This window comes from Maritimimonas sp. 2210JD6-3, assembly GCF_056591795.1.
Window position 1 is genome coordinate 1 of sequence record NZ_JBWQOJ010000029.1, and the last position, 44,323, is coordinate 44,323.

Annotated in this window: 31 protein-coding genes; 15 read left to right on the plus strand and 16 right to left on the minus strand. The window is 33.7% G+C overall.

Features of this window, described 5'->3' with window-relative positions; translation table 11 throughout:
* Positions 1-351 precede the first annotated feature (351 nt).
* The 8 genes from AC1EUY_RS11905 to AC1EUY_RS11940 form a co-directional block, all read right to left on the minus strand.
* On the minus strand, positions 352-549 hold the full coding sequence (locus tag AC1EUY_RS11905; RefSeq protein ID WP_480195764.1) for a hypothetical protein: 198 nt from the start codon (positions 547-549) through the stop codon (positions 352-354).
* A 17-nt stretch (positions 550-566) separates the two neighbouring features.
* Positions 567-1,016 (minus strand): JAB domain-containing protein, encoded by a 450-nt coding sequence (locus AC1EUY_RS11910; RefSeq protein ID WP_480195765.1) that lies wholly within the window; start codon positions 1,014-1,016, stop codon positions 567-569.
* Positions 1,017-1,090: 74 nt separating this feature from the next.
* Entirely contained in the window at positions 1,091-1,438 is a 348-nt protein-coding gene (locus tag AC1EUY_RS11915; RefSeq protein ID WP_480195766.1) for a single-stranded DNA-binding protein, read from the minus strand.
* 1,079 nt (positions 1,439-2,517) lie between these two features.
* Complete coding sequence (locus tag AC1EUY_RS11920; RefSeq protein WP_480195767.1) at positions 2,518-4,176, minus strand: alkaline phosphatase family protein; 1,659 nt, start codon at positions 4,174-4,176, stop codon at positions 2,518-2,520.
* Between the two features lie 302 nt (positions 4,177-4,478).
* On the minus strand, positions 4,479-5,018 hold the full coding sequence (locus tag AC1EUY_RS11925; protein WP_480195768.1) for a gluconate 2-dehydrogenase subunit 3 family protein: 540 nt from the start codon (positions 5,016-5,018) through the stop codon (positions 4,479-4,481).
* Position 5,019: 1 nt separating this feature from the next.
* Positions 5,020-6,723 (minus strand): GMC oxidoreductase, encoded by a 1,704-nt coding sequence (locus AC1EUY_RS11930; protein WP_480195769.1) that lies wholly within the window; start codon positions 6,721-6,723, stop codon positions 5,020-5,022.
* 79 nt (positions 6,724-6,802) lie between these two features.
* Complete coding sequence (locus tag AC1EUY_RS11935) at positions 6,803-8,380, minus strand: discoidin domain-containing protein (RefSeq protein WP_480195770.1); 1,578 nt, start codon at positions 8,378-8,380, stop codon at positions 6,803-6,805.
* 145 nt (positions 8,381-8,525) lie between these two features.
* Complete coding sequence (locus tag AC1EUY_RS11940; RefSeq protein WP_480195771.1) at positions 8,526-12,617, minus strand: hybrid sensor histidine kinase/response regulator transcription factor; 4,092 nt, start codon at positions 12,615-12,617, stop codon at positions 8,526-8,528.
* Between the two features lie 238 nt (positions 12,618-12,855).
* On the opposite strand from AC1EUY_RS11940, the gene AC1EUY_RS11945 reads away from it, so the two are divergent.
* The 8 genes from AC1EUY_RS11945 (at position 12,856) to kbl (ending at position 28,399) form a co-directional block, all read left to right on the plus strand.
* Complete coding sequence (locus AC1EUY_RS11945) at positions 12,856-14,220, plus strand: Gfo/Idh/MocA family protein (RefSeq protein ID WP_480195772.1); 1,365 nt, start codon at positions 12,856-12,858, stop codon at positions 14,218-14,220.
* A gap of 23 nt (positions 14,221-14,243) precedes the next feature.
* Entirely contained in the window at positions 14,244-17,189 is a 2,946-nt protein-coding gene (locus AC1EUY_RS11950) for a SusC/RagA family TonB-linked outer membrane protein (RefSeq protein WP_480195773.1), read from the plus strand.
* A 13-nt stretch (positions 17,190-17,202) separates the two neighbouring features.
* Positions 17,203-18,864 carry a RagB/SusD family nutrient uptake outer membrane protein gene (locus tag AC1EUY_RS11955; RefSeq protein WP_480195774.1) on the plus strand — a complete coding sequence of 554 codons (1,662 nt, stop codon included), beginning with the start codon at positions 17,203-17,205 and terminating at the stop codon, positions 18,862-18,864.
* A gap of 106 nt (positions 18,865-18,970) precedes the next feature.
* Positions 18,971-22,255, plus strand: coding sequence for a VCBS repeat-containing protein (locus AC1EUY_RS11960; RefSeq protein ID WP_480195775.1), 3,285 nt, complete (start codon positions 18,971-18,973; stop codon positions 22,253-22,255).
* 31 nt (positions 22,256-22,286) lie between these two features.
* Positions 22,287-24,320, plus strand: coding sequence for a discoidin domain-containing protein (locus AC1EUY_RS11965; RefSeq protein ID WP_480195776.1), 2,034 nt, complete (start codon positions 22,287-22,289; stop codon positions 24,318-24,320).
* Between the two features lie 24 nt (positions 24,321-24,344).
* Positions 24,345-26,141 carry a DUF3472 domain-containing protein gene (locus tag AC1EUY_RS11970; protein ID WP_480195777.1) on the plus strand — a complete coding sequence of 599 codons (1,797 nt, stop codon included), beginning with the start codon at positions 24,345-24,347 and terminating at the stop codon, positions 26,139-26,141.
* Between the two features lie 102 nt (positions 26,142-26,243).
* A complete protein-coding gene (locus tag AC1EUY_RS11975; RefSeq protein WP_480195778.1) occupies positions 26,244-27,311 on the plus strand; it encodes an NAD-dependent epimerase/dehydratase family protein in 1,068 nt (355 codons plus the stop codon).
* Positions 27,206-28,399 (plus strand): glycine C-acetyltransferase, encoded by a 1,194-nt coding sequence (kbl, locus tag AC1EUY_RS11980; protein WP_480195779.1) that lies wholly within the window; start codon positions 27,206-27,208, stop codon positions 28,397-28,399. The genes AC1EUY_RS11975 and kbl overlap by 106 nt, the downstream gene beginning before the upstream one ends.
* A gap of 301 nt (positions 28,400-28,700) precedes the next feature.
* On the opposite strand, the gene murI is transcribed toward kbl, so the two are convergent.
* The 8 genes from murI to AC1EUY_RS12020 all read right to left on the minus strand — a co-directional run bounded on the left by murI (position 28,701) and on the right by AC1EUY_RS12020 (position 36,857).
* On the minus strand, positions 28,701-29,486 hold the full coding sequence (gene murI, locus AC1EUY_RS11985) for a glutamate racemase (RefSeq protein WP_480195780.1): 786 nt from the start codon (positions 29,484-29,486) through the stop codon (positions 28,701-28,703).
* A gap of 60 nt (positions 29,487-29,546) precedes the next feature.
* Positions 29,547-30,056, minus strand: coding sequence for an OmpH/Skp family outer membrane protein (locus tag AC1EUY_RS11990; RefSeq protein WP_480195781.1), 510 nt, complete (start codon positions 30,054-30,056; stop codon positions 29,547-29,549).
* Positions 30,057-30,081: 25 nt separating this feature from the next.
* Positions 30,082-31,080: an OmpH/Skp family outer membrane protein gene (locus AC1EUY_RS11995; protein WP_480195782.1), complete on the minus strand. Its 999-nt coding sequence runs from the start codon at positions 31,078-31,080 to the stop codon at positions 30,082-30,084.
* A 118-nt stretch (positions 31,081-31,198) separates the two neighbouring features.
* Positions 31,199-33,790, minus strand: coding sequence for an outer membrane protein assembly factor BamA (gene bamA, locus AC1EUY_RS12000; RefSeq protein WP_480195783.1), 2,592 nt, complete (start codon positions 33,788-33,790; stop codon positions 31,199-31,201).
* On the minus strand, positions 33,783-34,535 hold the full coding sequence (locus tag AC1EUY_RS12005) for an isoprenyl transferase (protein ID WP_480195784.1): 753 nt from the start codon (positions 34,533-34,535) through the stop codon (positions 33,783-33,785). Before AC1EUY_RS12005 ends, bamA begins: the two co-directional genes overlap by 8 nt.
* A 3-nt stretch (positions 34,536-34,538) precedes the next feature.
* Positions 34,539-35,210 (minus strand): type IX secretion system protein PorG, encoded by a 672-nt coding sequence (gene porG, locus AC1EUY_RS12010; protein WP_480195785.1) that lies wholly within the window; start codon positions 35,208-35,210, stop codon positions 34,539-34,541.
* 111 nt (positions 35,211-35,321) lie between these two features.
* Positions 35,322-36,194, minus strand: a complete 873-nt coding sequence (locus AC1EUY_RS12015; protein ID WP_480195786.1) for an NAD kinase — start codon at positions 36,192-36,194, stop codon at positions 35,322-35,324.
* Positions 36,195-36,197: 3 nt separating this feature from the next.
* The gene (locus AC1EUY_RS12020; RefSeq protein WP_480195787.1) at positions 36,198-36,857 is read right to left on the minus strand and encodes a CBS domain-containing protein; all 660 of its coding nucleotides are present in this window, start codon (positions 36,855-36,857) and stop codon (positions 36,198-36,200) included.
* Positions 36,858-36,931: 74 nt separating this feature from the next.
* Between AC1EUY_RS12020 and AC1EUY_RS12025 the strand changes: the two genes are divergently transcribed.
* The 7 genes from AC1EUY_RS12025 (at position 36,932) to dnaG (ending at position 44,322) form a co-directional block, all read left to right on the plus strand.
* A complete protein-coding gene (locus AC1EUY_RS12025; RefSeq protein WP_480195788.1) occupies positions 36,932-37,645 on the plus strand; it encodes a pyridoxine 5'-phosphate synthase in 714 nt (237 codons plus the stop codon).
* The gene (locus AC1EUY_RS12030) at positions 37,645-38,412 is read left to right on the plus strand and encodes an alpha/beta fold hydrolase (protein WP_480195789.1); all 768 of its coding nucleotides are present in this window, start codon (positions 37,645-37,647) and stop codon (positions 38,410-38,412) included. Before AC1EUY_RS12025 ends, AC1EUY_RS12030 begins: the two co-directional genes overlap by 1 nt.
* A gap of 50 nt (positions 38,413-38,462) precedes the next feature.
* On the plus strand, positions 38,463-38,819 hold the full coding sequence (locus tag AC1EUY_RS12035; protein ID WP_480195790.1) for a phage holin family protein: 357 nt from the start codon (positions 38,463-38,465) through the stop codon (positions 38,817-38,819).
* A 79-nt stretch (positions 38,820-38,898) separates the two neighbouring features.
* A complete protein-coding gene (tig, locus tag AC1EUY_RS12040) occupies positions 38,899-40,224 on the plus strand; it encodes a trigger factor (protein WP_480195791.1) in 1,326 nt (441 codons plus the stop codon).
* A gap of 165 nt (positions 40,225-40,389) precedes the next feature.
* Positions 40,390-41,067, plus strand: coding sequence for an ATP-dependent Clp endopeptidase proteolytic subunit ClpP (clpP, locus tag AC1EUY_RS12045; protein ID WP_480195792.1), 678 nt, complete (start codon positions 40,390-40,392; stop codon positions 41,065-41,067).
* A 48-nt stretch (positions 41,068-41,115) separates the two neighbouring features.
* On the plus strand, positions 41,116-42,357 hold the full coding sequence (clpX, locus tag AC1EUY_RS12050; RefSeq protein WP_480195793.1) for an ATP-dependent Clp protease ATP-binding subunit ClpX: 1,242 nt from the start codon (positions 41,116-41,118) through the stop codon (positions 42,355-42,357).
* 6 nt (positions 42,358-42,363) lie between these two features.
* On the plus strand, positions 42,364-44,322 hold the full coding sequence (gene dnaG, locus AC1EUY_RS12055) for a DNA primase (RefSeq protein ID WP_480195794.1): 1,959 nt from the start codon (positions 42,364-42,366) through the stop codon (positions 44,320-44,322).
* The last annotated feature ends 1 nt before the right edge of the window (position 44,323 follow it).

Below are 44,323 nucleotides of genomic sequence, written 5' to 3' on the forward strand. Positions count from 1 at the left end.
AGTTTTGCTGCAAATCCCATTTTTAGTCTTTTTGATCAATGTTTGTAAACCTTTGTAAATAAAGGTTTTGCGAAGCAAATTGATTATGTACCGTTGCGTCAGCACGGTACCCTCTTGCTCTTCCAATTTTGCCCCGCAGGGACCAAAATTTCCAGACACCTAACCAAAGTCGGATGCCATATTTTTTTTTGATGAATTGGTCATTTAAGGAAAGTCAAATCACCCGAAAATCGGGATTGGCAATGACCAAAAATATGTTGCTTTTCAACACAATAAAGATATGGAATTCAAAGTATTGACCATAGAAAAAGCCCATCATAATAAATGGGCTTGTTTGGTTCAGTTTGCTGTTCAGATATTGAAAACATACTTATAATTGTATAGATTTCGTATCGCTTCTTCTTCCAAGAGGGTTTTATAATTTATATAGTGTTTCTTGGCATGGTTTCTGAGTTGCTCCCCAAACTTGCTTTCTACTTCCTTTTTGGACATTAAAAGTAATCGTTCTTGGGTTTCGTCATCAAGGTTATTATAATTCAAATAGACCATAATTACACGTTTTTGGGTTAGAGCAATCCGTTATCGGCAAAACTGTAATAGTCGCCTTCCGGAGCAATAATCAAATGGTCTAAAACTCTTATATCAAAAAGCTGAGCAGCTTTTTTGATTTTCTTTGTCAACCTTTTATCCGCTTCACTTGGCATCAATTTTCCAGAGGGGTGGTTATGGGTCAGTATAATGCCCACTGATAAGGTATTCAATACTATAGCGAATAATATTCGCAAATCTATCATTGTTCCAGTAATACCACCTATTGACAAAGGGTAAATACCTTTTACTTTATTGGAGTTATTTAGCAATAGGATTTTAAAAGTTTCGTGCAATCCAATGGTATTTTTGTCCCAACCCTTATAAAGTAACCTCGCAACTTCTTTGGAATTATTAAAAGCTTTTGATTTTAAAGTACTTACTTTTTCTCTGTAACTTATCTGTACTTCGTTAACTTTGTCTTTCATTGTTCTAATTTTTAATGTGAATGATGAAAAGAGGGTGCTACTTTCGACGGTTACACCCTCTTTCTTTTTGGGTTTTATTTATTGGGTCTTCCGTTTAACAATAGAATTTCATTTGCGACCACTTCGGTAACATAGCGTTGATTACCCTCTATCGGTTCGGTATAGGTTCGGGTCTTTAACTTCCCTACAATTCCAATTTCCTTGCCCTTGCTAACAAATTTTTCGATGATGTCGGCAACCTTGTCCCAAGCCACAACGGTATGCCAATTGGTATCGGTTTGTTTTTCGCCTTTACCGCTTTTGTAGTTCTCATTGGTCGCCAATGACAAACGGGCTACTTTTTTACCGCTTTCAAGATTTGTAATGGTTGGTTCCTGCCCAACGTTTCCGATTAACTGTACATGATTTTTGATACTGCTCATAATGTTAAATTTTAAAGATTAATATTTCCCTTATCGGATTTAAACTGAATTAAATTTTAAGGGGTGTTTGTTTGATTTCTTTCGTGCAGAGCACAATGGATAAAGTGGGTTTTGTCAAGACTTTTAGAGAATAAATTAGGAGTGTCTGCGACGTAGTTTTTACCGAAGGGCTAAAAACAAGGTAGTAGAAACCTTATTTTTCACTAAAACTTGCATGGTCTTGACAAGTTCTATAATGGTATTAGCAATTCTTTTAGAACCGTTCGCAAGGGAGCGTACAGGCAGTTAAGCGAGTGAAGTGGATGGGGTCTAAATTAGAATTGGTTATATCATGCCTGTTTTTCGATTCCCCGAAAAACAACAAAGGCTTTATCCATTATAAACCCCTTAAAATGGCTTGGGCAAAGGCTTGATTTTTAGGGATTGTCGAGCAAAGGCTAAAGAGGGCTTTGCCGAGAATCCTGTGAAGAAAATCTAGGCTTTGACTTTCCGTTGGCAAGCGGATTCAATCCTTTTTTGACTCAGAAATCAAGTGTTACTGTCCAGCTTAGCGGAAGGGATTAACAGAATGAAAGGCCAAAAGAGGATTGTGTCCAAGATATTTTTAGTGAAGCTCTTTTCTTGGAATGAAATACAAGGGATGTGCTGAACGAAACACAATATTATTATCATGTTCTTTTATAAGATAATACTTATCAGTATATTTTTTTGTTATCAAATGCTATTAATTAAAAAGAATTATTACTTTTGCACCAGACGAAAACAAGATGGGCTATCAATCATTTGTAAATAGGTCACAAATCGTCAACATTAATAAAGATATTTGGCAGAAGTGCCGTTGCGACAGGGCTCGCAGAGCAAGGTTCGAGTCCCGTCCAGACCGCATAAAAACAGTTGTGTTGTTTGTCTCAGAAATGAGGCAATAGGTTGAAAGCCAATAGGCTTAACCAATGGAAAGCTTCCCTAATTTGGGATGCTTTTTTGGTTTAAAGAGGTGATTTAGTCAGCATTTTAGTCGGTGATTTTATCCTTTTCAAGATAGTATTTTCTTGCTTTAAACGTGTTAATTGAAAAAGTTATTAATTACAATTATTCTCTGTTATTAATGCGTTTCCATCTAAGTTCCAGCTACTTTGTATTGGTATGCAGAGATGTTTTAATGCAGTAGAGACTAGATCAACTATTCTAGGTGTATTATCATAATTATATGTTTCTATTACTTGTGTTGCGTTTGTATCTTTCCATTCTCCTCCTGAGAGGTTGCCATTAGTAGCGTTTGAACTGAAGTCTTCAATATTTGTTCCTGTACCTTCAGTAATTTTCCAATGTCCTTGCAAGTTGGCATAGTTAGGATGTGTATTGTCTAAAACCTTGCATTTCCAACTGTCAATAGCATCAGCATTTACCAAGGTGTTAAAAACCCTGACTTCAGCAACATAACCTTCAAAACCATAATTGTTTTTTCCATCTTTACCTATAGTGAAGGGTAAGTCGTTATCAATATTGCCAATATTAGACATAGATGTGCTGTTGCTTAAAATACCATCTACATATACATCTAACTTACCGTCTCTATCAAACGTAGCACTTACAGTATGCCACTTGTTATCAGTAATTACTTCGGTCGCTACATCTACACGATTAGTACCATCTCCGACGTTTACTTTAAATTTCTGACTTTCAGTTGAAAATGAGAACACATAGCCAGGATATAAGCCACTAACCCAATCTTTTTTAGCAACCATACTTACATCATTAGGGCTATTAGATCTAAATCTACATTCAATTGTAAAATCTTGTGAGGTGCCAAAACTATGTGCATTAGTGTTGTTTACTACTATATTTGTTTCACCATCAAAAAATAATTCATTAGTACTGTCTAGACAATTTTCTGCGGGTTCAATGGTAGTTTGCGTGGTAGTAGCTGCAATTTCTTGATTAGGAATATTATCGCCACTTGCAATTACAAAAATATTTCTATGCGGGTCTGTTGTGCCACCATGAAGCAAGTTTTCGCCTCCATGATCTGTACTTACCATAATAAGCCAATCTTCTTTACTGTAATTAGTGCGCGCTTTTAGGGCAGACATTAGCTTACCAATTGCGGCATCTACTTTTTCAATGGCACCAGTGTAACTAGAATTATTTGGACTAAAGCCAGAAGCATGGCCTGCATGGTCAACATCATCAAAGTGAACGAATAACGCCGTTAAGTCATTGTTAGATAATTCTAAAGCAGCCTTATCGGCGGTATCTGAAGTGGAATCTTGTGTATTAACCGTTACATCTACCACTCCAGAGGCTACCTTTTCATTAATGGGATGCCACTGCGAAACAGATACTGTTCGAAAATCAGGATTTGTATCTTCTATATACTTAAAAAAGTGTGGGTATGTTGTAAAATTTGATCCGTTAAATGTATTGTCAACAACTTTATGTTTATTTTCCCACACACCAGTTAGCATATTACTCCAACCTGGTCCGCTAATTGTAATACCTTCATGTCTAGCTTGTAGAGAGTAGGTCCCGTTAGACATTAAGTTGTTTAAGTTAGGTGTATTGGCTACAGTGAGGGCATCTGGTCTGCAGCCATCGATACCTATTAATAGCAATTTTTTTATTTTTTTCTCCGTTGGATGTGTTTCATTACTTTGGGAAGAATCGTCGCCACTATAAGCATATAAACTCAGTGTAAATACAAACGCAACAAATAATATTATTGGTAAGATTTTTTTCATTTTTATAGAATTTTAAAATATGATTTTTGAGTACCTAGAGGTACTAATATCTTGTATAGATTTCCAATTGACATAAGAATGATTTTAAATGGATAGATAGAAATTAATCAAAAATATTCAACATAAATAACTGATAAATAATATATTATTAATATAATTTACACTAGAGTGTAAGTGCTATTTTGACAAAAAATATACTCTTTTTTATAACAAAGTTGAAGGTGTTTGTCCTCCTATAATGTAACATAATTACGTAATCTTAATATAATTTGCACTATCTAAATGATTGAAACTAATTATTTTTATTGTGTTTCGTGGACTTGTGAGGTACAATATCCAAGAAGACAATAATACCTAACTTTAGTAAGAAAGAAATAGCTTAAATATTCAGTTTTCGATTTTTGCTTGATTAATTCAAAATCCTCTTCAAGTAGTTTAAAAATGTCTTCTTCCTTTTCTCTACTAAAATAGGTTTTTATTATTGCTTCAAAATCTTTGGTCGTTGCATTTTCAATGGGTATATCAAAATCGTTTTTAATTGATTTGATAAATTCAATACTTCCTGAGTTAAACAACTTCTTTTTTTCAGAGGACTCAACATGATGAAACATTTCATCAATAAACTTTACTAGGTTAATTTGGTTTATTTTAGGGAAACTACTACTAGGTGTTATAACATCAACTAAATGATTGATTATTAAAGTCTGCTTTTTATTTAAAAACAAATACTTGCTAAGTGTTGTATCATTTGAACATGAATTTAAAATATTGAGTAGTGTGGGTGTTGCAACCATACTGCCAAAGGCTATTGAAATAGATTTTATGGCTTGTCTTCTATCCATTTTAATTAAAAATACCTTGTTTAAATTGTTCTACAGCATGATTAGCAGCCCTTGCTGTTAATGCCATATAGGTTAATGAAGGGTTTTGATTTCCAGAGGAAGTCATACAAGCTCCATCTGTTACATAGACATTGGCTACTGAGTGTATCTGATTATATTTATTAAGTACAGATGTTTTTGGGTCATGCCCCATTCTGGCGGTTCCCATTTCATGTATAGCATGCCCTGGTATAAAGGCTTCTTCAAACCCTTTTACGTTAGAAAATCCAGACTTAGTTAACATTTCTATGGCTTCGGTTTTCATGTCTTGTCTCATTAGCTTTTCATTTTCTTTAAACTCGCAATCAAATACAACTGTAGGCAAACCCCATTGGTCTTTTTGGTTATAGTTTAGTGTAATTTTATTGTCATGGTATGGTAAACATTCTCCAAACCCAGTAATGCCAATATGCCAATTACCTTGATTAGAGATTTGCTCTATAAGTTCTTGTCCGTAGGTTAGCTCTTTAATAGCTCTTCTCCAGTCGCTTCTGCTTGCTGCTCCCTGAAAAGAATACCCTCTTAAAAACCTATTTTTTGACATAGAATCACCTAAGTTTTGAAATCTAGGTATATGAAAACTAGCAGGTCTAGTGTTTGTATAAGCAATATCTTTGAATCCTTCATAATCAGCAGTAGCACCTACCCTAAAATGATGATCCATTAAATTATGCCCTAATTCACCACTATCATTACCTAAACCATTTGGAAACCTACCTGATGTTGATTGTAATAAAATACTTGTTGAAGCAACGGTAGATGCACAACAAAAAATCACTTTAGCAAAAAAGGTTAATTTCTCTTTAGTTTGAGCATCTACAATGTTAACACCAATGGCTTTTTTAGTTTGCTCATTATAAATTATTTCATAGGCTATTGAATAAGGTCTTAGAGTCATATTCCCAGTTCTTTCGGCGGCTGGTAATGTTGAAGAATTACTGCTAAAATAACCCCCTATGGGGCATCCTCTCATGCATTTGTTTCTGTAGGCACAATTTGCTCTTCCCTGTCGCCTATTTTCGCCTGTAATATTGGCAAATCTACCTATTGTTAGTGTTCTATCACTATAATTTGCATGGATTCGTTTTTTAAATTCTTCCTCTACACAATTTAAGGGCATTGGAGGAGAGAAGTACCCATCTGGTAATTGCGGTAATCCTAATTTTTCACCAAAAACACCGATAAATTTTTCAGTATGGGTGTACCAAGGTTCTATATCTTCATATCGTATAGGCCAATCTACAGCAATACCTTCTTTTGTATTTGCTTCAAAATCTAAATTACTCATTCTCAAGGCTTGCCTCCCCCAAGTTAGAGAGCGCCCTCCTACATGATAACCTCTAATCCAATCAAACCTTTTTGTTTCTTGATACGGATGTATTAGATCATTTACAAACCAATGCTTCGTAGATTGATGGGTAACAAATCCTGTTCGGTTCTGCTTAAATTGTTTTTTTAAATCTGCAATACTAGGTTTTCCTCTATGTTCTAACTCCCAAGCTTTTAAATTGGCTGTTGCATAATCATCTATATGTTTTATATTTCTTCCTCTTTCAAGAACTAACGTTTTTAAACCTCCCTCACAAAGTTCTTTGGCGGCCCATCCACCTGAGATTCCTGTGCCAATTACAATAGCATCAAAAGAGTTGTTATCATTTATGTTCATACAACGAGGTTTAACTTAGCCCATAAGTTAAAAAGAAAGCGTTTATAATTCTACTATAGAAAGAAAATTATAGTTTAATTTAGAAACACATTACTTCAGCTAGTGTTGCAAATCGATCACCATCATGTGATGATTTTGCGTCAATTTTAAAGTACCTAAATGACACTTCACTATCTAAAGTGATATTTTGAATAGTATTTACATTTTGTAATTCAAAATCACCAACACTTGTCCATGTAGTGTTATCATTACTTATTAGAATTTCTATGTCTTTAATGGCTCTTGATAGTGTTTGTCTTTGTACAAAGCTGAATCCATTTACAGTTGTATTTTCTCCAGTATCGACTGTAAGAGAATGAGGATAAGATGCTGATGAGCAACTACCACCCCAGCAAGAATGCCAATAGGTTGTATAATCATCGTCAAGTATATCGTTTGCTCTACCAGTAGTTCCTTCGCCTGATATTTCTTCACTACTAAAGCTCGCTATAGTCCAATTAGACCTGTCTAAATAATTTTGTTCACCAAAAGTGATAATTGGAATTCCTTCCTCAAATTCATAGAAATAAGAGAGGTTAGTTATATCGCCTGAAGTATGATTAAGACGTAGTCTTAAGGTGTATGGGGTATTACCCTTTTTATGAAACTCACTAATAGGCATACTTGCGCTAAAATTACTAGTAATTACCTCTGCAGTCCAGGTAACGGCGTCATAGTCTGCATTGTCATCGGCCGGATCATGATAAATACTAATATAATTTACGGGTACATCGGTGTTTACAGTTCCAGAGATATTTATAAATCCGTTGTCATAGTTTGCTTGAAAATTTTCAATTACTGCACTTGCACCTGTATAAAATAGTTTATCTGTGCTATTGAATAATTGATTGTTGTTGAGTATAGCACAACTCGCCTTGGTTAAAAAGGTAGGAGTGTCGCCATAGGTGTAATTGCCCGCGCCCATTAAAGCAGTGCCTTTTTGAGAATTTGAAATATCTGAAACCTTTTCCTTGTTATGAGGCAAGTTTAAACCATGACCTAACTCATGAAGGAGTCCTCCAATGTAGGTAGTTGCTCTAGTACCTAAAGTACCATCCGTTCCAAGGTATTTTATGTCCATGTCATTATAATCTGTTGCGAAACACCATTTGCCAAGCCCATAATAAGGGGCATCACTATTGGTAGGATCATCTACAGGTGATATTACCAAGAAATGATCGCCATTGTTTTTATCTGGATTTGCATTATAATAAGCTTCAATTTCAGCTTTCATTTTAACACCACCACCTTCATAAGGATAAAAAGAAGCTTCTTGTTGCCCTTCAACATAGTCAATTTTAATTCTATTTTTTTGGGTGTCAATAAGTAAACTAAATGTCTTCTCACCAAAACCATTCGTTACCATGTTTTGTTTAAAAAACTCTTGACCTTGTAGCAGAATTTCGCTCAACCTTTTGTGAGATTCATTTCTGTTTGCCATACCTTTTGGTATAAAATAGATGATATTTAAGTTATAGTTGCTTGATGAGGTATAATTAAACTCTTCATCTTGTTCGCCAACTGGACCTGGATCATTAATTTCTGAATCTTCAGAGCAAGCAATCAGAAGAGTTAACAAAACAAGAAACTTGACTTTTAACAATAGTTTAATTTTCATAATCAATATATTGGGATATGCCATATCAAATTTAGCCTAATTCAATATAAGCTAGTGGCAATTTTTTATCATTAACAGTAGTCATTTTATTCAATATCTATAAAACGAGCTTTATATATATGAGTAAATTATTACTGTTTTTCAATTAATTTTTGTGATTAAGCACCTGACTTTTAATCTCTATTTGATTTATAGCATACTTTTTTAAAAACTCTTCTAAGTTATCGGCAAGCATAGATTTACTCTTAAACGATTTAGGAGTTACTTTAAAGTGTTTTTTAAAACTTTTTGAGAAGTATTTAGGATCATTAAAGCCAACCATATAAGCAACTTCAGAAATTGTATAGCCAAATTTTGTCAATAAAATTGCAGCTTTCTTTAAGCGAAGTAATCTTACAAAATCAATAAGTGTTAAACCTGTAACCGATAAACATTTTCTGTATAAGCTTGAATAGCTCATATTTAGAATATCAGCCAACTCATCGACTTTAAACTTAGAATCTTGAAGCCTTTCATTGACATGAAAAGTCAATTTTTCAAGAAATATTTCCTCTTGAGATTTATTTATTTTTATTTCAGGTTTATTAATTAGTTCTTTTCTGTATTTAGAGATTATATTTTCTTTTGAAAGAAGTAGGTTGTTAATTTTAAGAATGAGTTCATTGGTATTAAATGGTTTGTTGATGTATTCAATTGCCCCAGTTTTTAAGCCCTCAATTTTTGCTTTGGTAGAATTTTTGGCCGTGAGTAGAACTATAGGGATATGCTTTGTTAAGTTTTGTTTTTTAAGCGCTCTACACATTTCTATACCATCCATTTCTGGCATCATTATATCACTTATTATAAGATCTGGAAGATTGTTTTTTGCGTGATAAAATCCTTCTTTACCATTTTCTGCCAAAAGGATGTTATATTGTTTTTGTAATAATTCTTTTAAAAATTGTTGTAACTCAAAATTGTCCTCAACAACAAGAATGGTTTTCTTAGATTTGTCTAAAATTTTGTCCGTTTTACTGTGTTTATCTTGCTCAGCTATTGTTAGAGGTAAGTTTTCTTGGCTTGATGTAATCTTTTCATAATCATCATAATGACTTTCTGATATAGGTAGTTTTATCGAAAAGGTTGTACCTTCTCCTGAGCTACTATTTACTTTAATTTTACCTTTATGTAGCTTAACAAGTTCTTTGGTAAGGGCCAACCCGATACCCATTCCTTTGGCATTTTTACTGCCTTTTGATCTGTAAAAAATTTTAAATATTTTATCAAGTTCTTCTTTTTTTATACCTGAACCAGAATCTGAAATTGAAATTTTAATGAAGTTCTTCTTATTTATCGGTGCTACCGTTAATATTACATTGCCTTCTTGAGGCGTGTACTTAAAAGCATTAGATAATAAATTATATAATATATGCTCTAATTTTTCTTTATCATACCATGCGTTGGTTAAGTTTTTTGGACAATTGACTGAAAAGTCAATTTTTTTACTTCTCGCCAATTCTTTAAATGATAGACAAACTTTATTGATATCATTATACAAGTCATTCTGTGTCACAGCTAATTTTAACTTGTTTAATTCTTTATTTCTAGTCAAAGTTAATTCTCGAGCGATTCTAGACAAGCGATTTGCATTATTTGATATAATATTTAATCGTTCTTTTAACAGCATATTTCCATTTGATTCTGCACGTTTTAGCATATCTTCAATAGGACCTAAAATTAATGTGATAGGCGTTTGAATCTCATGCGACATTTTAGCGAAGAAATTCATTTTTGCTTCATACAACTCATTCTCTTTTCTTCTACTTATTTTATTTATAAGTAGTTTTTTTCTTAAAGTGTACCATCTGTAGCCTCCAAATAATAAAATGCTGAGCAGTATAGTGTATAAAAAATAAGCCAGAGGTTTTTTCCATAGTGGTTGTTCAATGACAATATTTAAATTTTTCTTATATGTTAAAGAATTGTTATTTGCTTCAGTGGCTTTTATTTCTAAAGTATATTCACCAGGAGGGATATTTGTATATGTAGCTAGACCTTCTGAGTAAGTACTTTTCCAATCTTCATCAAAACCATTCAGTTTATAAGAATATTGATAATTAGGATTCAAAATATTATCTATGGCAGAAAATCGTATTGAGAAAGAAGATTGATCATTTTTTAAATATAAATCTTCGATGTTATAAATGTCAGAAGTTATTTGGCTAGATAATAAATTTTTTGCAGGTTTATTTAAAACCTCTATATCACTGATGAGTAGTTTGGTAGTTGTTTTTTCTTTATTCAGTTTTTTAGGGTTAAAAAAATTTACACCTTCTTTCGAACCAAAATACAATATGCCACCATTATCTTTAAAGACGGATCTTGACATATAAGAGTTACTTTGAAAGCCATCGGTTGTATAAAAAGTAGTAACTAGATTTTTCTTTCTGTCAAAATGATGAATACCATTTGTAGAGCCCATCCATATATTATATGGATCTGTAGTAATTACAGAATTAAAAGCTTTTGTAGTTAAAACATTTAGGTTGTTAAAGTCTTCAAACTCTTTATTTTCAGTATTAAAAAGTAGTAACTTTCCTTTACTGTTTATAAGCCAGATTTCATGAGGTTTACCTAGGCTCATAGACCTTACGTTAGGAAAGCTTTCATTAGCACTATTTTCAAAATGTGTAAAAGTAGAATAATCAATATTATTATAGTTTTCGTTAAACTTAAAGAGCCCTCCACCATAGATGCCTAACCAAATATTTTGTTGACCATCTTCAATAATACTTTCTACAATAATACCGTTTAATCCGTTTTCATTATAATTAAAACTGGCAAGAGGCTTTTGATTAGCATCATAAATATTGATGGCTACATTAGAGCCCACCCATACTCTTCCTTTTGAATCACCAAATACTGTTCGTACATCTGTTGCTTTCTGATTTTTGTTATTAAACACAGAAACATTATTAAATGTTTTAAGCTTTTGATTATAATGCCAAAGACCATTTTTGTAGGTGCCAAACCAAATGTTTTTGTAATTATCTTCAGTAATAGATTGTATGTAGAAATTATCGTCATAAAAAAATTGCTTCGAGGGTACTGCATTATCTTTGGCTACTGTTAATCCGTTTCCATCAGAACCCATCCATAAATTATGGTTTGAATCTTTATAAATACTTAAAATTCTTAAAGGGACATTATTGGTGGAACCTTTAAGATAGTTAACATTTTTATTGGGTTTTGGAATAACGTTAACAATACCATAATTAGTAACAATCCATATATTCTTATGGCTATCTTCGTTAATATGTATTATGGTATTGCTACTAAGCGAAAACTCATTTGAGTTATTCTTTTTATAAAGGTCTATCTTTCCATTTTTACTATTAATCCTATACAAACCATCACCATCTGTTCCTCCCCAAATATTACCATCACTATCTAAAAATAAGGCTATAAAAAGTTCATTATTAAGATTGTAAGGGCTCTGTTTTAAGAAAGCGTCTTGAATAAATTCTTGCTTTTTAATATCGTAAATAAGTAAACCAAAAGCTTCAGTTCCTATCCATAGTTTATTGTCCTTATCAGCTTGCAGTGCAATGGGACCTGGATAGTCTGTAAATGGCCCAATAAGCTCATTTAATGTTTTGGTTTTTATTGAGTAATGATAAATCTTACCTTTAGATGTACTTATGTAGAATTCTTCCTTATTGATAAATTCAATACTTTCGGCTTTGTTATCGACACCATTCAAATTAGGAATGGTGGTAATGACTTCTGCTTTTTTATTTTTTAAACTATAAACAATACCCGTTTTAGTAACCACCCAGGCTTCTTTGCCTGTAGTTTGAATGAGGCTTGTAGGCTCTTTTAAAGAGTTAGAAAAATCAAAGAACCTACCTTCAACAGAATTATATTTAGAGAGAAACCCATTGTTGCTTTTTATCCATATATTTTTGTAGCTATCTGCATGAAGATGGTTAATTCCGTCTGTACTAGCTATTTCTGGGAAAATATCTGTTTTTGTAACAAAATGATAGCTATACCCATTATATTTTAATATTCCACTACCTGTATTCATCCAAATATTACCTAAAGAATCTTGTACAGTACCTAAAACACTTATGTCTTTATTATTAAGCTGAGGTTTAAGATGCTTAAAATTTATATCATGCTGTGCAAAAGATGTTATGGATAAACAAATGAAAAATAGGGAGTAAAAGATTTTTATATATCTAGTTGAATTCATTTTCTTTAAGATTGTCACTTGACGTTTCAAACGATTATTGTAAAGGTATTAATATATTTTAGGATGAAACTAAGAAACTGACTGGTTAACCAGTTCTCTAGGTAGATGATTTTATTAAAAAGGTGTAAATATTAGTCAAAAACCTAATAAAGATTAAAAAGTACTGCTTTTTGCCAAAAACACATACACTTTTATAAATAAGAATAAACCAAATTTGTGTGTATTAAACATGCAAACAATGAATTCAAGACGAAATTTTGTTAAAAAAACAGCTTTAGTATCTGCTGGTATTGCGGTAATTCCTAGCCTATCTTTTGGAGCATCTTTAAGTAAAGACTCACAGAAGCTAAGATTGGCATTAATTGGTGTGGGGCTCAGAGGTACCAATCATTTAAACAATGCTTTACAACGAAAAGATACTGAAATAACAGCAATTTGTGATATAGATCCTAAGCGAATAGAGATAGCCTTAAAAAAGATTGAGAAATCTGGAAACAAAAAGCCCAAAGTTTTTGGAAAGAATGACTACGATTATAGAAATCTATTAGACTTAAAAGAAGTAGATGCCGTAATAATAGCAACGCCATGGTTGTGGCATGCCAGAATGGCTTGTGATGCTATGAAAGCAGGTAAATATACTGGTTTAGAAGTATCTGCGGCAAATACACTAGAAGAATGTTGGGATTTGGTGAATGTTCACGAAGCTACAGGCTCACATTTGATGATCCTAGAAAACGTAAACTATCGCAGGGATGTATTGGCAGTATTAAATATGGTGCGTCAAAATGTTTTTGGCGAACTGCTTCATTTTAGATGTGGCTATCAGCATGACCTACGCCATGTGAAATTCAATAATGGTAAACAACCTTATGGAGGTGGAGTAGAGTTTGGAGAAAAGGGTCTGTCTGAAGCTAAATGGCGTACACAACATTCGCTATTGAGAAATGCTGATGTATATCCTACCCATGGTTTGGGGCCTATAGCTACCATGGCAAATATCAATAGAGGCAATAGGTTTGCATCTCTTACCTCACATGCTTCCAAAGGGGTTGGCTTACATAAATACATAGTAGATAAAGGAGGAGCAGATCATCCTAATGCCAAATTAAAATGGAAACAAGGAGACGTTATTACTTCTACTATTGAAACAACAAATGGCGAAACTATAATTATTACCCATGATGTAAACTCCCCAAGACCCTATTCATTAGGGTTTAGAGTGCAAGGTGCTCAAGGGTTAACAGATTTTGACTACCATACGCGCCGTATTTATATAGAAGGCGTTTCTAAAGATCACGGTTGGGAAGCTATGGATGAATGGTTAAAGAAATATGACCACCCATTGTGGAAAAAGTTTGGCGAATATGCCGAAGGCTCAGGGCATGGTGGGATGGATTTCTTTGTTATGAATGCCTTTGTTGAGTCTGCTAAACAGAATGTAGCACCACCTATGGATGCTTACGATGCAGCAGCTTGGAGTGCCGTTACGCCTCTTTCTGAAATATCGATAGAAAATAATGGTGAACCGCAAGATTTTCCTGATTTTACAAAAGGTACATGGATAAAGCGTAAATCATATAATTGGATAAAAGAGACCTATTAATAACTAACTTAAATAATTTCTATATGAAAAAAAGTGTATTATTTTTACTAATCCTTTTACTTTTCTTTTCGATATTTATACATGCTCAAGAAAGAATCGTTAAAGGTACCGTAACAGATGAGTCTGGCTCTCCCATTATGGGGGCAACCATTCTTGTAAAAGGTGTTGCGAGAGGTACTTCTACAGACTTTGATGGTAACTTTTCCATAAATACTTCACCAAAAGAAATCTTGGTAGTGTCCTTTGTTGGCTATATAACCAAGGAGGTATTGGTAGGTAATCAAACCACAGTTAATATTACATTAATTGAAGACTTAAATCAGCTTGATGAAGTGGTAGTTGTTGCCTATGGTACACAGAAAAAAGAAACAGTAACATCATCAGTGGTCGAAGTGAAATCTGACAAATTAGCTGATGTAACCGTGCCAGAAGTAGCAACAATGTTACAAGGTAAAGTAACTGGAGTACAGATTTTACCCAGTAATGGATCGCCTGGGTCTTCACCAAACATTCTCATTAGAGGAAGATCTTCTATAGCAAACACAAATTCACCACTTTGGGTTATCGATGGTATAATTTTCGGGAATTCCGACCCTAAATTAAATCCAAATGATGTAGCGAGTTTATCGGTTTTAAAAGATGCTTCTGCTACGGCATTATACGGAAATAGAGGTGCCAATGGTGTAATTATCGTTACTACCAAAAGAGGAACTATTGGATCTAAACCACAGATTAGAGTAGCTGTAAAATCTGCCATAAATCAGTTTAATCCAGGAAAGTTTGAAGTTATGAATTCTCAACAGCTGTTCGATTTTCATACAGCTTTAGGTAATAATACTACTGTTAGTCCTTGGTTTACAGAAGATTTATTAAGTAGAGATTATGATTGGATTGATGGAGCCACTAAGGATGCTTTTGTAAGAGATGCTTCAATTACTTTTACTTCTGCTACAGAGAAACTAAACCTGTTGATCTCATCAGGGTTTTACAATGAAGAAGGAACTTTGATTGGTAACGAACTAGACAGATATTCTTATCGTACTAATTTGGATTATAAAATTTCGAATAAATTAACTATTAAGCCAAAGTTGTATTTTGTTTTTGATAGGAAAGAGAATCAAAATCAAGCACCATTGTATGAAGCTTACACAAACTTACCGTGGGATTTGCCATTTGCTCCAGATGGTTCTGTTGTAAATGCTAACCAAGCACAAGGTGATGATTGGTTAGGTAGAGATAAGAGAAATTTTTTCTACGACCGCCAATGGAACTATACAGATTCCAGATCCTTTGATTTATTTGCCAGTTTTGATTTTGAGTATGAGTTATTGCCAAAGCTAACATATATTTCTACTAACAACTTTAGGTGGGGTAACTTCGAGTCTTTTAGTTATACAGATCCAAGATCAAATGCAGGCCGTCCAGTAAATGGATCTGTAAGTGATTTTACATTTAGATCATTAAATAGGTTTACAAATCAAATGTTAAAGTATTCTAATGTGTTTAATGATGATCATACTGTAAATGTACTAGCAGCCTATGAGTACAATGATTCACAGTCTAAAAATATTACAACAGAATCTGAAAATATAGTAGCCAATGCCGAAGTGCAAAATCTTGGTATTAAACCAGTAAGGGCAAATGGTTCGGCTGGAGAAAGTGCGCAACAATCACTTTTATTATCTGCAGAATATGACTATAAAAACAAATATTTTGCTAAGGGATCTTTAAGGAGAGATGGAGCTTCTGCTTTTGCCCCAGATTATCGTTATGGTAATTTTTATTCAATAGCAGCGGGTTGGAACATTCATAAAGAAGATTTTTTTAATATAAATGCCATAAATACCTTAAAACTAAGAGCTAGTCGTGGTTCAGTCGGTAACCTTATTGGTGGTTTTGCGTTTTTAACTACATATTCAGTTGGATTTCAGTATGCAGGTCTTAATGCAGCAAGACCAGCTCGTCTTGGCACAGAAGATATCTCATGGGAAAAAGTTACTGAAACCAATGCGGGAATAGATGCTAGATTGTTTAATGCAATAGATTTAACGGTAGATTATTACCATAAAAATAGTGATGATTTATTATTTTTTACTAGAGTTCCAGATATAACTGGTTTTAGAGGAAGGTTTCAAAACATTGGATCTGTTGTTAATAAAGGTATAGAACTTTCATTTGCGGCAGACGTTATTAATAAGGAAGATTTCGGTGTAAATCTAGGATTTAATATAAGTTTTAATAAAAATGAAGTTACAGAAATACCTAATGGAACGGACATTTTAGGAGGATCTTTTATTATTAGAGAAGGTGAAGAATTCGGTTCATTCTATATGAGAAGGTGGATAGGTGTCGATCCAGCAAATGGAGAACCCGTTTATGAGATTATAAATGAAGATGGCACTAGTTCTCCTACTAACGATTATAATTCTGCCACCTTACAAATTGCTGGTTCTGCAAACCCCGATTTTATAGGAGGATTTAATACCAATTTTAGATACAAGAATTTTAGTTTAAGTTCCAATTGGAGTTTTTCTTATGGGGCAGAATTATATAATGCTTCTCGTAACTTATTCGACTCAGATGGTTTCTATTTACAATTTAACCAAATGGTATTGCCTGATGGTTGGAGCAGATGGGAAAAACCAGGTGACGTAGTAACGCACCCTAAACCACGCATAGGTGGTTACGAAGGTAGTAATCAAACCTCTACACGGTATCTTGAAGATGGTAGCTATTTAAGAATGAATAATGTTAGGTTTTCTTATGACTTACCACAGTCTGTACTAGATAAAATAGGGCTCTCAGGCTTTAACATATATCTATCTGGAGATAACTTGGTAACCCTAACAAGGTTTACAGGGGTAGATCCTACAGTAAGTAATGGTATTGGAGGTACTAGTCTTGGATTTACAAGTTTAGGTTACCCAGTACCAAAGCGTTATGCTTTAGGCCTAAATGTTACATTTTAATTAAAATATAGATATGATGAAAAGAATAAATTATTTATTGCTGTTAATGGTCACTGTATTTGTAAGTTCATGTGAATTAGACAGAACCCCATTTACAGAGATAGCCGCTGAGGAGCTTTTTGCAGATCCAGGAGCTGCACAGGCAGCAACTCTTGGTAATTACTTAACCTTAAAGGGAGAGTTGGGCTACGACGGGTGGTCAGATGACCTACATCGTATGTCTGAATATTCTGGAGATAATGTTATGATAAGTGGAGGAACTACAGATCCACTGTTCTTTTTTTACAATTATCAAAGAAATCCTAATAATAACAGGGCAGATAGATTTTGGAGAAATTCTTACCTAACAATAGCAGGTGTTAATACAGTTTTAGAATTACTAGAAGAAGGTACAGATGAGGCAAATCAAGTACTTGGAGAAAACTATTACATAAGAGGATTGGTGTATTTTCAAATGGGTAATATTTTCGGCAGACCATATAATCAAGGAACGTCGAATCTATCTGTACCTTTAAGGTTAACAGCAAACCTTGATGATATACCAGACAGACATACTGTTGGTGAAGTGTATGATCAAGTAATAGCAGATTTATTAAAGGCAGAAGAATTAATGACAGAAAATAAAGGAGCGTCATTTGCCTCTAAAGAAGCTGCACAAGCTTTATTATCGAGAGTTTACCTTTATATGAGAGATAACGCTAAAGCAATAGAATATGCAGATAAAGTTATTAACTCTGGTCAATATTCACTGTTATCTGATGAAAGTTTTGCCACTATGAATAGGTTGGCTCCAGCTGAAAATGAAGAGGCAATATTTTCAATTACATTAACTAAGGGTATTGACATTCCAGGTTTAGATGATTGGTTTACAATTGGTTCGTTCTATGCTCAAATAGATGGTGTAGGTTGGGGAGAAATGTATGCTTCAAAATCGTATTTAGATTTAATTAATCAAAATAAAGGAGACTTAAGAAAAAGGTTTATTGAACCTCAATACCTGCTTGATGATAATAACCAAAGAATACCTGCCGTGTATTGGGTTGATGAAAGTAATTATACGTATGTTTTTGCTAGAACAACAGAAAGTGGAGGTATTATTACTTTTGATTATAATGGTAATAATTATACGTTACAATCAGAGTCAGTAAACGGCAGAACGGTTTATTATTTTAACGGACCAAATGGTAGGCAAGATGTCACATTTGATTTCGATATGGATAAGCGCAACGGCTATCCTAAATTCTATATTTTAAAGGCTTCACAGCAAGAAAACGATTTACATTTATGGTCTCCAACAGTATCACGTTTAGCGGAGATGTATCTAAATAAAGCTGAAGCTTTAGCTAAACAAGGTGCTGATAATATTGCTTTAGATAATATAAACGTATTAAGAGAAAGGGCGCAAATACCACCCTATACCTTAGCTACGATACCAGCTGGTAAAACGGTTTTAGATTTGGTGCTTGAAGAACGTCAACTAGAATTGGCTTTCGAAGGACATAGAAAATTTGATGTTTACAGAAACGGAAGAACCATGAATAGAAGATATCCTGGAACTCACTTGAATAATGCCGCACCATTTTTTGAGATAAATGCTAGTAGTAACGTTATAATAGAATTTATTCCAGAACAACAGATTTTGCTTCAACCCACATTAGTTCAAAATCCACAATAATGGTAAATAATATCATGAAAGACTTTATGTTTAGGTTTTTCATGATATCATTAAGATTTAATAAATGACTCTATATAATTTTAAATATTATTTTTTATTCTGTTGCTTGACGTTAATTATAATATCATGCGGTAAGTCTGCAAATGATTTAGAAATAAATAAATTATTTACTGAAGTTCCTGCAGAGATTACCAATATAAATTTTCAAAACAAAATACTGGAGTCTGAAAAGTTACACTACTATAGATACTTGTATATATATATTGGAGGAGGTGTCGCTGCTGCAGATTTTAATAACGATGGCTTGCAAGATCTTTTTTTTACTTCAAATATATATCCTAATAAACTCTATTTAAACAAGGGTAATTTTAAGTTTGAAGACATAACTGAAAAAGCGGGCATTGAAAAACGTGTAGGTTTTGATGCAGGCGTTTCTATAGCCGATGTAAATAATGATGGTTATGTTGATATTTATATAAATAGAGCAGGTTGGTATACTGGTGATCAAAAATTGGCTAATATGCTTTATATCAATAATCAAAACCTAACATTTACAGAAAAGGCCGCTGAATATGGTTTAAACGATAGTAATAGATCGATTTCTTCTACATTTTTTGACTATGATAAAGATGGTGATTTAGACCTTTATGTAGCAAATGCACCATCAGATTTTAACCTTTCTGGGGCATTGTTAGATTTAGAAAAAGTTATTAATACTAAAGAAACAGCTACACATAAAAGTAGTGATAAACTCTACCAAAACAATGGCAAAGGTAAGTTTACAGATGTTTCAGAAAAAGCAGGAATTGTACCTGATTTAGGTTTTGGACTTCATCCACAAGTAGCTGACTTAAATAATGATGGGTGGCTAGATATTTATGTGAGTAATGACTTTATAACACCAGATTTTGCATACATTAACAATGGTGACGGCACTTTTACTGATAGAAGAAATGATCTTTTTAAACATATCTCATATTACAGTATGGGATCTGATATTACTGATATTAATAATGATGGATTTCCAGATTTATTTGTTCTCGATATGAGTCCTGAAGATTATGTCAGGTCTAAAACAACTATGGCTATGATGCCAATAAAAAGGTTCAATGAGATGGTTGAAAATAATTACCATTATCAATACATGCATAATGTTTTGCAGCTTAATAATGGTAATGGAACTTTTAGTGAAATGGCGAATCTTTCTGGTGTTGCTAAAACTGATTGGAGTTGGTCAGCTTTATTTGCAGATTTTAACCTAGATGGTAATAGCGATTTGTATGTAACAAATGGTATCTACAGAGATGTAGTAGATAGAGATGTGAATAATGAAATTAATGATTATATTAAAAAAAATAAGAAAAATCTTACTGAGGAAGATTTTTATAAATTTACCCAAAAGCTTCCACAGCAGAAACTTAAAAATTACTTCTTTGAGAATGATGCCAACCTAAATTTTGTAAATAAAACAGACGAATGGTCTAACTTAAAAGAAACATTTTCAAATGGAGCCGTCTATGTAGATTTAGATAATGATGGCGATCTAGATGTGGTTACCAATAATATAGACGAAAATGCTACTATATTAAAGAATAATAGCAGAGAACTTAATAAGGGTAATTACCTGCAAGTTACATTCAAAGGGCCAAAAAATAATCCTTTTGGCGTGGGTGCCAAAGTAAAGCTTTATAGACCAGACAATAAACACCTTACCAGAGAATTAATTAACGCAAGAGGCTATTTATCTTCAGTTTCTAATAAATTACATTTTGGTTTAGGGAAACAAGAGAAGGTAGATTCTCTAACAATTATTTGGGCAGATGGTAAAAAGCAAACTATACGAGACTTAGAGGCTAATCAAACTGTAAAAATAGGGTACGAAGAAGCTTTAAATTCAGTAAAAAACGCTACCAGTTCTTTAGCACAAACTTTATTTTTAAAACAGCCTTTTAATGCTTCGCATCAAGAGAAAATATTCAATGATTATGATGTACAACTGCTTTTACCGCATAAATTATCTCAGTTGGGTCCAGCGGTTGCAAAATCTGATTTAAATAATGATGGAATTGATGACATTTATATTGGTGGAGCACATACTTATGCCGGAAAAATTTTACTATCTACTAAAAATCAAGGTTATAAAGAACTTAGTTTAAAAATTTTCGATAATGATAAATTATATGAAGATGTTAGCGCTACTTTTTTCGATGCTGATAGTGATGGAGATCAAGACCTGTATGTTGTAAGTGGTAGTTACGAGTTTAATGAAAAACCTGAGCTCTTATATGATAGACTCTATATAAACAATGGAAATTTCAATTTCACCAAATCAGAAAACAGAGTGCCTAAAATTGAAACAGCAGGTTCTGTGGTAATTGCTTCAGATTATGATAATGATGGAGATCAAGATCTTTTTGTTGGAGGTAGAGTTATTCCTGGTAAATACCCACATGCTCCTAAAAGTACTTTGCTTATAAATGAAAGCGGAAAGTTTGTTGATAGAACAGGCCAACTGGCGCAAGACATTGCTAAAATTGGCATGATAACATCTGCACAATGGGCAGATATTGATCAAGATGAAGATTTAGATTTAATTGTTGCTGGAGAATGGATGGGTATTGAAGTCTTCACCAATGATAAAGGTACACTTAATAGAGATACTACGTACAACAATTTATCAAATCTAACAGGATGGTGGAATAAGATTCTAATAGATGATATTGATAATGATGGTGATTTAGATATAGTGGCAGGTAATCTTGGTTTAAATTACAAATTTCATGCTTCGCCAGAAAAACCTTTTCACGTATATACTAACGATTTTGATGCTAATGGTACTGAAGACATCATGCTCGCTAAACACAATGAATTAAACCTTGTTCCTGTAAGAGGAAAAAGTTGTACAGCACAGCAAATGCCGTATTTAAAAGAAAGAGTAAAGACATACAATGAGTTTGCAAACAGTAGTTTGCAACAAATAATTGGCGATACATTTGATGATGCTATTCATTTTCAAGTAGTAGAATTTAGATCAGGTTATTTTATAAATAATAACAATCATTTTGAGTTTGTTCCATTCCCAATGGAAGCACAAATTAGTACTATAAACAGTATCCTCTTCGAAGATTTTGATGGTGATGCTATAAAAGACTTGCTTTTAGCGGGTAATAATTACACATCAGAAGTAGAGACTACCAGGGCTGATGCAGGAATAGGAGTATTTCTTAAAGGTACAAATAATAAGAACTTTCAATATATACATAATAAGCTAACAGGAATGTATGCTGACGGAGACGTTAGACACATGTTACTGTTAAAAAATAAGGATTCTAAATCGGTACTTATTGCTAATAATAATGATAAGTACCAACTATACAGAACTATTAATTAGATATTATTTTATACAAATTAAATTAGAAGTTATGACCAAAGCAATGAACATTAAGTTATTACTGATAGTATTTGTCGGTATGGGGATTTCACTTTTGTCGTGTGATCCCGATCAGATATTATATTCGCCAGTTATTGAGGTGGGAGCACCAGACCCAGATCCAGATTCAGGAATTAATCCAACAGGAGAATTATCAAATAGAAACGGTTGGAAAATAATTGACTTAAGTTCAGAAGAGACAACGGGTGAAGGAGAAACAGGAAGAGCCGCTGATGTGCTAGACGGAGATAGTACTACGTATTGGCATTCGTGCTGGTCATGTGATCCGCAGAACGAATATCCTCATTACCTAACCATAGATATGGGGCAAGAACTTTCTGTAGGAGGTATTCAATATACACATAGAGATACTGGGAGAAGAAGTGTAAAGGATCTCGAAATTCAGATAAGTACAGACAATGAAACATTTACCTCTGTAGGAGACTTTGTATTGCAAAATGGTGAAAGCGATGCTGATCCGCGTGTTCTAGATCCTCAAGATTTTGGTTTCACTCCTGTTAATGCTAGATATATCAAAGTAATAATGAAGTCATCATATGACGAGGCCGTGTTTGCCGCAGCTTCAGAGATAAATCTCTTTGTGTCTGGTGAAGATACAAGCAATGTAGCGCCAACGGGAGAACTCTCAGATAGAGCTGGTTGGTCTATTGCAGATTTCAGTTCAGAAGAGACAACAGGTGAAGGCGATACGGGTAGAGCTGCAGATGTATTGGATGGAGATGGAGCAACGTATTGGCATTCATGCTGGAGTTGTGATCCACAAAATGAATATCCACATCATTTAACCATAGATATGGGGCAAGAATTTTCTGTAGGTGGTATTCAATATACACATAGAGATACTGGGCGAAGAAGTGTGAAAGATCTTGAAATTCAGGTAAGCACAGACAATGAAACATTTACTTCTGTTGGAGATTTTGTATTGCAAAATGGTGAAAGTGATGCTGATCCGCGTGTTCTAGATCCTCAAGATATTGGTTTCCCCCCTGTTAATGCTAGGTATATTAAAGTGATAATGAAATCGTCTTATGACGAAGCCGTTTTTGCTGCAGCTTCAGAAATAAATGCTTACGTAACTGGAGGTGGTGGTACTGGTAATGTTGCGCCAACAGGAGATTTATCAGATAGAAATGGTTGGACTGTAACTGAATACAGTACTCAAGAAGATCAAGGTGGTGAAGGCGATACAGGTAGAGCAGCAGATGTATTAGATGGTAATTTAGATACGTACTGGCATTCTTGCTGGAGCGGATGTACAGCTACTGCACCACATCATATTACAATAGACATGGGATCTGAAGTACAAGTAGGAGGCTTACAATTTGCCCAAAGGCAAACATTGTCAAGAGCTATCAAAGATATAACTGTTGAAGTAAGTACAGACAATTCAAATTGGACGTCTGTAGGGGATTTTGTTTTAGAAGAAAAAACTGAAGCTCAAGATGTAGGATTTTCTCCTGTAAGTGCAAGATATATAAGAGTGATTATGAAATCGGCCTTTGACGGTACCGAAAATGGAGCCATGGCAGAAATAAATGCCTATGTAAGTGGTTCTACAAATAATAATAGTACAATCTACGACCGAACGAATTGGACAATAGTTGAATATAGTACCCAAGAAGATCAAGGCGGTGAAGGCGATACAGGTAGAGCAGCAGATGTGTTGGATGGTAATTTAGATACATACTGGCATTCTTGCTGGAGTGGATGTACTCCTACGCCACCACATCATATTACAATAGATATGGGAGAAGAGTTAAGTGTTGCCGGATTACAGTTCGCGCAAAGACAAACCTTATCTAGAGCTGTAAAAGATATTACCATAGAATTAAGTATAGATAATTCAAACTGGACTTCTGCGGGTGACTTTGTATTAGAGAACATAGCTGATGCTCAAAACATTGATTTTACAACTACCAATGCTAGGTATATACGAATAATTATGAAGAACGCTCATGATGAATCTGATAATGGAGCAATAGCAGAAATCAGTGCTTATAATTAAATATTTTAATATTAATAATTTAAAATGAAGAAATTGAAAGTTTTAATAATGTTTTTTATGGGAATTGCTATAAACGCATGCAATTCCGACGATATCTCTGGAGATAACCCCAGCCCAGGAGGTGACCCAGATCCAGTAACATTAATGTTTACAAAAACAATACCTGCAGGATCTAATAGTTGGGTTGTTAATAATTTACAACAAGATGGGGTGGTTGTTTCTAATTCTGGAATTCATAATTGGACAGAAACAACAGACATCATTCGCACGTTCTTTAACCTGTCTTCAGCTGGAGAATTACATTTAGGTTTAAATGCGAAATCACCCGATGGAACTTCTAAAATAAAAGTTACTGTAGGCGGTGAAACTAAAGAGATTACAATAACTAATACAGATTATGACACTGTAGAAGTAGGAGCCTTTAATGTATCTTCTGGTTATAACTATATAGAAATACAAGGTTTAGAAAAATCAGGAACACATATTGGAGATATTAATGATATACTAATTGGTGGTGCTGCTGCAGAGGGTGCTGTGGCCTATGTACCAGTTGAAGAGTTTTATTTTGGTAGAAGAGGTCCATCAGACCATCTTAGTTATACCTTGCCGTCTGGCAAGACAGTAAAATACTTTTATAATGAAGTTACCGTGCCAGAAGGTGAAGATGTTGTAGGTTCCTTTTTTATGGCTAATGGTCACTCACAAGGATATTTTGGTATGCAAGTTAATTCAGATTCAGAAAGACGTTTTCTTTTCTCTATTTGGAGTGCCTTTAGTACAGACGATCCTAATCAAATACCAGAAGATTACAAAGTTATTAATCTCGGTAGTGGGCAAGGTGTTACCGTACAAGATTTTGGTAATGAAGGCTCTGGTAAACAATCGTTTAAAAAAGTAGCTTGGAAAGCTGGTACCACATATAAATTTTTATTAAAGGCAGAACCCTCAGTAAATGAATCAACAGATTATACGGCTTGGTATTTTGATCCAGAGGTTGGAGATTGGCAACTTATGGCTGGTTTGAGAAGACCAAAGACCTCTACTCACCTTACAGGATTGCATTCATTTTTAGAGAATTTTAGCCCTAGTACTGGTTATATTGAAAGAATGGTAAATTATGGTAATCAATGGGTTTTAGATACTGATGATAATTGGACAGAACTAACACAAGCTAGATTTACGGTAGATGCTACGGCTAATAATGGTTATAGGTTAGATTATGCTGGCGGGACAGATGGAAATAAGTTTTTCTTAAAAAATTGCGGTTTTTTTAATGATGATGTAAATCCTAATACCAATTTTGATAGAGCTGCTGGAGGTATAGCGCCAAGTATAAATTTTGAATCCTTACCAAAGCCTGCACCTGTAGCAGAGGTTGATTTAGTTGATAGAACTAATTGGTCGGTCATAGATTTTAGTACTGAAGAATTAACTGGAGAAGCCTCAACAGGTAGAGCTATAGATGTTCTTGATGGTAATTTAGATACATACTGGCACTCGTGTTGGAATGGAGATTGCTCGTCAGCTGCTTACCCACATTATTTAACTATAGATATGGGGGCAATGACAGAACTAGATGGATTACAGTTTAACCAAAGAAACGGATCAAGAAACGTTAGTAATTTAACAATAGAAGTAAGTTCAGATAATACTAACTGGACGTCGCTTGGTGATTTTGATATGGCTGGTGGGCCAGATAATCAAAATATTGATTTTACATCGGCGCAAACGACTAGGTATATACGAATTACGATGAATGCGGCTCTTGATGGTGATCGATTTGCAGCAATGGCTGAAATCAAAGGTTATAAACACAATTAAATTTTATTTGAATTAATTTTTTAGAATAAAACCTTTGAAAATAGTAACACTTCAAAGGTTTTATTTCTTTATAAATCTAAATGTTGATTTAATAGAAATAAGATGAATAAAATACTTGTCATAGGTGCCTGTGGTCAGATAGGAAGTGTTTTAACAAAGCGACTGCAAGAGAAATGGGGTATTGATAATGTTATTGCTTCAGATTTACGCGCTCCAATAGATTTTAACGGACGCTTTTTTCAATTGGATGCAACAGATTATAGTGCCATACAGAAGATAGTAGTTGAAAACAACATTAAGGAAATCTATCATCTAGCAGCAATTTTATCGGCAAAAGGTGAGCAACAACCGTTGCAGGCTTGGGATATTAACATGAAATCTCTGTTTAATGTTTTAGAAATTGCAAGGCTCAATACTGTAGAGAAAGTTTTTTATCCTAGCTCAATCGCAGTATTTGGCAATAACATTGATAAAAATAATACGGTTCAATTTTCAAATTTAACACCAAAAACGGTTTATGGTATTAGTAAAGTTGCAGGAGAGAATTGGGCTCAATATTATTTTGATTGTTATGGGCTGGATGTAAGATCGTTACGATTTCCAGGTATAATAGGTTATCAATCTTTGCCAGGAGGCGGCACTACCGATTATGCGGTTGATATTTATTACAAAGCTATAAATGGAGAAAGTTTTGAATGCTACATTTCTGAGAACACTGTTCTACCAATGATGTTTATGGATGATGCTATTAGAGCCATTATAGAATTAATGGATGCTCCTAAAGAAAATATTAAGGTTAGAACTTCCTATAATTTGGCGGGGATGAGCTTTTCCCCAAAAGAAATTGTAGCGTCAATTCAGAAGTTTGTCCCAAATTTTAAAGTTAGGTACAAGCCTGATTTTAGACAGAAAATAGCTTCCAATTGGCCGTCAATTATAAATGACAATGAGGCCAGACAAGATTGGAATTGGAAACCAAACTATAATTTAGACATGATGTCTGAAATTATGATCAAGAAGTTAAGTGAGAAACATAAATTAATCAAGCCTGAAATCGAATTACAATGTACGGAAGTATTCAAAAACATTTACAAAAAGAAATACAAAGCATTAAAGATGCGGGTTTATATAAAAGAGAGCGTATTATCACTTCATCACAAGATGCGGTAATTAAAATTTCTACTGGTGAAGAAGTAATTAATTTTTGTGCCAATAATTATTTGGGTTTATCGAATCATCCTGATGTTATTCAAGCTGCAAAAGACACCATGGATACCCATGGTTTCGGGATGTCGTCTGTACGTTTTATCTGTGGTACCCAAGACATTCACAAAGAATTAGAACAAAAAATCGCTGATTTTTACGGATTCGAAGACACGATTCTTTATGCTGCCGCTTTTGATGCCAACGGAGGGGTTTTTGAACCCTTATTAACTAAAGAAGACGCTATTATTTCTGACTCTCTAAACCATGCTTCAATTATTGATGGTGTACGTTTATGTAAAGCAGCTCGTTACCGTTATGAAAACAATAATATGCAAGAGTTAGAAGCGCGTTTACAAGAAGCAAACAAAGCTGGTGCTAGATTTAAGATCATTGTTACAGACGGCGTTTTTTCTATGGATGGCATCGTAGCTGATCTCGATAAAATATGTGATCTCGCGGACAAATATGATGCTATGGTCATGGTAGATGAATGCCATGCGGCAGGATTTATTGGCAAAACAGGTCGTGGCACTTTAGAGTTAAAAGATGTTTTAAAACGCGTAGATATTGTTACGGGAACTTTAGGTAAAGCCTTGGGTGGCGCTATGGGTGGATATACCACAGCAAAAAAAGAAATTATTGATATTTTACGTCAGCGTTCACGCCCTTATTTATTTTCAAATTCGCTGGCGCCAGCAATTGTGGGTGCTTCCATAAAAGTTTTTGATTTATTAGCCAATGACACCTCTTTACGTGATAAATTAGAATGGAATACCAACTATTTCCGTAAAGGTATGGAAGAAGCTGGTTTTGATTTAGTAGGTGCCGATGCTGCAATTGTACCCGTAATGCTATATGACGCAAAACTATCACAAGTGATGGCCGATGAACTGCTAAAAGAAGGTATTTATGTCATTGGGTTTTTCTTCCCTGTAGTTCCAAGAGAAAAGGCTAGAATTAGAGTGCAACTTTCAGCTGCCCACGAAAAAGAACATTTAGATAAAGCAATAGTAGCTTTTACCAAGGTTGGAAAACAACTAGGGGTAATTTAAGAAGCATAGAAAATAAGATAGTAAAAAATGAATAAACCTATACTTGTAATCTTAACCGCTGGTATGGGAAACCGTTACGGAGGTTTAAAACAAATGTGATTCGTTTATACCACAAGAAGATACTATTTTTATTTTCAATTTATGATGTATTGCAAGCAGGTTTTGAAGAATTTGTATTCATCATCTGTAGAAGTTTCGAAAAAGAGTTTAGGAAGATTTTTAATAAGAACCTCAATGAGAGTGCTAGGGTATCTTATGTACATCAAGAACTTGAAAATGTGCTAAAAAAAGGGATAGTGTCTTAAAAATCTAAATACCCAGTTAATAGATCCTTATTTTTTAAATCTATAAATCTTTTCAACAAGACTAAATTTTTATTAGTATAAATTTGGTGATTCGAATCATGGGTAGTATTTAATAAATTATTTTGTTGAATAATTGTTTTTGTTTGTCTTGCAACAGCTTCACCAGAATCAATTATTCTTATATGCTCACCAATAATCTCACGAATTTCTGGTATTAAAAATGGATAATGACTACAGCCTAAAACTAAATAATCTATGTCATTGTCTAGCATTGGTTGTAAGTGTTTTTCGAGTAATACTTTCATCTCATTACTTTCTATCTGACCTTGCTCAATTAAAGGAACCAGCCCTTCACCAATTTGTTCAATAACTTTTATATCTGAAGCAAACCTTTCTGAAGTTTGATTGAATAATTCACTTGTTAGTGTGCCTTTGGTTGCTAAAATACCGATAGCCTTGGTTTTGGTTTGTAAAGCAGCAGGTTTAATGGCTGGTTCAATTCCAATAAAAGGAATATTGTAATTTTTCCGTAAATAGGTAATAGCGTTTGTGGTTGCTGTATTACAAGCTACTACGATTAGTTTACATTCTTTTTCGAGTAATAGCTCAGTATTCTTAATAGAAAGTTCAATAATTTTATCCTTTGATTTTTGACCATAAGGAGCGTTTTTACTATCTGCTAAATAGACGGTATTCTCATTTGGTAATAGTTGGGTAATCTCTTTCCATATAGATAATCCGCCAACACCAGAATCAAATATACCAATAGGTTGTTTACTCATAAGGTCAAAAATAAAAAATCCCGCTAAGAGGCGGGATTTAAAATAAAATAAAATTCATTTTTAGTTGATGCCTAACTTCGCTTTTACTGAAGTCATTAGGTCTTCGCCATCCATTACAATCACACCTTTACCAGGAGTTGAATCTAATACGTACTGAATACCTTTTTCTTTCGCTACATCTTGAATTGCTTTTTTAGCTTTTTCTATAATAGGTGTAAAAAGATCTTGCTGCTTCTTCGCTAATTCTTGCTGAGCTGTTTGTGCATACACCTGAATTTTCTTTCTCAATTCATCTACTTCTTGTGCACGTTTTTGATTTTCAGTATCCGTTTGTGTTTTTGCTTCAGCATCATATTTTTGAAGCTTAGCTTGTAATGCACTACCTTGAGATTTATACTCGGTATCATAAGTCTGAGCGATCTTCTTTAATTCTTCTTCCATCTGCTTAGTTTCTGGCATTGCCGCTACTAAAGCTTCTGTATTAATATGTGCTATTTTAGTTTGTGCCTCAACCGCATTGAATCCTAAAAATAATACACTTGCTAATAATAGTAATTTTAATGATTTCATTTGTCTTTAAGTAAATTTATTAATATTAATTGTTGTTTGTTTCTTCTTTCCCTTTTGTTTGTTTCTTCTTTCTTTTTTCTAATTCCTCTAAACGCTTTTTTCTTTTCTCTTCACGTGCTTTTATAAGTTCTTTTCGCCTTTTTTCCTTTGCTTCTTTAGCCAATCTTGCTCTTTCTAAAAGTGCCTGTCTTTTTGCTTGCTTAGCACTGTCTAATTTTTTGAGTGCTACGGTGTCTTTTACTCGGGCTACTTTATTTTGAGCTACAACTTTTGTTGTATCCTTTTTAGTATCTAAGGTCGTGACATTTGCTACTTTTGCTTCTCTTTCTTTCCTTCTACGTTCAATTTCTGCTGCTCGTTTTTTATTACGTTCTTCTGCGGCTTTCCTTATTTCTTCTCGCTTTTTAGCTCTAGCATCTTGTTGCGCCTTAATTCGATTAGTTCTCGCTTCTTCTTGAACTGCTTTATCAGTGTTATTATTTTGTGTTCTTTCAGATGACTTTGCACTATTTGCATTTAGTTTTTCATTTCTCTTTTCTTTAAGTACTTTGGTCTTTCTATTTTTTACAATACGATTCAGTACTGTTTCACTCTCATCAAATTTTTTATTAGTATATAACATGATTAAGTTACTAGACTTATCGAGAATCATATCATATTTTTTTCTAACAGCAATCTCTTGAACGGCATTATAAACTTGATCTTGTATGGGTTTTACTAACTGTTTTCTCATTAAATAAAGATCACCTGTTGGACCAAAGTATGCAGCTTGTAAATTTTTTAAATCTAGCTGCCGTATTTCTACATCCTCTTCTCGTTCTTCAATTAACTCTTTAGTTAATAATGCTTTTTCATTACTAAGATCTGTTTTAAGAACTTCAATGTCACGTTTTATATCATCTAGTTCTTTTTGCCACTCTTGTATTTTCTGATTTAATTTAGCTTGCGCTTCGGTATATTCAGGAACATTCTCTAAGATATATTCCATATCTATATATCCAATTCGTTGTGGCTTTTGAGCCATTACTTGTAAGCTAATAAAGCAAACTATAATAATTAAAACATTACGTACCATGTTGCAAAAGTATATTTAGAAAAAACCGTGCCAAAAGTAATGATTGCTGCAAATGTAGTAATTTAAGTTAAAATTGTTGACCAATAATGAAGTGTACAGATTGTCCGCCAACAAATTGATCCGTATCGAAACCTTTCGCAAAATCTATTCCTAACAAGCCAAAAGCAGGCATAAAAATACGCACACCAGCACCAACTGAACGTCTTAACTTAAAAGGTTCAAAATTTTTAAAGCTATCTGCTGCGTTTCCTGCTTCTAAAAAACCAAGTGCATAAATAGAAGCTGATGGTTTTAAAGTTAACGGATAGCGTAATTCTAATGTAAATTTATTATAGGTCGCACTACCAATTGCTGTACCTGAAATAGGATCTACTGATAGGCTTGAATTTTGATACCCTCTTAATCCGATATTTTGGCGACCATCAAATTGCCCTTGCCCTAAACCATCACCACCAACGAAAAAACGTTCGAAAGGAGAGAGCCCTTTATCATTATTATAAGCGCCTAAAAAACCAAATTCTGCACTAGATAATAATACTAACTGATGTCCTGGCTTTCCAGCAATTGTATTATACCATTTTCCACTAAAATTAATTTTATAAAATTCTAAGAGTTCTAACTTTTCAGCATCAGTAGCATTAGAAAAATCTTCACCACTAATAGCGGAATAAGGAGGTGTAGCTTTTACGCCTACATTAAATTGAGAACCACTAGTTGGATAAATAGGGTTTGGGCCTGCTGAATTTCTTCCGAAATTTAGAGCTAGTGATAAATTGTTTGAAGTACCGTTACTGGTTCTAAGTGTACTTAGAAAGAAATTATTCAATTTGAAACGCTGATAACTCAATGCTGCAGATACTGTAAAAAAATCATCGGGCCACTTTAAACGCTGGCTAATACCAATATTTGCACCTATGATATCTAATTTTTGACTCCTATCTACATTACGACTTAAAGGATTAAAACTAAACTGACTAGAATTATAGATAGAAAATGATAAAGCCCTGGGTTTTTGCCCGCCTAACCAAGGCTCTGTAAACGATAAGCTATAAGTACTAGAGAAACGACTTGCCTGTGCTCTCAATGAAACACTCTGTCCATCTCCTCTAGGCACTGGTTTATATTCTTTACCATTAAAAAGATTTTTAATAGAAAAATTACTAAATGATAAACCAAGTGTACCCACAAATGTACCACCTCCAAAACCACCCTGTAGTTCTATTTGGCTCGCACCTTTTTCGGCTATACTGTACTCAAGATCGACAGTTTTGTCATTATAATTGGGTTTCACATCTGGTACTATGTTTTCTGCGTCAATAAAAGGAAATTGACCTAATTCTCTAATCGTACGAATAATATCTGATCTACTAAAGAGTTTGCCAGGTCTTGTTCTAATTTCACGCATTAAAACATGATCATTTGTAATTTCATTACCAACTAGGGTGAGGTTTCTTATAGTTGCGGGTTCATCTTCTCTAATACGAATTTCAATATCAATAGTATCATTTTCTACCTTAGTTTCAACAGGGGTAACTGTACTAAACAAATACCCATTATTTAAATACGTATTGGTGATATCTTGAGAATCAGGTGAACCATCGCCTTTAACACGTTCATTTAAGACTTTTCCGTTATAAACTTCACCTTTATCAATACCTAAAAACTCAGTAAGTTGTTCGTCTGAATAAACGGTATTGCCTAAAAACCTGATATCACCAAAATAATAGCGTCTTCCTTCATTTAAATAGATATCTAAATTAATGGTGTTATCATCATTCCAAGATATTGAATCTTTTAGAACCTGTGCATCTCTATACCCTTTCTCACGATACTTTTCTACTAAGCTTTCTAGATCTTCGGTATATTTTTCTTCAATATATTTTGAAGGCTTGAATATATGCAGAAGATTCTTTTGCTTCGTCTTTTTTAATAAACGTTTTAAACGCTTTTCTTTAAACGCTTCATTGCCATGAAAGCGTAAATTTTTAATTTTTATCTTATCACCTCTATCAATAACTACTAAAGCTTTTTCAGCGTTTGTACTTGTGGTATCTAATTTAGTTGTGATTGCTGCTTTTGCCTTTAAAAACCCTTTATCTATATATTTTTTCTCTATGTAGTTTTTGGTAGTTGTAAGCAGATTCTCGGTGAGCATAGCACCTTTCTTAAATTCAGTTTCTTTTTGTAAATCTTCAGCTTTACCCTTTTTAATACCACGCCACTCTACAGAGCTTACTTTCGATAATTCTTTTACATCAAATTCTAAATAAATAGTCTCACCATCAACTTTAGCAACATAAACATCTACATTACTAAATAGTTTAGAGTTCCATAATTTCTTAATCGCAGATGTTAATTTGTCACCTGGTATCTTTATGGGTTGTCCAACTGTTAACTCTGAGAAGATAGTAATAGATTGATCACTAAATTGCTGATTACCATTAACGGATATACCACCTAAAATATAATCTTTTGCAATAGCAAATATTTCTTTAGTTAAGGGTTGTTTAACAATAGGGATTGTGTCAGATACTATAGGGGCTATAGTATCTTTTTTTGATAAGTTTATCGAGTCTTTCTTAATAGTAATTTCTTGTGCATAAGCTAAAAATAAGGTTGTTAAGCTTATGACTAATAGACTGATTTTAAGTTTACTCATTCTTGTCTTCTAATTGTTCACTTGTTTTTCCGAAGCGTCGTTCTCTATTTTGATAATCTACAATTGCTCGAAAAAAATCTTCTTTTCTAAAATCGGGCCATAGCACTTCAGTAAAGTACAATTCAGCATAAGCAATTTGCCATAAAAGGAAGTTGCTGATGCGCTTTTCGCCACTGGTACGTATCAAAAAATCAACGTCGGGCAAAGTAAATGTATATAAATGATTATTTATAATTTTTTCATTAATTTCTTCAACCGAAAGGTGATTATTAACAACTTTTTTAGAGATTTTTTTAAAAGCATTAACAATTTCTTCTCTAGCGCCATAGTTCAAAGCCAAATTAAGAATCATATGAGTGTTATTTTGAGTTCTATCAATAACTTCTTTAAGCTCTTTTTGGGCTTTTTTTGGTAAGTTTTCTATATTACCAATGCATTTAAGTCGAATATTATTTTTTTGAAGTGTTTTTAATTCATCTTTTAACGAACTCACTAAAAGACTCATTAAGGTATCAACTTCTATTTTAGGGCGATTCCAGTTTTCTGTAGAAAAAGCATACAGTGTAAGTACTTTAATGCCTATTTCGGCTGCAGATTCTACAGTTTCTCGCACGGCTTTTACTCCGTTTCGATGACCAAAAACCCGAGCCATTCCTTTTTTCTTAGCCCAACGCCCATTACCATCCATTATAACAGCGATGTGATTAGGGATTTTATCTGGGATTATTTGAGTTTTAAACGACATTAATTAAAAAATACCTTTATAGCAGCCCGGTCGGCCAAATCCATAGGTTAATGTAAAACCTGTAAACACGTACCAGTCATCACTATTTGTATTCCCAACATCAATTAAAGTAACCGATGTATGATCTATATCATCTTGTAAAGTATATCGAAAACTAGATTCTAAGGAAATGGCTAAATTTTCAGCTAATCTCATTTTATAACCTAATCCTGCAGAAGGCATGACTGCAAATTTTCTTTTACTAAAGAATTGACCTGGATCTTTTTCGAAATAAACCCTGTAATTAGTTATGGTACCCTGAACAATAATATAAGGTGTTTGACTAAAACCAACCTTATTCATACTATATTTAAAAAAATTAAATTCAATACCACCAGAAGCTTCTAATATTCTGTTTTTTATACTAAAATCACGATTTACTCTAAAATTTGAGTTTGACTTCGCGTCGTTTGCCGTTAAGTCTGTCCAAATAAGAGTACCTCTAAAATTCACTCTAGGTGTAAAATTAAATTTAGCAATTCCACCAACAGCAGGAAAATTGGGATTAATGTATGCCGTAGGCCCTATATCACCAATATAGTTACTACCGCCAGCAAATAAACCTATTTCATAGAGCTGAGCATAGGCAATAGAAGATGCCCATAAAAACACGTAAATTAAAAACTGTCTTTTCATCTTAAAAGAGTTTGCAAATATAAATAAATCTATATAGTTTGGGTAGTTTGATCAGGGTCTTTTTTATAAACAGATTTTATGATAAAATATTGTTGTAAAGAAGCTTAATTATTAGTTTCTTTTGTCTTCTCCCCACAATAATTTTTCTCTTAAGGTTTTAAGAAAGGTTTGATTTTTAAATTGAATAGTTTTTAAAGTATAGGATGCTTTTTTGATAGTTATTTCTGTTTCATTGTCAATAGCAAAGATTCTAGAATCTAATGACAATAAAGCTTGTTTTTCTCTGCTTTCTACTTTTAATTTTATAGTCGTTTCATCAGGGATTACCAAGGGTCGAGCATTTAAATTATGCGGTGCAATTGGCGTAAGTACTAGGCTTTTTGCTTGAGGTGTAATTACAGGTCCTCCACAGCTTAATGAATATCCTGTCGAACCAGTTGGGGTAGCAATAATAAGTCCATCTGCCCAATACGAGGTCAAATATTCATCGTCTAATGCTGTATTTATGGTAATCATTGAAGTAGTATTGCGTCTAGCAACTGTTACTTCATTCAATGCAAAATTTGCTTCTTCAACCTCTCTGTTTTGTGAAGATATGTTCACAGTTAATAGAGATCGCTCAATAATATGATAATTTTTAGCTAAAATAGCTTTTATAGAAGCTTCAATTTCTTCTTTCTGTATAGTTGCTAAAAAACCTAACCTACCTGTATTAATACCAAGTATGGGAATATTTAGGTCGCGTATATAGGTAACAGCTCTTAAAAATGTACCGTCACCTCCTAAGGTTAACATTAGATCAAAAGAATTATCTAAATCTTTATAATGAGAAAATATTTTGTATTCTTTATCAGAATTAACTAAACTGTAAAATTTTTTCTCAACATAAACATTTATAGCATTATTCGTTAAGGTATCTAATAATTGCTGTACAAAATTTACAGCATCACTTTTATAGTATTGACCATATACTGCTACTTTCATCTTCTAAATGTTGAGGTATTTCTGTAAATATGCTGATCGTTCTTTTAAACTTTGTAAATATTCATCTTCATGAATCTCAGTTAAAATACTGTATTCGTACCTTCTAAAAGATTGTATTAAGTTATTAAGTTCTGAGATATTCATTTTTAAGGTAATTTCAGCAATTTCACCTTCAATTTTTGAAATAAAAGCACCTAAAAGTTTTCCGTTATTAGACTCTACAATCTGAGAGACTTCACCAAACGAATACTCCCTAATATTTTTTGAAATTACCAATATGGCTCCCGACTCATATAAAAAAGGTGTTTCATTAAAAATAGTAAGAATGTCTGCTAACTCAAAGTAACCAACATACTTTTGGTTTTTATCTAAAGCAGGAATAACATTCGTGTTATTTTGTGCGAAGTCTTTTAAAAGATCAAACCAATTAGCAGTTTCATTGGCAAAAAAAGTATCAAACAGATATCTAATTTCATCAATTTTTCGTTCATTATTTTCAAGCGTGCTAATATCAGCCTCAGAAATTGAACCTAAATAAATGCTTTTTTCAACTATAGGAATATGTGTGAAAGTAAGCTGGTTAAAAAGGTTTTGAGCATCTAGAATTGTGTTTTCTAGTGTAAGGGCTTTTATATCTTTAGTTATATAGTCTGATGTTTGCATAATAAGTCGCAAAATAGTTAAAATACAAATACAAAAGCAGTATTTTTGTTTTCCTTTATTAGAAGCATAAAGCGATGACAAAACTAAGTGTAAATATTAATAAAATTGCCACATTACGAAATTCGAGAGGTGGTGATACGCCTAATGTTGTGCAAGCAGCAATCGACATTCAAGATTTTGGCGCTCAGGGAATAACAGTGCATCCTAGACCCGATGAACGTCATATAAAATATCAAGATGCATACGATTTAAAGTCTGTAGTATCTACCGAGTATAATATAGAAGGTAATCCTATCACGAAATTTGTTGATATGGTTTTAGCGATCAAGCCAACACAAGTAACTTTGGTGCCTGATGCTGTAGATGCCATTACCTCAAACGCAGGTTGGGACACGGTTACACATCAATCTTTTTTGACTGAAGTTATTAGTGAGTTTAAAAAAAATGATATTAGAACCTCTATTTTTATGGAGAATGTACCTGCTTTTATTGAGGGCGCTAAAAAAGTAGGAGCTGATCGAATAGAATTATATACAGAAGACTTTGCAACACAATACGCTTTAGGAAACCAAGATGCTATTAAACCATACATTGAATCAGCTAAATTAGCTTCAGAATTTGATTTAGGTATTAATGCTGGTCATGATTTAAGTCTTGAAAATATTGAGTTTTTTGCTAAGAATGTACCTAATCTTTTAGAGGTTTCTATAGGGCATGCTTTAATTTCGGAAGCATTGTATTTAGGTTTACAAAACGTTGTGAATATGTACCTACATAGACTGAATTAATGGAGATTTTGCATTCTAAAATACTAGGCCAAGGTGAGCCTTTATTAATTCTACATGGTTTTCTAGGTATGGGTGATAATTGGAAAACCCTCGGTACTAAATTTGCTGAAGATTATGAAGTACATTTAATAGATCAACGAAACCATGGTCGTAGCTTTCATTCAGATGCGTTTAACTATGAAGTTTTAGTTGATGATTTACTTGAATACATTAAATTTCATGATCTTAAGGAAGTAAATTTATTAGGCCATTCAATGGGCGGAAAAACAGTGATGTTTTTTGCTGTGACATATCCCGAATTGGTCAATAGATTACTGGTCGCAGATATTGGTCCTCGTTATTATTCTGCACATCATCATGATATCCTTAACGCATTACAGGCGGTTGATTTTTCTAATATAACATCAAGGAAAGATGTGGACACCATATTAAGTAATTATATTTCTGAAGTTGGTGTGCGACAGTTTTTAATGAAAAATGTACACCGAGTTACAAAAGACACGTTTGGTTTTCGATTTAATTTAAAAACATTAGTCGATCATTATGACGAAATAGGTATTGCGATACCTAGTCTATCGCAATTTTTAGGAAAAACCTTGTTTTTAAGAGGTGAAAACTCAGGATATATAGATGATACAGATTTAAGTTTAATTCAAGCACACTTTCCTAATTCACAATTAGTTACTGTCAAAAATGCAGGTCACTGGCTACATGCTGAAAATCCAAGCGATTTTTATGATGCTGTTGTCAGGTTTTTGGCAAAATAATTTTCTGGCATGCTTGTGGATGCTCTACTACTTAGAAACACACAAAACATATGAAAATTATATTAAAAATGCTTTTAACTGCTATTGCGGTTATTATATTAGCCCAATTATTGCCAGGTATTACGATAGAAAATTATACAACGGCAATTGTTGTAGCAATTGTATTAGGGTTGTTACGAATTTTTGTTCGCCCACTAATCATATTATTTACTTTACCAATTACTATATTGACGTTAGGATTGTTTTTATTCGTAATTAACGCTTGTATTATACTCTTGGCAGGTAAATTGGTTGTTGGGTTTACGGTTGCTGGATTCGGATACGCGCTTTTATTTAGTTTGCTATTATCCTTATTTCAATCAATACTATATTCCTTCCTTAAAGGTGAAAAACAAAACAAAAGATAAATTGTTTTATTAGAGAAATTTAGTACTTTTGCGCCCGCAAAAGTTGGTAGTTTCAATAGATTAAGAAAACAAGCAAAAGATGAATATTACAAAAGAAAAGATTGACGATTTAAATGCAGTAGTAAAAATTGATATCACACAAGATGATTATCAAGATAAAGTGGCCGAAATTTTAAAAGATTACCGTAAAAAGGCAAATATTCCTGGTTTTAGAAAAGGTCATGTTCCTATGAGTTTGGTGAAAAAGCAATACGAAAAACCAGTACTGATAGATGAGGTGAATAAGTTATTGCAAGATTCGTTGAGTAAATTCTTAGTTGAAGAGAAATTAGATATCTTAGGGAATCCACTACCAAAAGCACAGCCAGAAGATTTTTCTTGGGAAGCGAACGATTTTTCTTTTGAATTTGAAGTAGGATTAGCGCCAGAGTTTGAGGTGAATTTAAATCCTAAAAAAGCAATTACACGTTATAAAATTGTTGCTGATAAGAAGATGATCGATGATCAGATTCAAAATATTCAAGAGCGCTACGGTAAAATGATTTCTCAGACAGCGGTTGTAGAGAATGCTAATATTACGGGAACGTTTACCAATGAAGAGAAAGAAATTGAGAAGAAAACGACTTTTAAGCTAGATAAAATTAAAGGTAAAACAAACCAAAAGAATTTTATCGGAGCTAACGTAGGTGATATAATAAAGGTGAAAACAAAAGACTTATTTGAAGATGACCATCTTTTGCAGAATCATTTAGGAGTTTCTCACGATGAGGCACATGATTTAGATATTGAAGTAACTTTTAAGGTTGAGGAGATCACCACTACAGAGCCTGCTGAACTAAATCAGGAATTATTTGATAAGCTTTTTGGTAAGGATGCTGTAAAAACAAAAAAGGAATTTGAAGCTAAATTAAAAGAAGATGCTGAAAAGCAATTCGAACAGCAATCAGATCAGCAATTGTTAAATGCTGTTACTGAAAGTTTAATAGAAAATACAAAGTTCGAATTACCTTCAGAATTTTTACAAAAATGGTTAGCTGTAGCTGGTGAGAAACAATTAACAGTTGAAGAGGCCACCGAAGAATATAATCGTTCTGAAAAAGGTTTACGTTATCAACTAATTGAAGGTAAAATTGCTAAGGATAATAACTTACAAGTTACTTTTGATGAATTGAAGAAATTTGCTAAAGGGTTTATTAAAGGACAGATGGCACAGTTTGGTAACGCAAATCCTGAAGAAAAAGAATTAGATGAAATTGCTGGTCGAATCTTGAGTAATCAAGACGAGGTAAAGCGCTTATCTGAGCAATTAATGAGTCAGAAATTATTAGACTTTTATAAAGAAAATGTAAAGCTTAAAGAAAAAGAAGTTTCATTTGATGATTTTGTAAAAGAAGTTTACAAATAAAATATAATCGTCGCTAGGCGTCAACAACTATACTTAATGAAAATAGCAACCCCGAAGCAGTTAGTTTTGGGGTTTTATTTTTAACTTTTATTTACAAAATAGTGTTAATTTAAAATTATAAATTAGTTAGTATATTTACATCTTTATATACTTAAAAATACTACAATGAACTTCGGAGAAGAATTTAAAAAATATGCCACCAAACATCAAGGTATCAACAGCATGTATTATGATAAGATGATTAGTGCCATGTACCCTGTTGGGCTTACCCCAAATATTATAGAAGAACGCCAGATGAACATCGCTGTTTTCGATGTTTTTTCACGTTTAATGATGGACCGCATTATCTTTCTGGGTACAGGTATCGATGATTATGTGGCAAATATTGTGCAGGCACAATTGTTATTTTTAGAAAGTGTAGACAATTCTAAAGATATTTCAATCTATATTAATTCACCTGGAGGTGGTGTCTATGCCGGTTTAGGTATCTACGACACAATGCAATTTATTAAGCCAGATGTAGCGACAATTTGTACAGGTATGGCCGCTTCTATGGGCGCTGTGCTAATGTGTGCTGGTCAGAAAGGAAAACGCTCTGCTTTGCCACATTCTAGAGTGATGATACATCAGCCATTGGGTGGTGCACAAGGGCAAGCATCCGACATTGAAATTACAGCACGTGAGATCCTTAAATTAAAAGATGAATTGTATGAAATTATTGCAAAACATTCTGGACAAACCGTAAAAAAAGTACACAACGACTCAGATAGAGATTACTGGATGAAAGCCGAAGAAGCGAAGGCATACGGTATGATCGATGAAGTTTTGGTAAGAGAAAAATAAAATAATAGAGGTGTTTATTAGTTTAATAATACATCTAATATCTGATATATGGCAAAGAAGGAAGAATTAGAATGTTCGTTTTGTGGTCGTAAAAAAGCCGAAACCAACTTATTGATAGCGGGTTTAGATGCACATATTTGTGATCGCTGCATTGAGCAGGCGCATGGTATTGTTTTAGAGGAAATTTCGGAAACAGATGCTACAGGCTTGTCAGGTGAATTGGTGTTAAAAAAGCCACAAGAAATCAAAGCTTTTTTAGATGAGTATATTATTGGGCAACATCAAGCTAAAAAAGTAATGGCGGTTGCAGTATATAATCATTATAAGCGCTTACTTCAAAAACCGACTAAGACGAAAGATGATGTAGAGATTGAAAAGAGTAATATTATGCTTGTCGGTGAAACCGGAACAGGAAAAACATTATTGGCAAGAACCATCGCTAAAATGTTAAACGTTCCGTTTGCCATTGTTGATGCTACGGTTTTAACTGAAGCGGGTTATGTAGGAGAAGATGTAGAAACTATATTAACACGTTTACTACAAGCTGCAGATTATAATGCACAAAAGGCTGAGAAAGGAATCGTTTTTATTGATGAGATTGATAAGATTGCTAGAAAAAGTGACAATCCATCGATTACACGAGATGTTTCTGGCGAAGGAGTACAGCAGGCGTTACTAAAATTACTAGAAGGTACGGTAGTGAATGTACCACCCAAAGGCGGAAGAAAACATCCAGATCAAAAATTTGTAGAAATAGATACACGCAATATATTATTTATTGCTGGGGGTGCTTTTGATGGTATTAAACGAGTAATTAGTAAGCGTCTAAATATGCAAGCGGTGGGTTATAGTGCTTCTAAAAGCGAAGAACGCGTTGATGAAGATAATCTATTGCAATATGTAGTGCCTAAAGATTTAAAAGATTTTGGACTTATCCCCGAAATTATTGGTCGTCTTCCAGTGTTAACCTATATGAATCCTTTAGATGAAGGAACACTTCGTGCCATTTTAACGGAGCCTAAGAATGCTATTATGAAGCAGTATGAAAAATTGTTTGATATGGATGATGTCAAGTTTGATATTGATGAAAAAGCGTTGCAATACATTGTAGAAAAGGCTATCGAATATAAGTTAGGCGCAAGAGGATTACGTTCATTGGTTGAAGCTATTCTAACTGATGCGATGTTCGAATTACCAAGTTCTGATGAAAAATCACTAAAAGTAACGAAAGAATATGCCGAAGATAAGCTTACCAAATCTACGCTAAGCAAGCTAAAAGCGGTATCATAAGGTATTATGATCACCAGAACCACCATAGATAAAGTCTTTGAAACTGCTCGTGTTGAAGAAGTAATTGGTGATTTTGTACAGCTTAAAAAAGCGGGAAGTAACTTCAAAGGATTAAGCCCGTTTACTGATGAAAAAACACCTTCTTTTATGGTGTCACCAGTAAAACAAATCTGGAAAGATTTTAGTACTGGGAAAGGCGGTAATGCGATTTCATTTTTGATGGAGCATGAGCACTACTCATATCCTGAAGCGATTCGCTATCTCGCTAAAAAATACAATATTGAAGTCGAAGAAACGGAACGTACAGACGAACAGAAGCAACAAGCTACTGAGCGCGAAAGTATGTTTGTCGTTTCAGAATATGCGCGCGATTACTTTCATGATGTTTTACGAAATACAGAAAAGGGTAAGGCTATTGGTCTAAGCTATTTTAAAGAACGCGGTTTCACAGATGAAACAATTGAATCGTTTCAATTGGGGTACGCCCTAGATGAGTGGGATGCCTTTACAAATACTGCAATAAAAAAAGGATATCAATTAGAGTTTTTAGAAAAAACAGGTCTCACCATTGTAAAAGAGCAGAAACAATTTGACCGTTTTAAAGGACGCGTATTGTTTCCTATACATTCTATGAGTGGTCGTGTGTTGGGTTTTGGCGGACGTATTTTAACATCAGATAAAAAAGCTGCGAAGTATCTCAATTCACCTGAGAGTGAGATTTACCATAAGAGTAAGGTGTTGTATGGAATCTATCATGCAAAACAGACGATCGCCAAAGAAGATAACTGTTATTTAGTTGAAGGATATACTGACGTCATTCAGTTTTACCAATCGGGCGTAAAGAATGTAGTAGCCTCTTCAGGTACAGCACTTACACCAGAACAAATTCGATTGGTAAGTAGGTTAACACAAAATATAACTGTACTTTTTGATGGTGATGCAGCAGGTATAAGAGCTTCATTAAGAGGTATTGATTTGATTTTAGAGCAAGGGTTAAATGTAAAAGTCATCGCTTTCCCTGAAGGAGAAGACCCAGATAGTTTTGCAAAAAATAATACATCAGCTGAGCTTGAAGCATATCTTAAGGAAAATACCCAAGATTTCATTCAATTTAAGGTATCACTCCTGATGCAAGAAGCGCAAAATGATCCGGTTAAAAAAGCGGGACTCATACGCGATATTGTGGTAAGCATTTCTAAGATACCGAATAATATACAACGCGAAGTATATGTGCAAGAGTGCGCTCGAATCATGGATATCTCAGAGTCTGTATTATTTAGTGAATTAGCGCAACTCGCGAAGAAAGAAGAACGTGATGGTAGTAAAATACCCGTTACCACAAATTCTTTTGAAGTAGTAAAGCGTAAACCGAAAGAACAGCAGCTTGAAAAAGTAGATCAATTACACCGCTTAGAAAAGAAGCTAATAGAGATATTACTATTGTATGGTAACGAAACGGTTGATTTTGTTGATTATGTAGAAAAAGAAGATGAAGAAGGCCGTATAAAGATTGTAAAAGAAGAATATAAAAATACGGTGTCGAATGAGATCTATTTGCATTTACAAGATGACGAAATAGAGTTTAGCAATGAGGTATTTCAGAAAATTTATTATGAAGCGATTCATCAATTAAATCAAGAAGAACAGATCAATTTAGAAGCATTTATTAATCATGAAGACTTAGCTATTAGCCAAATGGTCACCGATATTTTAATGGATGATGAAAAATATGTATTGAGTGACTGGCTACGCAAAGAAATTTATGTGAGTGCTAAAGATAAAAATCTGAATAAGCTGGTGATGGATGCTATTTTAAATCTACGTCGTATTTTAATTGAACATAAAATAAAAGAATTGCTCGCCACTTCAGAAGCAGATGTTGAGCGTACTACCATTCTAGAAATGGTCGTTAATTATACTTCGCTTAAAAAGCTGCTTTATGAGAAGTTGTATAGGGTTGTTTAAT

Coding starts and splice junctions, on each gene's coding strand:
- AC1EUY_RS11905 (WP_480195764.1), bottom strand. CDS start 549: ATGGTCTATTTGAATTATAATAACCTTGATGACGAAACCCAAGAACGA.
- AC1EUY_RS11910 (WP_480195765.1), bottom strand. CDS start 1,016: ATGAAAGACAAAGTTAACGAAGTACAGATAAGTTACAGAGAAAAAGTA.
- AC1EUY_RS11915 (WP_480195766.1), bottom strand. CDS start 1,438: ATGAGCAGTATCAAAAATCATGTACAGTTAATCGGAAACGTTGGGCAG.
- AC1EUY_RS11920 (WP_480195767.1), bottom strand. CDS start 4,176: ATGAAAAAAATCTTACCAATAATATTATTTGTTGCGTTTGTATTTACA.
- AC1EUY_RS11925 (WP_480195768.1), bottom strand. CDS start 5,018: ATGGATAGAAGACAAGCCATAAAATCTATTTCAATAGCCTTTGGCAGT.
- AC1EUY_RS11930 (WP_480195769.1), bottom strand. CDS start 6,723: ATGAACATAAATGATAACAACTCTTTTGATGCTATTGTAATTGGCACA.
- AC1EUY_RS11935 (WP_480195770.1), bottom strand. CDS start 8,380: ATGAAAATTAAACTATTGTTAAAAGTCAAGTTTCTTGTTTTGTTAACT.
- AC1EUY_RS11940 (WP_480195771.1), bottom strand. CDS start 12,617: ATGAATTCAACTAGATATATAAAAATCTTTTACTCCCTATTTTTCATT.
- AC1EUY_RS11945 (WP_480195772.1), top strand. CDS start 12,856: ATGAATTCAAGACGAAATTTTGTTAAAAAAACAGCTTTAGTATCTGCT.
- AC1EUY_RS11950 (WP_480195773.1), top strand. CDS start 14,244: ATGAAAAAAAGTGTATTATTTTTACTAATCCTTTTACTTTTCTTTTCG.
- AC1EUY_RS11955 (WP_480195774.1), top strand. CDS start 17,203: ATGATGAAAAGAATAAATTATTTATTGCTGTTAATGGTCACTGTATTT.
- AC1EUY_RS11965 (WP_480195776.1), top strand. CDS start 22,287: ATGACCAAAGCAATGAACATTAAGTTATTACTGATAGTATTTGTCGGT.
- AC1EUY_RS11970 (WP_480195777.1), top strand. CDS start 24,345: ATGAAGAAATTGAAAGTTTTAATAATGTTTTTTATGGGAATTGCTATA.
- AC1EUY_RS11975 (WP_480195778.1), top strand. CDS start 26,244: ATGAATAAAATACTTGTCATAGGTGCCTGTGGTCAGATAGGAAGTGTT.
- kbl (WP_480195779.1), top strand. CDS start 27,206: ATGTACGGAAGTATTCAAAAACATTTACAAAAAGAAATACAAAGCATT.
- murI (WP_480195780.1), bottom strand. CDS start 29,486: ATGAGTAAACAACCTATTGGTATATTTGATTCTGGTGTTGGCGGATTA.
- AC1EUY_RS11990 (WP_480195781.1), bottom strand. CDS start 30,056: ATGAAATCATTAAAATTACTATTATTAGCAAGTGTATTATTTTTAGGA.
- AC1EUY_RS11995 (WP_480195782.1), bottom strand. CDS start 31,080: ATGGCTCAAAAGCCACAACGAATTGGATATATAGATATGGAATATATC.
- bamA (WP_480195783.1), bottom strand. CDS start 33,790: ATGAGTAAACTTAAAATCAGTCTATTAGTCATAAGCTTAACAACCTTA.
- AC1EUY_RS12005 (WP_480195784.1), bottom strand. CDS start 34,535: ATGTCGTTTAAAACTCAAATAATCCCAGATAAAATCCCTAATCACATC.
- porG (WP_480195785.1), bottom strand. CDS start 35,210: ATGAAAAGACAGTTTTTAATTTACGTGTTTTTATGGGCATCTTCTATT.
- AC1EUY_RS12015 (WP_480195786.1), bottom strand. CDS start 36,194: ATGAAAGTAGCAGTATATGGTCAATACTATAAAAGTGATGCTGTAAAT.
- AC1EUY_RS12020 (WP_480195787.1), bottom strand. CDS start 36,857: ATGCAAACATCAGACTATATAACTAAAGATATAAAAGCCCTTACACTA.
- AC1EUY_RS12025 (WP_480195788.1), top strand. CDS start 36,932: ATGACAAAACTAAGTGTAAATATTAATAAAATTGCCACATTACGAAAT.
- AC1EUY_RS12030 (WP_480195789.1), top strand. CDS start 37,645: ATGGAGATTTTGCATTCTAAAATACTAGGCCAAGGTGAGCCTTTATTA.
- AC1EUY_RS12035 (WP_480195790.1), top strand. CDS start 38,463: ATGAAAATTATATTAAAAATGCTTTTAACTGCTATTGCGGTTATTATA.
- tig (WP_480195791.1), top strand. CDS start 38,899: ATGAATATTACAAAAGAAAAGATTGACGATTTAAATGCAGTAGTAAAA.
- clpP (WP_480195792.1), top strand. CDS start 40,390: ATGAACTTCGGAGAAGAATTTAAAAAATATGCCACCAAACATCAAGGT.
- clpX (WP_480195793.1), top strand. CDS start 41,116: ATGGCAAAGAAGGAAGAATTAGAATGTTCGTTTTGTGGTCGTAAAAAA.
- dnaG (WP_480195794.1), top strand. CDS start 42,364: ATGATCACCAGAACCACCATAGATAAAGTCTTTGAAACTGCTCGTGTT.